Here is a 57,671-nt window from a genome sequence, read left to right on the forward strand (position 1 = left end):
AGCAATTCTAAACGCCGATGGATAAGCGTCGTTTGTAGATTGTGAACAGTTTACATGATTATTTGGATGCAGAAAATTATATTCGCCTTTTTTGTGACCAAGATATTCCAATCCGATGTTTGCAATTACTTCATTAGCATTCATATTTACAGAAGTTCCTGCTCCGCCCTGAATTAAATCGCTTACAAATTCTTTATCAAATTTACCCGAAATTACCTGATCACTTCCATAACAAATTGCTTCAGCAATTTTAGGATCAATTGCACTGCAATCTTTATTGGCCAAAGCTGCCGCTTTTTTTACATAACCTAAAGCTTTAATAAATAATGGTTCTTTTGAAATTGGAATTCCGGTAATATTGAAATTTTCTACCGCTCTAAAAGTTTGGATTCCGTAATATAAATGATTGGGAATTTCTAATTCGCCTAAAAAATCATGCTCTTTTCTTGTTGCTTCCATATAATAAAATTGATATGTTTTATCTTAAAAAAATAAGTGTAAAGCTACATTATTTTTACGCGAAAGCAGATAGGTTTTTAAAATGTTTTATGATTTTAAACCGAATATTTTGCCACAAATTATTACCTTTTCAGCCTCAAATAATTATCGAAAAAGAGTTGAAAAAAGAAAGCGAATATTTTCTTGACAAAGAATACAATGCAATTATTTACGCTAAAGATGACTTAAATTTTAAGGATTTTGAATGTTGCGTTTTTAATAATTGTAATTTTTCTGCCTGTAATTTTCTCGCTGTTACTTTTATTGACTGCGTTTTTAATGATTGTATTTTCAGCGAAGCCAAGATTAATTATGTTGCTTTCAGAACAGCAAGATTTAACCGTTGCGAAATTAAGGAAGTAAATTTTGCGATGTGTGATAAATTGATTTTTGAAATCGAATTTAACGACTGTATTTTGGATTTTTCGAAATTTTACACTTTAAAACTAAAAGGAACTTTTTTTACCAATTGCAGTTTGATAGCCGTAGATTTTATGGCCACAGATCTTACAAATGTCGTTTTCTATAACTGCGATTTATATCGCTCAGAATTCGACAAAGCCATCGCCAACAAAACCGATTTTAAAACGAGTTATAATTATACTATTGATCCATCGAAAACTAAACTGAAGAAAGCTGTTTTTTCTTTGAAAGAAGTGAAAGGATTATTGTTTAAGCATGATGTGATTGTTACGTAGTAACAGAACGCGGATAAAGCGGATTCGCTATCGCGAAGACACTGATTTGACGGATTTAATATTTTAATTATGATAGAAAAAATCAGTTTTTATCTGCGTTTTCGCGATAGCGAATCCGTTTTATCAGTGTTCAAATATTACTTTTAAAAATTAAATATCCTTCCCCATTACATAATCCTCCATTAAATACCCATTTCCAATTTCGATATCAACCGTTTCTTTAATTTCGAAACCTAATTTTTTATAGAAATTTAAGGCCGTATTGAAACGGTTTACGTTTAGTAAAAGTTCATTGGAATGGTTTTCTGCAGCCATTTTTGCAATTTCTTCAAACACTATTTTACCATAACCTTTTCCTTGCGTTTCTGGCAAAAGATAGATTTTATGTATTTTAGTTATAGCTTCGTTTTTATAATTGTGTTCAATTCCGATAAATCCAATTACAGATTCTGAATCTGAAATTAAATAAAACAGCTGTTCTTTATTCTGAATTTGTCTTGATAACGCTTCATCAGAATAAATTAGATCTAACATATAATCTAATTGTTCTGCGGTTAGAATTTCGCCATAAGTAATTGGCCATGTTATGTGTGCGATTTCTTGAATTTTAGCAATATCATCAACAAATGCTTCGGTAATTTGAATCATATTTATTTTTTAAAAACTTGATTTTCTTGTTCGCTTACGCGGATGAAAGTCGTTCGTTTAGTCAATTCTTTTAATCTTGAGGCTCCTACATAAGTGCAAGTACTTCTAATTCCTCCTAAAATATCCAAAACCGTATAAATTACATCGCCTTTAAACGGAACCTGAACTGTTTTTCCTTCACTAGCTCTATATTCTGCAACACCGCCTGAATGCTTGTCCATTGCGGTTTTGGAACTCATTCCGTAAAATTGTTTGAATTTTTCGCCTTTTACTTCGATTAGTTCACCACCACTTTCTGTGTGACCTGCAAGCATTCCGCCCAACATTACAAAATCGGCTCCGGCTCCAAAAGCTTTGGCTACATCACCTGGAGTTGTACAGCCGCCATCACTTATAATATGGCCGCCTAAACCGTGAGCCGCATCGGCACATTCGATAATTGCAGATAATTGGGGATAACCCACACCTGTTTTTACACGAGTTGTACATACGGAACCAGGACCAATTCCAACTTTTACAATATCAGCTCCAGCCAACAAAAGTTCTTCGGTCATTTCTCCGGTAACTACATTTCCGGCAATAATGATTTTATCTGGATATTGTTTGCGGGTTTTCTTTAAAAACTGCACAAAATGTTCTGAATAACCATTTGCAACATCAATACAAATAAATTTAAGTAAAGGATTTGCGGTAATTATTTTTTCAATTTTGTCAAAATCTTCTTTACCTGTTCCCGTGCTTACAGCAATATAATCGTAAAAATCTGAAGTTACGTTTTGAAGAAAATTATTCCATTCATCTAAAGTATAATGTTTATGAATGGCCGTAAAAAGCTTTTCCTGAGCCAAAACCTGAGCCATTTCAAAAGTTCCTACCGTATCCATATTGGCGGCCATAATTGGAATTCCTGTCCACGTTGAGGTACTGTGCAAAAATTTAAAATTCTGCTCTAATGAAACTTCCGATCTGCTTTTGAGCGTTGATCTTTTTGGTCTAAACATTACATCTTTAAACCCTAGCTTTAGGTCCATTTCTATTCTCATAATCCGAGATTTTGGTTACTCTCAAATGTAAGGAATTTTAGACTTTAGATTGAAGATATTAGATTAACAAAAACTTGAACTTTTGAACAATTGATTTACTTTGCGTGGGCGTGGGCTTCGACTTCGCTCAGCCTGACAAACGTAAAAACTGCGACTGCGATTAAACACTATAAATTATCCGTGAATCGTTTCTCCTTTTCCGTAATTGGTAATAATTGATTCTTCAAATGCCAGCCATTCTCTCCAACGTTTTTCAACGTCAATTCCTGTTCCGTATTTACGAGCGTAAGTAATGAATGTGGTATAATGTCCAGCTTCACTTTCCATTAATTCTCTATAGAAAAGAGCTAATTCTTCGTCTTTGATATTTTCTGAAAGAACCTTAAAACGCTCACAGCTTCTGGCTTCGATCATAGCAGAAAATAACAATCTTTCTACAAGACCAGAAACACGGCTTCCGTCACCGCTTTTTTTCATGTATTGATATAGTTCGTTTACATAATCATCTTTGCGCTCACGTCCTAATTTTAATCCGCGTTTGATGATGATATTGTGAACTTGCTCAAAATGATCGATTTCTTCTTTGGCTAAAGCCAATAAATCTTTCACTAAATCTTGATGTTCAGAATTGTTTGTAATAATTGTAATCGCATTTGTTGCTGCTTTCTGCTCGCACCAAGCGTGATCTGTCAAGATTTCTTCAATGTTTTTCTCAACAATATTTACCCATCTTGGGTCGGTTGGCAATTGTAATCTTAATACGCCCATTTCTTTAATTATGAATTATGAGTTAAAAGTTATGAGTTATAAAAGCAAAAATCGAAAGTCAAAATAAGACTTTTGACTTTCGACTTTAAAAACTTTAAGAATTATATTAATTAATACGCAAAAATCGGTCTTTCGCTCATTAATTCGTTTACTTCTTCAGCAACTTCTTCAATAACGTCTTCGTTCGTATGATCTGCAAGAACTTTATCGATTAAAGCTACGATAGTTTCCATATCTTTTTCAACTAAACCACGAGTTGTGATTGCAGCTGTTCCAACACGAATTCCTGAAGTGATAAATGGAGATTTATCGTCAAACGGAACCATGTTTTTATTTACTGTAATTTCAGCTTTTACTAATGCGTTTTCAGCTTCTTTACCAGAAATATTTTTATTTCTTAAGTCAATAAGCATCATGTGGTTATCAGTTCCGCCAGAGATAATGTTGTAACCTCTTTTTACGAAAGCATCAGCCATTGCAGTTGCATTTTTTTGTAATTGCATTGCATAAGTAAAGAATTCATCTTTAAGCGCTTCACCAAAAGCTACTGCTTTAGCTGCAATAATGTGCATTAATGGTCCACCTTGATTTCCAGGGAAAACAGCTAAATCTAATAATGAAGACATCATTCTGATTTCTCCTTTTGGAGTTGTTAATCCTTGTGGATTTGGGAAATCTTTCCCCATTAAGATTAAACCTCCACGAGGCCCTCTTAATGTTTTGTGAGTTGTTGTAGAAACAATATGACAATGTGGAATTGGATCGCTTAATAATCCTTTTGCAATAAGACCAGCAGGGTGAGAAATATCAGCAAATAAGATTGCTCCTACACTATCAGCAATTTGTCTGAAACGAGCAAAATCCATATCACGAGAATAAGCAGAAGCTCCAGCAATGATTAATTTTGGTTGTTCTTTAGTTGCAATTTCCTGAATTTTATCATAATCTAAACGACCTGTTTCAGCATCTACACCATAAAAAACCGGACGGTATAAACGTCCTGAAAAGTTTACAGGAGAACCGTGTGTCAAGTGACCACCGTGAGATAAATCGAAACCTAAAATAGTATCACCAGGATTCAAACAAGCGTGATAAACAGCTGTATTTGCCTGAGAACCTGAGTGAGGCTGTACGTTTGCATACTCAGCACCAAATAATTCTTTAGCTCTGTCAATTGCAATTTGCTCAATAACGTCAACTACTTCGCAGCCTCCGTAATATCTTTTGCCAGGATAACCTTCAGCATATTTATTCGTTAAAACAGAACCTGCTGCCTGCATTACTTCATCACTTACAAAGTTTTCAGAAGCGATAAGCTCTAGTCCGTGAATTTGTCTTTCTTTTTCCTCTTGGATAAGATCAAAAATTTGTTCGTCGCGTTGCATTTTTTCGTTTTTCGTTAATTTGATGCAAAAATACAAAAAAACGTTTGTCATACAGTTAGATTATGATATATTTGACATGTAATTTTTCAACAAATAATTAACATCTAACATGCCAATAACCGCCAACGATACCAAAAGAAAATCATGGTTAGAAGTACCAGATAATAGCGACTTCCCTATTCAAAATATTCCTTTCGGTGTATTTCTTACTAAAGAAAATGTCGTTACAGTAGGAACAAGAATTGGTGATTTTGCTATAGATTTAGGGGCTTTACAACAGTTAAACTATTTTGAGGGAATAGATTTAACCGATGATATGTTTATGCAGGACACGCTAAATGATTTTATTTCTGACGGAAAAAAAACATGGCGTTTGGTTCGAAATCGTATCGCTGATATTTTCGACGAAACCAATCCACAGCTTAGAGATTCAACAAAAGATCGAGATATTGTTATTTTTAATATCGACGATGTAGAGATGCAATTACCAGTTTTAATTGGTGATTATACCGATTTTTATTCAAGTAAAGAACACGCTACAAACGTAGGTAAAATGTTCCGCGATCCAGAAAATGCTTTATTACCTAACTGGCTTCATATACCAGTTGGATATCATGGAAGAAGTTCTACAATTGTTCCGTCTGGAATTCCGGTTCACCGACCAATGGGACAAACAATGCCCGCTGGCGGCGATTATCCTGTTTTTGGGCCTTCTCGTTTGGTAGATTTTGAGCTTGAAACCGCTTTTATTACTACTGATGTAAATATTATGGGAGAAAACATCCCAACGTATGAAGCAGAAGATTATATTTTCGGAATGGTTTTACTAAATGACTGGAGTGCGCGCGATATTCAGAAATGGGAATATGTGCCACTTGGACCATTTTTAGCTAAAAACTTTGCAACTTCAATCTCTCCATGGATTGTGACAATGGATGCTTTAGAGCCTTTTAGAACAAAAGGACCTAAACAAGATCCATCACCGCTTCCTTATTTACAAACAAAAGGAAAAAAAGCTTTTGATATTCATTTAGAAGTTTCAATACAACCTGAAAATCAAGAAGAAACAATCGTTTCGAAATCAAATTTCAAATACTTATACTGGTCAATGGCACAGCAATTAGCGCATCATACTTCTAACGGATGCCGTGTAAATTCTGGTGACATGATGGGTTCAGGGACTATTTCTGGTCCAACTCCAGATAGTTTTGGTTCTATGCTGGAATTAACTTGGGGCGGCAAAAATCCGTTAAAATTAAAAGATGGTAGCGAACGTAAGTTTATTGAAGATAATGATACTGTGATTATTCGTGGTTTCTGCGAAAGCAATGAAGTGAGAATTGGTTTTGGAGAAGTTTCAAGTCAATTATTACCTCCTTTCATCAGACAATGAAGAGCCGATAAGGAATCTGAAGAGATATAGAAAACAAAAAAACCTTGGTTATCGCCAAGGTTTTTTTATGCTTTATTTTGCCACAGATTAAAAGATTAAAATGATTCTCTAATCTGTGAAAATCATTTAATCTGTGGCTAATATTTTTTAAGCAGGAATCTGCTGGCTTAAACAATGCAAAGTTCCGAAGCCCCAGATGAAATCAATACAGCTAATTCCGATTACTTCTCTGTCAGGGAAACATTCTGATAATATATTTAAAGCTACTCGATCATTACTGTCATTGAATGTTGGAACTAAAACGCAATTATTCAGAATCAAGAAATTAGCATAACTTGCCGGTAATCTTAAATCTTCAAAATCAACACGTTTTGGCATTGGCAATGCTACAATTACTGGAGATTTTCCGTTTTCTAATTTTGCGTTTTGAAGACGTTTCAAATTATCTTGCAAAGGTTTGTAATTTGAATCATTTTTATCCGTTTCTACAATGGTTACGATTGTATCTTCATTTACAAATCGGCATAAATCATCGATGTGTCCGTGCGTGTCATCACCTTCGATTCCATCTCCTAACCAAATCACATTGGTAACTCCAAGATATTCTTTAAAAACAGCTTCGTAATCTTCTTTGGTAAAACCTTGATTTCTAACCTGAATTGTAGGATGCATTAAACATTCTTCAGAAGTCAGCAAAGTTCCTTTTCCGTTTACGTCGATTGCACCACCTTCAACAATTACAGGTTTTCCTTTGTACATAACTTGCGTTAGCGGAACCTCAATAAAATCAGCTACTTTTCCGGGAACGAATTTATCTAATTGATAATTTTTATATTTTGCCCAACCATTAAAATTGAAATTAAGCGCTTCTCTTTTAGAGCCATTTTTCACAATAATTGGCCCCGAATCGCGCATCCAGCTTCTGTTTGTTTTATGAATAATAAAAGAAATGTTTTTGATGTTAACACGAGCTCTTTCAAGCATATCGGCAACTTTTTCTTTCAGTTTTTCATCGGCTACGACCAAAAAAACGGTTTCAAAAGTGGCTACTTTTTTTATAAATTCTACAAAAGCCCATTGAACAGCTTCATATTTTCCCGGCCAATCGTTGCCATTATGCGGAAAACACAATACTATTCCTTGCTGTTTTTCCCATTCTGCTGGAAATCTTCTATTATTTGTTGACATAAAAAAGGTTCTAATTTAGAAAATGCAAAGATAAGCATTCGTTAGGACTATAAAACATTTGATTGAAATTCGTGCTTAATTTCACAAAGAATATCCTGCAAAAATTAAGTTAAAGATTAAATAATGAAGGCTTAATATTTGGCAGAAATCATGGAATTACATTTGCGAAACTAAAAACTAATAAAAAATGAAAAAATTAACTATCTCATTATTAACAGTAATGCTTATTATGACAAGCTGTAATAATGATGAAAATTCTAACAACGAACCAGAAGTTGTTGTAAACGAAAATCCGGGAACTTTTAAAGAAATTGGTTCTATTACTATTGGAGGTGAAGCTGCGGCCGAAATTTCAGCTTATTGTGAAAAAACTAAAAGACTTTTCACTGTAAACAACAGTGGTACAAATCAAATTGATGTTATCGATATTTCTGATCCTACAAAACCAGTAAAAATTGGAAAAATTGATTTAGCCGCTTACGAAGGCGCATCAAACAGCGTTTCTGTTTTTGATGGAAAACTGGCAGTTGCTTTAGAATCAACTGTAAACAAACAAGGAAATGGAAAAGTTGTTGTTTTCAACACATCAGATTACAGCTTAATCAAACAAGTTACTGTTGGCGCTTTGCCAGATATGATTACTTTTTCTCCTGATGGAAAATACATCATGACAGCCAATGAAGGCGAGCCAAACACTGATTATTCACAAGATCCTAACGGAACAATTTCTATTATAGAAACAAGTACATACAATGTTACAACACTTGATTTTGCTTCATTTGCTGGTCAAGCAACAACATTAGCAAAAGACGGATTTAGAATTTCAAAAGTTGCTAAAAGCTTTGCTCAGGATATTGAACCAGAATACATTACTATTTCAGATGATTCTAAAACAGCTTGGGTAACTTTACAAGAAAATAATGGTGTTGCAAAAGTTGATTTAACTTCTAAAACAATTACAGCAATTTATCCTTTAGGTTTAAAAGATTACAATACAGCTGAAAATGCTATTGATGTTAGTGATCTTGACGATAAAATCGCTTTTAATCCGTGGAAAGTAAAAGGAATGTATATGCCAGATGCTATTAGTCATTTCTCTGCTAACAATGTACCTTATTTTGTCACTGCAAATGAAGGAGATGCAAGAGAATATACAGCTAATACCGACATCAAACGTATGAAAAGCTTAAAACTTGATGCTACAGTTTTCCCTGATGCAGCTACTTTAAAACTAGATGCGAATTTAGGAAGATTAAATCTTGTTGCTGATATGGGGGATACCGATGGCGATGGCGATTTAGACGAAATGATAAGTTTTGGTGCAAGATCATTCTCAATCTGGAATGGAAACACTGGAAAAATTGTTTTTGACAGTAAAAATGATGTGGACAAAAAAACCAACGAATTAGGAACGTACGACGATAAAAGAAGTGACGATAAAGGTTCTGAACCAGAAGCTGTTGTTGCAGCAAAAATGGGAAATCAAAACATTTTATTTGTTGGCCTAGAAAGATCTGACGCTTTTATGGTTTATGACGCTACAAATCCTGTTTCTCCGCAATATTTACAAACTGTCAAAACTGGAGATGCACCAGAAGGAATTCTTTTTATTCCGGCTTCAAAAAGCCCAACCAAAAGAAGCTTACTAGTAGTGAGCAGTGAAGGCGACGGAAGTATAAAAATATATCAGCCAGACTTGAAATAGATCTTATTTTGAAAAAGGGAGAAAGGACAAAATTTAAATTTTGTCCTTTTTTATGCTTACATTTTTGATTTCGTTAAGGATTTTACATAATAAAAAGCCAAAACGTGGAAATTATGTAAGAGCAAATAGAACACATTCTAAAACCCACCGCATAATTTTGTCATGAGTTTAAAACAAAAACCAAACTAAAATTTGAATATCATGAAAAAGAAATTATGCTCTCTGTCCTTTTTAATATTCGCGTTTTCAGCAAGCGCACAAAATATGACGACCAATACTACTCCAACTGTTGATCAATCACAATACAACAAATGGTCTATAGAATTAAATGGCGGGGTTAATAAACCAACGCGAACAATGACTCCAGGTTACTCTACCGCAACTTTAAATCCGTTTCACGCTGACTTAGGTGTGAGATACATGTTTAGTCCAAAGTTTGGGGTGAAATTAGATGTTGGATACGACCAATTTACTGAACGTGATGACACGCCGGATTTTGAAAGCAGATACGTAAGAGCAAGCATCCAGGGTGTTGTAAACATTGGACGCGCTTTAAATTTTGAAACCTGGACAAATACTATTGGTGTTTTAGCACATGGAGGTATTGGAGTTTCACAAATTAGCACCGAAACTGGCCCGGGAGGTCAGGATTACATGGGACATGGAATTTTGGGTCTAACCGGACAAGTAAAACTATCAAACAGAGTCGCATTAACTGGTGATCTTACCGGAATTGTAAACGGAAAACAAAACTGGAACTTTGACGGAATGGGAACCACTTCATCTGGTGCATTTGATGGAGTACTACTGAATGCTTCTATTGGTTTGACTTTCTATCTAGGTAAAAATGAAAAACATGCTGACTGGGTTGGTGAAGAAGACAGAATCAGCGAATTGGAAAAAAGAGTTGATTTAGTAGAAACCGGACTTTTAGATACTGATAAAGATGGCGTTGCTGATTTATACGATTTAGAACCAAATAGTATTGCAGGAGTTGCGGTAAACACAAAAGGTCAATCTATTGATACCAATCAAAACGGTGTACCTGATGAGCTAGAAAGTTATTTAGACAAAACTTACGAAAAGAAAGGCGCTGGAAGTGGAAGTCTTACAAACAATACAGTTGAAGAATTGATCAACGGAGGTTACGTAAATGTTTATTTTGACTTTAATTCTTCTAAACCTACAAATGCTTCATTATCCGGAGTTGATTTCTTAGTGAAATATTTGAAAAATAATCCCGGAAAATCAGCTGATATTATAGGTTATGCTGACGAAATTGGAAGCTCAAACTACAATACTGAATTATCAAGAAAAAGAGCTGAAGCTGTGAAAAAAGTAGCAACTAATGCTGGAATTGATGCTTCAAGACTGAATGTAATTGCTAACGGAGAAGATACTTCAGTTAACAAAAACTCTAAAGAAGCGAGACAAATAGTTAGAAGAGTTACTTTCCAAGTGAAATAAATCTTAGTTATATATTTTTCAAAAAGCGGTTTCAATTATGAAACCGCTTTTTTTATTTTCTTAAACAAAAAAAAAGGACAAAATTTACATTTTGTCCTTTTCATATATCAAGATAAATCTAATTATTTATCAATTGCTCTTTTTGTAATATCACCAAAAGCATCAATTCTTCTGTCTCTAAAGAATGGCCAGTTTTGGCGAACATTTTCTTGTAAATCCAAATCAACTTCTGCAATTAAGATTTCTTCTTTATCGTGTGAAGCCTGCGCTAAAATTTCACCTTGTGGTCCAGCAATGAAAGACGCTCCCCAAAATTGAATTCCTTCAGTTCCTTCAAGATATTTTTCAAGTCCAATTCGGTTTGCAGCTGCTACAAAAACTCCGTTTGCTACTGCGTGGCCTTTCATTACGTTCATCCAAGCGCCGTATTGATTTTCACCGTATTGTTCTTTTTCTTTTGGATGCCATCCAATTGCTGTTGGATAGAATAAAACTTCTGCCCCTTTCAAAGCTGTAATACGTGCTGCTTCCGGATACCATTGATCCCAGCAAATTAAAGTTCCAACAGTTCCTTTTTTAGTTTCTATTGCCTGAAATCCTAAATCACCTGGCGTAAAATAGAATTTTTCATAAAAGTGAGGATCATCTGGAATATGCATTTTACGATACAAACCTGCTTCTGTACCGTCTGTATCGATGATATAAGCACTGTTATGATAGATTCCAGCCATTCTTTTTTCGAAGAAAGGAACAATGATTACAACTCCTAATTCTTTTGCCAATTCGCTGAAAGCAATAAAAGAAGTACTGTATAATGGTTCTGCTAATGCAAAATTATCGACATCTTCGCTTTGGCAGAAATAATGACTGCTATATAATTCAGGAAGCAAGATTACCTCTGCACCTTGACTTGCAGCGTCTCTTACCCAACTGATACATTTTTTAAGATTATTTTCAGCAACATCATTCAGATTTAACTGAATTACTGATATTTTATATTTTCTTTTCGGCATGACATAAAATTTAGAGTGCAAAAATAGTAAATTTTGAAAGAATGACAAAGTGAAGAAGTTTCATCTTCAAATCAACAAAGCTTATTTAAAACTACTAAATTCAACTAATTGCAAATTAACTTCCTCGATAAGTCCTTCAACATTATAAAATTCTGTTTTAAAAATAAAACTCAAATGATAAATCATATTTTCCCGCTCTAATTCATACTGAAAATTGATTTTTGAAAATTCATCATTTTGAGTATTCCTATACCATTTATCAAATAATTTTTGCCTGAAATCCTGTTTGAAATCAATACTATCACAAACATAATTCAATACAATATCTGGATTATTTTTAAAATAGTCATTTACAATACTAGTTATTGTAGTTTCAATCAAAGGGTCATTAAAGAACTTTTGATTATTCGCTTCATAAAAATCAATTGAATATAATTTTTCAAAAAAAACATTGTCAAAATTCATTTTATGAAAACTGACAAAATACTGTAAACCATGTTTTGTTGTAAAATAAAAAAGAGGGTATAAACCCTCTTCTAAAATATATTGATACATTAAGAAATATTATTTTTTCTTTAATCTTGCTATAACTTCTTTTCGATGTTCTTCTTTTAAATCAACCATTTTTTTAAGAACAGAAACTGTCTTAGCATTTGGCTTTATGATTATTGTTTTTTCCATAATTGTTTCTGAATCATGGAACAAATGTAAGAAAAAAAATTACATCTATTTCAAATCAATCAAATTACCTTTCAATTTACAAATCGATAATTCTTACATTTTATCAAAAACAAAAAACCATTTCACATCGGTTTAAAATTTAAACTTTTGCAAAATGGCTTTCAACCTAAAAAAATATCAACTAAGAAAGTTGTTATTCGATTACTACTTTTTGAGTTAGGAATTCAGTTTCTGATTTTTTGAATTTGATTTCGATAGTTCCTTTTGCAGTTGCCTTAAATTTGTAAACTGTCTTTTTTGGATCTGGAACTTGCTGTGTGCAAACTCCATCTACTGGATATTTTGCTACAACTTGCAATCCTTTTGCTTCGCCGATTGTTGTTTCAGCAATTTTATCGAATTCTCCACAAGCATTATCTACTAAATAAGTAACATCATAACTCAATTCGTCGTTTACTTTTCCTGTTGCCGGACCTTCAATTTTAGTTACAAATGCTGTTTTTGTTTTAACTGCTGATTCTGCGTTGTCATCGTCGTTGCTGCATGAAATTAATGCATTTGATAAAAATAATACTACTAAAACTGATTTTAATCTAAACCTTTTCATATAAAATAATAATTAATTGTTAATTACTATGAAGATGCAGCAGTGTTACAAAGGTTGCTTGGATAAAATGTTAAATAGTTTGATTAAAAATTCAAATCATTATAAATCAGAAGCTTATTTTTTAATATTTTTTTTCAAAATGCCGATATTTCTTATGAAAATAAAAACTTCTCACCTAGCCCCGATCGAAGCGGCATCCTTTTTATCCGCTTTTTTGCGGATGAAAAGATATAGCGAAGAGCGGGACTGAATTTGAACTGAAAACTGATATTTCTGCTTCAAAAAAAAACACCAGCCTTTTCGACTAGTGTTTTTTGTTATTTTTAAAATCAGTATTTAAACTACTGGCTCTTTCTTTTTAAATATTTTTTTGAAAAGATTTACGATTAGCAGGACAATAAACCCAAAAACAAGCCCCACTACAAATTCTTTAATAATTGATGGAATCTTGATTTCTTCCGCCAAATGATGAATAAATGGAATATAATGCACAAACAAACCTCCGGCTACTAAAATCAGAGCAATTGTACCAATAACAGTTAATGCTTTAATCACTTTTGGAAGTGCCTGAACCAAAATATTTCCGATAAATTTTAAAAGGCTTTTTTCTTTTTTACTGCGTTGAATCATTTTAAAACCAACTTCGTCCATACGAACGATAAGCGCTACAATTCCGTAAACTCCAATTGTTGCTATTAGCGCAATGATTGAAACCGTGATGATTTGTGACATTAATGGTTTCCCAATTACAGTTCCTAAAGCGATAATTACAATTTCTACAGAAAGAATGAAATCAGTAACAATTGCCGATTTTACTTTGTCTTTTTCGATTATTAAGATCTCTTCCTCGGTAAGTACTTCGTCCGTAATTCCTTCAGATTCTTCGTGTGCATGAGGAACTATAAATTCATAGATTTTTTCGGCTCCTTCATAAGCTAAAAACAATCCTCCCAAAACCAAAACTACCATGATAGCAACTGGAAAAAAGGCACTTAATAAAAATGCGATTGGAAGAATAATGATTTTATTCAATAAAGAACCTTTGCTGATTGCCCATAAAACCGGAAGTTCTCTCGATGATGCGAAACCTGAAGCTTTTTCGGCATTTACAGCCAAATCGTCTCCTAAAATTCCAGCTGTTTTTTTTGCTGCAACTTTGCTCATTACTGCAACATCATCCATAATTGCTGCGATATCATCTAATAGAGCGAAAAAACCTGAACCCATCTTTTTAATTATTTTTAGTTGCGCGAATCTACCACTTTTTCTGCTAATTTCTAAGCCGAATATTGGATAAATTCTAACTGCACTGCCCTAATAATAGCCAGATAATTACAAAAACTAATATAGTTCCGAAACATCCTCCTCCTAATTTTTTCGCGCCATATCCTGCGATTAATCCTCTAAATATATTATTCATAAGTGTATGTTTTTAAGTTATTGTAAATTTGAGAATTATACTTAAAACTTCATTTATAATACTTTGAAAAAATGTTTCAATATTTACGCATTTGAGCAAAAAAAAACACCAAATCATTTCTGATTTGGTGTTTTCGAGAACATTAAAGTATTTAAAAAATTTATTCTACTGTTGAGGTTTGATTTCTGAAAACCAATTTTCCGTCAAATGCATCAATTAAAATAATACTGTCTGTAGTAATATTTCCAGCCAGAATTTCTTTTGACAACTGATTTAAAACCTCTCTCTGAACCACACGTTTTACTGGTCTTGCTCCAAATTGTGGATCATAACCTTTCTCTGAAAGATATTGAATTGCTTCCGGAGTTGCATCCATTGTAATGCCTTGTAGAGCCAACATTTTGGTAACACTCTTCAATTGCAAACTTACAATTCTTGAAATATTATCAACGGTAAGCGGCGTAAACATAACGATTTCATCAATTCTGTTTATGAATTCTGGTCGTACTGTTTGTTTCAACAATCCTAAAACTTCTGTTTTTGCTGCTTCTGTAGCTGCTTCCACTCCGCCTTTTAGATTTTCAAATTTCTCTTGTATAATCTGGCTTCCCATGTTAGAAGTCATAATTATGATTGTATTCTTGAAATCGGCCAAACGACCTTTGTTATCTGTTAATCGGCCTTCATCTAAAACCTGCAATAAAATATTGAAAGTGTCTGGATGCGCTTTTTCGATCTCGTCTAACAAAATTACAGAATATGGTTTTCTGCGAACAGCTTCTGTCAATTGACCACCTTCATCATAACCTACATATCCCGGAGGCGCACCAACTAAACGGCTCACACTGTGGCGTTCCTGATACTCACTCATATCGATACGCGTCATAGCATTTTCATCATCAAAAAGATATTCGGCCAACGCTTTTGCTAATTCTGTTTTACCAACTCCGGTTGTTCCTAAGAACAAGAAAGTTCCAACTGGTTTTTTCATATCCTGTAAACCGGCGCGGCTTCTACGAACAGCATCACTCACAGCTTCTATCGCTTCTTCCTGACCAACAACACGTTTGTGCAATTCGTCTTCTAAATGCAATAGTTTTTCTCTTTCTGTCTGAAGCATTTTCATTACCGGAATTCCTGTCCATTTTGCTACCACTTCTGCAATATCTTCTCTGGTAACTTCTTCTTTAATTAAAGAATTTCCGGATTGGAATTCTTGCAATTGTTTTTGCAAAGTTTCCTGGCGTTCTTGCGCTTCTTTTATTTTTCCGTAACGAATTTCGGCTACTTTTCCGTAATCGCCATCACGTTCTGCACGCTCTGCTTCGTATTTAAAATCTTCTATTTCGTGTTTTACAGCCTGAATTCCGTCAACAATATCTTTTTCAGATTTCCATCTTGCGTAGATTTCGTTGCGTTCTTCTTTTAAGTTCGCCAAATCCATGCGTAAGATTTTCAATTTGCTTTCTTCTTTCTCACGTTTAATGGCTTCAATTTCAATTTCCAACTGCATGATTTTACGATCCAAAACATCTAATTCTTCTGGTTTTGAATTGATTTCCATACGCAATTTAGAAGCAGCTTCGTCCATCAAGTCGATTGCTTTATCTGGTAAGAAACGATTGGTAATATAACGTTGTGAAAGCTCAACTGCTGCTATAATAGCCTCGTCTTTAATTTGAACTTTATGATGCGTTTCGTATTTTTCTTTGATACCACGTAGAATCGAAACTGCACTCTCAGTATCTGGTTCATCAATTAAAACCTTTTGGAAACGTCTTTCAAGTGCTTTATCTTTTTCAAAATATTTTTGATATTCATCTAAAGTTGTTGCACCGATTGCTCTAAGTTCTCCACGCGCTAAAGCTGGTTTCAGGATATTAGCCGCATCCATTGCACCTTCACCTCCACCCGCGCCTACAAGCGTATGAATTTCATCAATAAACAAAACGATATCGCCTTCTGCCGCTGTAACTTCTTTTACAACCGATTTTAGACGTTCTTCAAATTCTCCTTTGAATTTCGCTCCGGCAATCAAAGCTCCCATATCTAATGAGAAAACGATTTTATCTTTTAAATTTTCTGGAACGTCACCATCTACAATTCTGTGCGCTAAACCTTCTGCAATTGCAGTTTTACCAACTCCAGGTTCTCCAATCAACATTGGGTTGTTTTTTGTTCTACGAGTCAGAATCTGCAATACACGACGGATTTCTTCGTCACGACCAATAACCGGATCCAACTTTCCTGTTCTTGCTAATTCGTTTAGGTTTTTTGCGAATTTATTTAACGAATTATACGTTTCTTCAGCCGAAGCTGATGTTACTCTTTCTCCTTTACGTAATTCTTCAATAGCTGCTTTAAGACCTTTTCCTGTAACTCCCTGATCTTTTAAAATCTGAGAAACTTTACTTTTGGAATCAAAAATAGCTAGAATTAAATGCTCGATCGAAACGTATTCGTCGTTCATTTTTTGTGCAATAATTTCAGCTTCGTTCAAAGCTTTATTGGCGTCTCTTGAAAGCATAATATCGCCTCCAGAAACTTTTGGAAAACTCTGAATTGTACTGTCTAAAATTTGTAAAAACAAAGGCACATTTACGTTTAGTTTTTTCAAAATAAATGGCGCTACGTTTTCATCAACTTCAAAAATAGCTTTGAAAATGTGTTCATTTTCAATTTGCTGCTGGCCATTTCGTTGCGCTAATTGCTGCGACAACTGAATAGCTTCCTGCGATTTAATTGTAAATTTATTTATGTTCATATTTTTATGATTTGATTGATTTTATTGGTTTGATATTCTATATGATTAAAGTTACGATTTATGGAGCTAAATTTTTAACTCAAATAATCTAACTTTGTATTCGAATAGACAAATTATATTCCATAGTAAAAATAAAGACAAAATGACCTAAAAATCATGATTTTCATCAGATTTAGCTGTCAAAAAGTCATAAAACAAGTCAAATATGAGTTTTTTTAATTCAATCTTCGGAAGTTCAGAGAACTCAGAAGCTCCAAAAAGTAAAGTAAACTGGACAGAATTAACCAATATTCTTCAATTAATGGAAATTGAAGCAATATCAAACGAAAAGCCAGTTGTAATTTTTAAGCACAGCACAAGATGCAGCATCAGCCGAATGGCGTTGAAACAATTTGAAAGAGAGTTTGATCTTGAAGATGTTGTTGATGCTTATTTCCTTGATTTGATTGCGCATCGTGATATTTCAAATGAAATCGCCAGCCGATATGGAGTTTATCATGAATCTCCACAATTGATTTTAATCAAAAACGGAAAAGCCGTTTACGATGTTTCGCATAGTAATATTGATGCTGAAGCATTGAAAAGCAAGATCTAAACTAGTAGTTATAAATTATGAGTTATGAGTTATTACTCAACTCTTAGACTACAACAAAATTAAAAGCCTGAAATTATACAAATAATTTCAGGCTTTTAATTTTGTTACGTCAAATCTAATTTTAATTCAAATTAGCGTTCAACTCATAATTCACAACTCATAATTCATAATTAAACTTAAAAGCTTCCTCCAGAACCTCCTCCACTAAAACCTCCATCTCCAAACTCCATTGGAGAATCTATTTTAACTTCTGGTTTCATTCCGAAAGTTGAAGCCACCACTAAAGCTTCGGCGTTTAAGAAATTATCTGAATGATTGATTCTATCTGGTTTAAAAGTCAAACCACTTTCCTTTTCTTTTAATTTTTTAATTGAAAAAAAAGTAATTGCAAATAAAACTACTCCTCCAAGTGTAAGTGCAACTTCAATTGGCAAAACGGAATAATAAAATCGAATAGTGTAAATTGAAAATGCAATTGCCAAAAAACTGATCCACAACATTATTCTGTCTTTTGCTTTTAAAGCCTGAATCAAATAAAGTATTGGGACAATAATCGTAAATGCATAAAAGAAAAATGCAAACGGAATGTCTGTTCCTGGTTTTATTTCATTCCCTAATAATTCTGCAGAAAGTTCTCTAACTACTAAATAGTTACAGGAAAGATAAAACAATATCAAGCAAAAACTATTGGCTAATAAAAGTCCGTTGTAATAATAACTTTCTTTTAGATTGAAGATTATTTTTTTAGTTGCAAAATATAAAATTGCTGCAGAAATCATTGCTACAAAAGGTAAAATTGTTTTCCCTATCTCACCAAATTCAAACATTTCAAAAAACAAAAATCCCGTTGCCGCTATACAGAAAACTAACATTGATACTAAATGAAGATATCGTAAAAACATAAAAAGTGCTACAATTGCAACAAAAAAAGCGATTACAGCTTCATAACCTTCTGTTGTGACCGCAATTGCAATTCCGATATTTAAAAGCGCACCTAAAATAAAAGCATCATCTAAACCATGATTATGATAATTTTGTGTAGCCAATAATTCTGCTCCGACAAATCCAACTACAGCAAAAATATAGCAGCAAATTTGAAAAAAAACATGTTCGCCACTTAAACCAAATATAGAAATTGCTCCACAAATTGAAAGATATAATAAACACCCCAGTAAAAAGAATCCAATTCTAACCAGAATATTGCTTTGACTTTTGAGAACTGGCAATTCCTTTTCTATAAATTTCTTTTGGTCTTTGCTTATAAAACCTCCATTATGTAAAGTATCTGCTTCATTAACTAAAGCTCCATTATCTAACATTTTTTTATCGTACACTATCATGCTTTAATTTCTTTGTTGAATTTTTTAATCAATTTTATAAACAATACTATTGAGCAGATAAAATAAGCGGGTAAAAGAAATACAAATAGTTCCCATATATCAGAAAAATCAACATTCTCAAATATTCTGAACAAAATTATATTTCCGCCAATATAGCCGTAAACAATCATAAAAACATATAAAGACATTGCTTTATTCTCATAACTAGCTTTATAAAAATAAAACGTAGAACTCACTAAAACAATGGCAAATAACATCCAATTAAGCGTATCATAGCTGGTTAAATTACTAATTGAAGCTATACTTATGATATGCAAAGCAAAAGTCAGAAAAATTAAACTAAAGTGCGTTTTTAAGGAAATTCTGCGACTGTAAATCGTCCATAAAATTAACAAGACACCAAGCATTACAGCAGAATAACTCAAATTCTGACTTGCATACAAATTATTACTGTCATTAAAAATATCTTGTGGTGTTACCGAAAGTCCTATGTAAGCTGCCAAACCAGTAATTGCAATTGTCAAAACGCTTTTATTATCAAAATAATAAGCGCAAAAGAAACTCACAATTGTTGGAATTAAAGTCGCTAATCCGTAATGTTCGCCAAAGGGTTTGTACTGAAACTGCAGATAACCAATAAAAATACAGGTCAGAATATTGGCCGCAAGCACCAAATATTCTAAAACCGGATGTTCAAAACCGGTTTCTGATTTTTGAAAACCTTTTGCATTTTTAAAACAATAATAAAAACAAACTACAATGACTATAAGTAAAATGGAAAGAATGGCAATATGACCAATTGTATCAATATTTTCATAAATCAAGATTCCAATTCCCGAAGTAAAAAGCAAAACAGACAAATACAAAAACAGTTTTAATTCTGCATTTAATGAAAAAATACCCAAATTACGATAAGCTGTAATTTCCGTGTGTTGATTTTCTGTAATTAGATTTTTATCCCGAAGCGATTCTGTAAACTTATCATCAAACTTATTCATATTTTGTATTTAATAGCACAATCAAAAATAGTTTTTTTTTAATGCAATTGATTTTTATTTGTAAATAAATTCGGCTTTATTCTTGTAAAACAGTACTTAGTGCAGTTTTGAAATCCAAATTCTTCATAAAAAGGAAGCATTAAAATGCAAAAAAATCACAAATATTATTGACTTTAAAATTAATTAATTACATTCGTGTAATCGATTACATTTAATTGATATCAAAACCACTTAAACCAAATATTAAAATGAAAAAGAATTTGTTTTTACTTCTTTTCCTCTTGAGTCTGTCTGTTTCTGCACAAAATTATGTGATGACGTCTCCAGAAGGATTTGGAGCATCTGCTACTGGAGGTGGTGCCTCAACTCCGGTTACCGTAACTACTTATGCCGATTTAACAGCGAAACTAAAACTGACAACGCCACAGGTTATTTTAGTTTCTGGAACAATCAACTGCAGTTACACTAGTTTGTTAGTCACAAACAAAACCATTATTGGACTTCCGGGAGCCCGATTAGTAAATACGGATCAAACTGCGGCAGGTTCGGGAATTTTAAGCCTAAAACCTGGATCAGACAATATTATTATTCGAAATTTAATTTTTGAAGGTCCTGGCGCTTATGATGTGGACGGACATGATAATCTTACTTCTGAAGCTACAAATGTTTGGGTAGATCATTGCGAATTTCAGGATGGAATGGATGGCAATTTTGATAATAAAGGAGCTGCAGACAATGTGACTATTTCATGGACAAAGTTTACGTACTTAAAAACACCAAAAGCCGGTGGTTCTGGCGGGGCCGATGATCACCGATTTACCAATCTTGTAGGTTCAAATAAAAGTGATGCTCCTGCTGATGGTCACTTTAGCATTACTTTTAAAAACTGTTATTGGGCAGAAGGATGCAAGGAAAGAATGCCAAGAGGTAGAAATACTGAACTACATATTTTGAATTGCTATTACAATACGTCAGTTTCAGGTTCTTTGGCAATTGGTTTAGGCGGAGGAGATAAAAATTCAACTTGTTATGTTGAAGGAACAGATTTTGCTAAAATTGGAACTGCTTTTAAAAATTACATCAGTACAGATGGCGGAACTGTTGGAATTACATTTTCTAACTGCCTAAAAGCCGGAGCAAATTATGGCGACCCAGTCTCAAAACCTTCATACAACTATACGGCTCTTTCAATAAATGATGTTGCTGGATATATAACTAATGCTTCATGTGGTGCAGGCGCAACACTTCAAGTTTCTACTGATGGAAAAATAGCATCAAGTTGCAACGGTCTAGGTATAAAAGAAAACAAAAATGATTTAGAACTTAAATATTATCCAACCAAAATCAATCGTCTTTTAAACATTGAATTTTCAGGAATTGACAACGGCTTAGCTTATGTTAATTTGTTTTCTTCCAGTGGCGCTAAAGTATATTCGGAATCAAAAAATATTGTTTCTGATGAAAAACTAGAACTGAATGTTGGAAATCTTGCAAAAGGTATTTACATCTGTAAAGTTCAGATTGAAAACCGAAGTAAAACTTTTAAACTTTTGAAAATTTAAATTATTTCTATAAAAAAGGTCATTGAAACAAATCAATGACCTTTTTTACATTTTATTTTTTACATTTTTCCAGAAATTAAAAAGCAGCTTTCATTTTATCTTTAATCGCATCTAAACATAAATTATTTATACTGCCTTCGTGCGTATGTTTTGTTTCTTTTGGAGATTTGTATGTTCCTGCTTCTAATTGCTCTGCAACGGCTTTGTACGCATCTCTAAATGGCATTCCTTCCACAACCATTTCATTTAAAGTATCCACTGTAAACAAATAATCGTATTTTTTGTCTTCTAAAATATGATCTTTAACTGTAATATCTTTTATTGAAAATATTGCAATATCTAAACAAGATTTTAAAGTCTGAATTGCTGGAAATAAACCTTCTTTTAAAAGCTGTAAATCTCTGTGATAACCGCTTGGAAGATTATTTGTAATTAAAGTGATTTCGTATGGAAGCGCCTGAATCTTGTTGCATTTTCCTCTTATTAATTCAAAAACATCCGGATTCTTTTTATGAGGCATAATACTTGAACCTGTTGTAAGATGCGCAGGTAAACCAATAAAATCAAAGTTCTGGCTCATATACAAACAAACGTCCATGGCAAATTTTGATAAAGTTCCTGCAACACTTGTCATCGCAAAAGCAACATTTTTTTCTGCTTTTCCACGGCTCATTTGCGCCGCAACGGCATTGTATTTTAAGGTTTCAAAACCTAATTCTTTTGTTGTAAATGTTCTGTTGATTGGGAATGAACTTCCATAACCCGCAGCAGAACCCAACGGATTCTGATCTACAATTTTTGAAGCTGCATTTAACATCGTAATATCATCAATCAAACTTTCGGCGTAAGCAGAAAACCACATACCAAATGAAGATGGCATGGCGATTTGCAAATGTGTATAACCCGGCAATAAAACGTTTTGATGTTTCTCTGCTGATTCCATTAACAAGTCAAACAAAGTTTTTACTTGTTCTTTTATCGCTTTTAATTCATCTTTTAAATACAAATGAACATCAACTAAAACCTGATCGTTACGAGAACGTGCCGTGTGGATTTTTTTTCCTGCATCGCCTAGTTTTACGGTTAGAAGATATTCGATTTTAGAATGCACGTCTTCGAAACTGTCTTCGATTTCGAAATTTCCAACTACGATATCAGCGATAATTTCGTTTAAGGCATCCACTAAAGAAGTTGTTTCTTCCTGAGTTAATAAGCCAATTTGTCCAAGCATTTTGGCGTGCGCGATTGAACCTAAAGCATCATATTTTGCTAAAACCAAATCCAATTCACGATCGTTTCCAACGGTGAATTGCTCGATTTGTTTATCTGTTGGTATTCCTTTTTCCCAAAGTTTCATAACTTAGATTTTTAGACTTCTTAGATTTTAGACTTCTTAGATTGTTTTCTAATTTAGATCTAATGTCATTGTTTATACTGATTGTGTTTCTAGCCCCGATAGTAGTGGAAATCCTTTTGTGCCGGGGTTCGGCACAAAAGATTGGAACGGATAGCGGGATTAGCTCCTAAAAAATATTATAATTTAAAGAAATCAGTTAGTATTTTGATATACAAATCGACTCCTTCTACAATTTCATTTACAAAAATAAATTCGTCTGCTGAATGCGAACGTAACGTTTCTCCTGGTCCTAGTTTTAAAGACTGACAGCTTAAAACTGATTGATCTGAAAGCGTTGGCGAACCATACGTTGTTCTTCCTAATGCAATTCCTGCCTGAACCAAACCGTGTGCAATTGGAATAGATGAAGCGTTTAAATGCATGGATCTTGGTGTTACTTCAGCATTTACATTTGCTTTAACTACTTCTAGAATTTCGGCATTGGTATAACGGTCTGTTACGCGAATATCCACAACCAAATCACATTCTGAAGGCACAACATTGTGTTGTTTTCCTGCATTAATCTGCGTCACGGTCATTTTTACGGGACCTAAAACGTCTGAGATTTTGTCGAATTTATAGTTTTTAAACCATTCCATTACCGGAATTGATTTGTATAATGCATTATCGTCGTTTTGATGCGCGGCGTGACTTGCGGTTCCTTTTACTTTTACGTCCAAAACTAATAAACCTTTTTCTGCAACTGCTAATTGCATTAAAGTTGGTTCTCCAACAATAGCGCAATCTAATTCTGGAAGGCTTTTTAAAACGCTGTTTAAACCATTTTTCCCACTGCTTTCTTCTTCGGCGGAAGCCACAATTACAATATTATGAGACAGATTTTGATTTTCGTAGAAATGTACAAAAGTTGCTAATAATGAAACCAGACATCCGCCTGCGTCATTACTTCCTAATCCAAATAATTTTCCGTCTTTTTCAATCGCTTTAAACGGATCGTTGGTATACGCCTGATTTGGTCGTACTGTATCGTGATGTGAGTTTAGTAAAAGTGTTGGTTTGTTTTCGTCGAAATATTTGTTGAAAGCCCACACATTGTTGTTTTCTCTCTTGAAAGGAATTTCATTCTGATTGAACCAATTTTCGATTAAAAGAGCTGTTTGGTCTTCTTCACTTGAAAATGAAGGGGTTTCGATTAAGCTTTTTAATAAACTAATTGCTTCTTTAGTAAGCGTATCTATATTTTTCATTTTTGCTAGGTTCTGAGGTGTTAAGATTCTGAGATTCTAAGTTTTTAAACAATGACTTTATCAAATCTTAACCAGAAAATTAATTTGCGCAAATTTCTTAAATTAATATTTAAAAGCACTGCGCAGTTCTGTTTTTTTGCCACTAATTACACGTATTTTCACAAATTATTTTTTTATCACAGATTTAAAATCAAAATAAACTTTTTAATGCACGTCTAAAATTATTTTCTCTTTTAACAGAGAAAATTAGTGTCAATTCGTGGCAACATTTTTTATAATGTAATCGTTGTATGCAGAACATCTGGATTTTGAAGCATTTTATGATGCCCTATTTTGATTTTCTGTACACCTCGTGATAAACTATTGAAACAGTTATCCAATTTTGGAATCATTCCAGAATGGATTACTTTTTCTTCTTTCAGCTTGTTGTATAATGTTTCATTGATTTCTGTTATTACCGATGAATCGTCTTCTGAATCTTGTAAAACGCCTTGTTTTTCAAAACAGTAAGTCAGCGTAACATCAAAAATTTCCGATAATGCGATTGATAATTCACTTGCAATGGTATCTGCATTGGTGTTTAATAATTGTCCGTTTTTATCGTGTGTAATTGCACAGAAAACAGGAACAACTCCAGCTTCAAGTAAAGTTGCCAGTAATTTGGTGTTGACTTGTTTTACGTCGCCTACAAATCCGTAATCGATTGTTGGGTGATTTCTTTTTGTTGATTGAATTAAATTTCCGTCAGCACCTGAAAAACCAATGGCATTATTGTCTTTTGCCTGCAATTGCGCTACGATATGTTTGTTGATTTGTCCTGCGTAAATCATTACCACAACATCAAGCATTGGAGTATCTGTAATTCGGCGTCCGTCGATCATTTGCGGAACCAAACCTATACTCTGTGCCATCTTTGTAGCCGATTTTCCACCGCCGTGAACTAAAACTTTATAACCTTCAATTTTAGAGAAATCGGTTAAAAATTGCTCTAATTCTGCTGGATTATCAATGATGTTTCCACCTATTTTTATTACTGATACTTGCATAAGATTCTAAGGTTCTGAGATTCTAAGATACTAAGTTTTTTTCTGCGCAAAGTTTCTTAGCATCTTAGTAGCTTAGAATCTTAGCAACTTTAAAAAAATTATATTTTTTTAAGAATCTTTTGTAAAACTAATTGTGCTGAATACGTTCTATTATTCGCTTGTTCGATTACGATTGAATTTTCTCCGTCTAAAACTTCGTCGCTTACAATTACGTTACGACGAACTGGAAGACAGTGCATGAATTTTCCGTTGTTGGTTAACGCCATTTTTTCCGCTGTCACTGTCCAATTTGGATCGCTGTTGGTTACTTTCCCGTAATCGTTAAAATTGCTCCAGTTTTTAACGTAAACGAAATCGGCATTTTCGAAAGCTTTGTTTTGATCGTATTCGATTTTGCATTCTTTTGTGATTTCCGGGCTTAATTCATAACCTTCTGGATGTGTGATTACAAAGTCCATGTCTTTTTGCATTTGCATCATTTCTACGAATGAATTGGCTACAGCCTGAGGCAAAGCTTTTGGATGCGGTGCCCATGAAAGTACCACTTTTGGTTTGTGTTTTGTTTTGTGTTCTTCCATCGTAATTGCATCTGCTAAAGACTGCATTGGATGACGAACGGCACTTTCCATATTTACAATTGGCACAGTAGCGTATTTCAAAAATCCTGAAATTACTGTTTCCTGATAATCTTTTTCTTTATCAACCAAACCTGCAAAAGCACGGATTGCGATAATATCACAATATTGAGAAACGACTTCTGCCGCTTCTTTAATATGTTCTGAAGCACCAGAATTCATAACTGCTCCGTCCTCGAATTCTAAAGTCCAGCCTTCGTTGGTAAAATTCATTACCATAACGTTCATTCCTAAATTTAAAGCCGCTTTTTGCGTACTCAAACGTGTTCTTAAACTCGGATTGAAGAATAACATTCCTAAGGTTTTGTTTTTACCTAATTTTTTATTTTTAAGCGGATCTTTTTTGATTTTGATCGCGCTTTTCACCCATTTTGATAATGAGTCGATATCTTTTATTGAAATATAATTCATGTTTTTACTTTTTGTTTTTCTTATTAATGTATAAAAATTAGACGCGGATTTTACTGATTCGCTATCGCGAAGACCCGGATTTAAATTGATTTTTATATTCTTAATTTTCTACTATTCTCAAATACTTTTCGTCTAAATTCTGGTTTTGTACCAAAATTTAAAAGTAAACCTACTTCACAATCTGTGCCTTTTAAATAATTCAAAATTTGATTTTCAAACTCGACCACAATGCAATTAGCTGCTTTGAGTTCTAGAATAATTAAATCTTCAACTATTAAATCTGCATAATATTCTCCAACTTCAATACCTTTATAGTAAACTTTAATTTTCCTCTGAGCTTCAACATACAAACCTTTATTTTTCAATTCTAAATACAAGGAATTTTGATAAACTCTTTCTAAAAACCCATGTCCTAATTCATTATAAACTTCATAAAAAGTTTTAATAATTACTTCTGTTAACTCTCGATGCAATAATTCCATAAAATAAATTTGAATGAAATATACTACATAAAATTAAAACAAATATAAAAATCAATTTAAATCCGCGTCTTCGCGATAGCGAATCCATTTTATCCGCGTTCAATATCACAGAATCCTAGTAAAAGGAATTTCGTCTTTTAATGCTTTTAGAATAAAATTATCATTTAATCCATTCACAATCCAGGTTTCTATGTTGGCTGCTTTTGCGATTGCGGCCGCTTCTATTTTAGACTGCATCCCTCCCGTTCCATGTGATGATTTTGATTCGCCGATTTCCTTTTCGAGCGTTTTTAAATCATTTACCAATTTTATCGTCTCCGGATTTTCATGGTGAATTGAATCTTTCGTATAAATTCCATTTGTATTGGTGGCAATTATCAGAATATCAACATTTAGCAGCACTGCTGTTAAAGCCGCTAATTTGTCATTATCGCCAAACCGAATCTCATCTGTGGCAACGGTGTCATTTTCATTGATAATCGGAATATAATTGTTTTTAACTAATACATTAATGGTATTGACAATGTTCTTTTTGGTCTGCTCTTTTTCGAAATCAGAATAAGAAAGTAAACACTGCGAGGTATTTAATCCTAAATCTTTAAAATTTTCATTGTAAATCCGCATTAAATGTGGCTGTCCAATTGAAGCTAAAGCCTGTTTCACAAAAACATCTTTATCCTGATTATCCAGCTTCACAAACTGTTTTGCTGCTGCAATTGCGCCTGAACTTACGATGATAAACTCATATTCGTCGTTTAAAGCCGCAATCTGTATTCCGAGGTCTTCAATCTTTCCCCGCGAAATATGATTGGTTTCTTTGGTTAAAGTATTACTTCCTATTTTTAATAAAATCCTCTTTTTTGCCATTTCTTTTAAAGGTGCTAAGGTTCTAAGATACTGAGATTCTAAGTTTTTTTTTAGAATTTTCTAATTATCTAATTGCCTCAATTTTCACATTATCCCAATTATCTGATTTGTCCTTCTCCGTACACGTACCATTTATTGGTCACGAGATGCTGAAGTCCGATTGGGCCACGTTGATGCAATTTATCGGTGCTTATTGCTAATTCTCCTCCTAAACCAAATTGTCCGCCGTCAGTAAATCTTGTTGATGCATTTTGGTAAACTGCTGCAGCATCGATAGATTCCATAAATTGCTGTGCAACATCATTATCTTTTGTAATAATTGCTGCTGAATGTCCTCCGCAATATTTATTGATTTTTTCGATTGCATTTTCCTCAGAATCAATGGTTCCGATTACTATTTTATAATCTAAAAACTCTTCATACCAAATATCTTCGTTTTGAAGTGTTTTTGTGTCTTCAAAATTTTCCAAAGATTTATCAACGATTACTCCAACATTTGATTCTTTTAATGCTTCAATTAAAATTGCTGTAAAACCCTCAAAATTGGGCAATTTAGAATCTATTAAAACTTTATCAACTGCATTACAAGCTGATATTTTGGCTGTTTTGGCATTCAAAATTACTTTTAAAGCCAAATCAGTATCTGCTTTTTCATGAACGTAAACGAAATTGTTTCCACGTCCGCTTACGATTACGGGACAAGTTGCATGAGCTTTTACAAATTCAATTAATTTTTCTCCGCCTCTTGGAACTATTAAATCGACTTTTTGAGTTGGTTTTTCTAGAAAAGCCTGAGTTTCTGTTCTGTTATAATTTAAATATTCCACCCAATCTTTTGAAACTCCGTTTTCTTCCAAAGCTTTGTGCCAAAGACTTACGATTTTCAAATTTGATTTTAAAGACTCTTTTCCGCCTTTCAATAAAATCTTATTTCCAGATTTAAAAGCGATTCCGCCCGCTTCGATTGTAACATCTGGACGAGATTCGTAAATAATTAAAATCGTTCCGAAAGCAGCCGTTTTATTTATAACTTTTATTCCATTATCATGTGTAAAATGAAAACGCTCAACGCCAACGGGATCTTCTTGAGAAGCCAATTGGTTTAATGATAAAATCATTTCGTCAACTTTTTTATCATCTACTTTTAGGCGTTCTTCCATCGCTAAATCTGAGCCGTCGTAATCAGCGAGATCTTCCTGATTGGTTAGGATTATCTCATTCCGCTCCTGCTCGACCAGCTTTGCCATAGACCGCAAAACCGCATTGCGTTTTTCAATTGATAATGGATTCATAATTTATAGTTGGTTGTTTTTTGGTTGTTTCTTTTTTTAGAAACCTATATTTTAAATCTGACGGATTTTAAAAACCCGTCAGATTTAAAATAACTAAAATTAGTTTTTTAATTCTTCTAAACTTTCTTTTAAAGCCACAATAAAAGTATCTATATCTGATTTTTTCACTGTAAGCGGTGGTAAAATTCTTAATAGATTTTTGTTGTTGGCGCTTCCTGTAAAAATGTGTTTTTCAATAATTAATTTCTTTCTTAAAGCTGCTACGTCAAAATCAAATTCTACTCCAAGCATTAATCCTTTTCCTTTTACTTGTTTGATGCCTTCAACTTCTTTGATTTTTTCTAGGAAATATTCATAAACTTCATTTACATTTTTCTGTAAATCTAGTTTTTCAATTACGTCTAAAACAGCAATTCCTGCTGCACAAGACAAATGGCTTCCGCCGAAAGTTGTTCCTAATAATCCGAAACTTGCTTCAAATTTTGGAGAAATTAAAATGGCTCCAACTGGAAAACCGTTCCCCATTCCTTTTGCAACTGAAATAATATCAGCGTTGATTCCGTGATGCTGGAACGCAAAGAATTTTCCGCTTCTTCCGTATCCTGACTGTACTTCGTCTAAAATTAAAACTACATCATGTTTTTTACATACTTTTTCTAAAGCTTGAAAAAATTCTGTTGTTCCTTGATCTAAACCTCCAACTCCCTGAATTCCTTCGATAATTACAGCTGTAACATCACCTTTTGCCAATTCAGCTTCAACTAATTCGATTTGATTTAAAGGTAAAAACGTAACTTCTTGCTGTGCATTTAATGGCGCAACGATTTTTTTATTATCTGTAACAGCAACGGCTGCAGAAGTTCTTCCGTGGAAAGAATTATCAAAAGCCACAACTCTAGATTTTCCGTTATGGAAAGAAGCTAATTTCAAAGCATTTTCATTAGCTTCAGCTCCAGAACTGCATAAAAACAATTCGTAATCTTCTAAACCAGAAAGTTTTCCTAATTTCTGAGCCAATTCAACCTGCAAAGGATTCTGAATGGCATTAGAATAAAATCCTAAATGGTCTAATTGATTTTTCAATTTTGCTACATAATCCGGTTGTGTATGTCCAATAGAAATCACACCATGTCCGCTGTATAAATCTAAATATTCTACTCCTTTGTCGTCAATGATTGTACAATCTACTGCTTTTACTGGAGTTATGTCGTATAATGGGTAAACGTTGAATAAGTTCATCTTTTTTTAGTTTTTGGTTGATTGTTGACGGTTGTTGGTTTAAGTTCGATATCTATCAACTATAAACCAACAACTATCAACTAAAATTAAAATCCGCTTGGTTTCAAATGTAAACCTGTGGTTTCTTCTAAACCGAACATTAAATTCATGTTTTGAATCGCTTGTCCTGAAGCACCTTTGGTTAAGTTATCGATAATTGATGTTATGAGAACCCGGTTTCCTTTTTTCAATAAACTAATGATACATTTATTCGTTTGCACCACTTGTTTCATGTTGATGTTTGTTGTGGTAACGGTTACGAAAGGCTCGTTTTTATAGAAATCTTCGTATTTAGCAACCAATTGTTCCAAACTATCATCACATAATGTATATAAGGTTGCAAAAATACCTCTTGGGAAATCTCCTCTATTCGGAATAAAAAGCAATTCACTTTCAAAATCGTCTTGTAATTGAACTAAGCTTTCTCCGATTTCTCCCAAATGCTGGTGTTCAAAAGCTTTGTAATGTGACATATTGTTATTTCTCCAACTGAAATGAGAAGTTTCTGAAAGACTTACTCCTGCTCCTGTGCTTCCGGTTGTTGCATTAATATGAACATCATTATTCAATAAATTGTGTTTTGCTAATGGTAATAATGCCAATTGGATAGCTGTTGCAAAACAACCTGGATTTGCAATATAATTTGCTTTTTTGATTTCGGCTTTATTGATTTCAGGCAATCCGTAAACGAAATCTTTTCCTTCGAAATGAGCGTCTTTATTCAATCTGAAATCATTTCCTAAATCGATGATCTTAGTATGACTTGCAAACTGATTTTCTTTCAAAAATGAAATTGATTTTCCGTGACCTAAACACAAGAAAACAACATTCACATTTGGATTAATTTCATCAGTAAAATTCATTTCGATATCTCCCATCAAATCTTGGTGCGCTATAGAAAGCGGTTTTCCAGCATTTGTAGTACTGTAAACAAAATCAATGTTTACTTTTGGGTGATACATTAAAATTCTGATGAGTTCTCCGGCTGTGTAGCCCGAACCACCAATAATTCCGACATTAATCATGATCTAATTGATTTACAGATGAAAATATGTTTTGTGCATTTCCAAGAATTTTGATAAATCCTTTTGCATCGTCAGATGTCCATGCATTGTTCATTTCTCCGTATTGACCAAAACCTGTATTCATCAAATCGTTTTTAGATTCGATTCCGTCAAGTGAGAAATGGTATGGTTTTAATGAAACTGTTACCGTTCCGTTTACTGTTTTTTGAGTGTCTTGCAAGAAAGTTTCGATGTTTCTCATAACTGGATCTAGAAACTGACCTTCGTGAAATAACATTCCGTACCAGTTTCCTAGTTGCTCTTTCCAATATTGCTGCCATTTTCCTAGAGTATGTTTCTCTAATAAATGGTGGGCTTTAATAATAATTAACGGAGCAGCCGCTTCAAAACCAACTCTTCCTTTGATTCCGATAATAGTATCTCCAACATGAATATCTCTACCAATTGCGTAAGCATTAGCCAATTTTTCAAGTTTTACGATATTTTTTTCAGGAACATCTTTCTTTCCGTTTAATGCAACCAATTCTCCTTGTTCAAAATGAAGTGTTACTTTTTCTTCTCCTTCTTTTTGCAATTGCGAAGGATAAGCTTCGCTTGGCAACGGTTGACTTGAAGTTAACGTTTCTTTTCCTCCAACACTTGTTCCCCAAAGTCCTTTATTGATAGAATATTGTGCTTTTTCCCAAGAATAGTGAACTCCGTTTTGAGCCAAATAATCAACTTCTTCTTGTCTTGAAAGTTTTAAATCTCTAATTGGCGTAATAATTTCGATTTCCGGAGCGATGGTTTGGAAAATCAAATCAAAACGAATTTGGTCGTTTCCTGCACCTGTACTTCCGTGTGCAATCGCGCTTGCTCCAACTTTTTTAGCATATTTAATTGCTTCAATTGCCTGAAAAACACGTTCTGCACTTACTGATAACGGATAAGTATTGTTTTTTAATACGTTTCCGAAAATCAAATATTTTATAGCTTTATCATAATATTTGTCTACGATTGTAAGGTTGGCGTGTTGTGCACTTCCTAATTCGTAAGCTCTTTTTTCAATGGCTGATAATTCTTCTGCGTCGAATCCTCCTGTGTCAACAAGTACAGTGTGAACTTCGTATCCTTTTTCATTTTTTAAATATTTCAAACAATACGAGGTATCTAATCCTCCGCTATAAGCTAATACTACTTTTTTCATTTTTTATAATTTTGGCTAATACTTTCGTATTTAGCAGTTTGAGATTTCTTTTAATTAAATTTTGAATAAAAAAACAAACGACAATAATTTGTTTAAAAATAGAGCTTGTTTGATTTTTTTAAGTCTGCTTAAAACAGCCTCGTTAAAAGGATGTCTAGGCGGTGTTTTTTGTTTTTCTTTTGGATCGTACAACATTCCGGTACAAAGACACATTTTGTTTTCTTTGCTTTGTAAAATAGGAAAGTTAGTGCAGGTTTTACAGCCGGCCCAGAAACTTGGATCGGTTGTAAGTTCTGAGAAAGGAACCGGTTTGTAACCTAAATCAGAATTGATTTTCATTACAGCCAAACCAGTTGTTATTCCAAATATTTTAGCATCTGGATATCGCTGCAAAGAATAATCAAAAACTTTAGATTTTATCTTTTTTGCCAATCCTAAACTTCTATAGTCAGGATGAACAATTAACCCCGAATGTGCCACGAATTTTCCGTGTTGCCAGCTTTCGATATAACAAAAACCTGCAAATTTCCCGTCTGCCAGAGCAATCATCGCATCACCATTCGACATTTTTTTCTGAATATACTCAGGAGTTCTTTTAGCAATCCCTGTACCTCTTAACAAGGCAGATGATTCTATCGTATCGCAAATTTCTTGTGCGAATTTGAAGTGTTCTTCCTGGGTAACAACAATAGAGATCTTCATTTCAATAATTGAAGTTAGAGTTAAAAATTAAAGCATATTGTTTAGTTTGAAATCCAGAATTGAATCCAATAAAATTAAGCAAAATAGAAGTAACATTCTCAAAATCAAAAGCTTGATCAAGAAAATTTACAAAATAATAAATACTTTTAGGATATGTTTGTCCAATGGACAAATTATGTGATTTCAAAATGAAAAATGGATATGAATAAATATACGGCTATAAAACTCAGTGAACACTATAGAGATAGCGTCCGTACTTCGGGAGAAGTAATCGGTGAGTTTGTCCGTGACAAAGAAGTTATATGTAAACTTATTTTATTCATCGGTGCAAAAGTACATTAATTTTTTATTTAGAAAACAAAAAATCAAAATTCTAACATTTTTTTTACGTTTTGTGAATATACAGAAAAACAAAACCCGATAGTTACTGATAACTATCGGGTTTTAAATAATTTAAAATATTTAAAATATTTACTTTTTTAATTTTTAGTAAAAGGAATTGCTTTTCCATCAGATAAAATCATATCAACAGCAGTTTTAGCTTCGTTAAATTTAAACTTCACACCTGCTCTTTTTGATTCAAATGTATCTTTTTCTCCGGCTACAGCTTTCACAGAGAATTTCGGATAATTAGTCAACTCTGCATATAAAGCACTGTTTTTCTCTGTAAACTCAATTTTTATAGGCGCTTTAGATGTAGAATAATTTCCTAAATAACCATCTAAAATAACATCTTGTTCTACTTTGCCTTTTCCTGCAGTCCAAACATTATTTGATTCATTGAAATCAGGAAACGCGTGATCAGGATCTAATGTAATACTTTCTATTTCTTCAGTAGAATTATGTTTGAAAGACCAGTCATTATTACGTTGCCAAATTTCTACAGGCAAATTAACTCTGGTTACTTTTCCGCTTTTTGTTTTAACATCTAAAACAATTGGCATTGGCATTTTCTCAAAATTTTCTACCGTAATAATTACACCTTTTGCAGGATCATTTTTTACATATTTAATCGAATTTACACCTTGATCAAATCTCCAATTGTTTACGTACCAGCTTCTCCAAAACCAGCTTAAGTCTTCACCTGCAACATTTTCCATTGACCTGAAAAAATCATCTGGCTGAGGATGTTTAAAAGCCCAACGCTGAATATAAGTTCTAAAAGCAGTATCAAAACGCTCTTTTCCTAAAACTTGCTCTCTTAAAAGAATCAAACCTGCACTTGGTTTAAAATAACACAACATACCAATATTTGCTTCCTTCATATTATCAGGAGAACTCATAATAGTTTCTAAATCCGGACGCGTAAAAGATTCTGCCTCTTCATGCAAATCTGTTGGTTTCTCTTTGTATTCGCCATTATTGAATGCTGCTGTACTCAATGAATTAATAAAAGTATTAAATCCTTCATCCATCCAAGCGAATAATCTCTCATTTGAACCAACAATCATTGGAAACCAAATATGACCAAATTCGTGGTCTGTAACTCCCCATAAATCTTGTCCTTTTGATTTCCATCCACAGAAAACAATTCCAGGATATTCCATTCCGCCTTCATTTCCTGCCACATTTGTAGCAACTGGATAAGGATACTCAAACCATTGTTTCGAATAATGCTCAATCGCTCCTTTTACATATTCACTTGAGCGTCCATAAGCGTCGTTTCCATTGCTTTCAACAGGATAAGCTGATAATGCCAAAGCTTTTTTACCACTTGGCAAATTGATTTTTGCTCCATCAAGAATAAAAGCCGGAGATGAAGCCCAAGAAAAATCACGAGCATTTTTAATTTTATAATGCCATGTTTTCTCTGTTCCTGCATTTGTTTTTGCTGTCGAATTTACTTCATCAGCAGTACGAATCATAACTGTTTTATCGCTTTGAGAAGCGTCTTTGTAACGTTTTAATTGTTCAGCAGAAAAAACTTCCTGACCATTTATCAATTCACCAGAAGCGACAACATAATGATTTCCAGGAACGGTAAGTTTTACATCAAAATCTCCATATTCTAAATAAAACTCAGAAGCTCCTAAATATGGCGCTGTATTCCAGCCACGTACATCATCATACACACACATACGTGGGTACCACTGCGCGATTGTGAAGATTTTTCCGTTTTTAGTTTCTAAAACCCCCATTCTGTCTGATCCTTCAAAAGGAGCAATGAAAGAGAATTCGATTTTGATTTTTACAGAACCTCCTTTTGCAGCCAATTCCTGTGGAAGGAAAATCTGCATTCTGGTATCTGTAACAATATATTTTGCCTCAACTTCTACCGCATTTTTTCCTGAAGAAACTACCTTTACAGATTTAATTTTATTTCCTCCGTCAAAAACCTGTCCTTGGGCTCCGTTACGGCTTCCAGACAAAGGCACAACAGCATTTCCTCTAGAATCATCTTTAAATAAATTCTGATCTAAATTCAACCATAGAAATCCTAATTTATCAGGGCTATTATTCGTATATGTAATTTGATCTGTACCAACAATTTCATTTGTTGTAGCATTTAATTTTGCCGTTATCTGGTAATCGGCTCTGTTTTGCCAATATTCTACGCCAGGCTGACCACTGGCTGTGCGTGTAGATGTTCCGTTTTTAGTGTAAAAATGCGGGGCAAAGGCATCATGGTAATTATAATTATTTACTGGATTTGTTACTGTCCCTGAAGGTGTTTGTTGCGCCCAGGAACAAGAAATCCCAAAAAATAAAGCCGCGGTTAAAATGGCTTTTGCAGATTGCTTCTTCATATTTTTTAGCTGTTTATGTAGCAAATTAATGAAAAAAAAAGCTATTTACAGAGAAATAATCAAGCTTAAATTTAATTTTAGTAAAATTTTATAAATAAAATAAATTGAGCGATTTTCCTTAAAAAATAAAAATTATTCAAATACCTTTACATTTACATAAAAATCAATCTTTTCAACTCTACTATTTTGACGACAACTATATCAAATTCAATATTAACAGCTTCAATTAAACATGCCGGAGCCGAATTATTTTCATTAAAAAACAATCAAAACAAGGAATATATCTGGGAAGGAAACCCTGATTTTTGGGGCAAACACTCACCTGTCCTTTTTCCTATTGTCGGCACATTGAAAAATAACTCTTATACAATTAATGAAAATGAATATCATTTGCCAAGACATGGTTTTGCGAGAGATATGGAATTTGAATTAATTGAAAAAACAGGAAATAGTGCTGTTTTTTCTTTAAAATCAAATACTGATACCTTAAAAAAATACCCTTTTGAATTTGAATTACAACTTATTTACACATTAGAAAACACTTCTCTAAAAATCGAATATATTGTAATTAATACAGGAGATAATAAAATGCCTTTTTCAATCGGGGCTCATCCTGCAATTTCGCTTCCTGAAAATTTTGAAAACTATTCTTTTAAATTTGAAAAAGAAGAGCCTTTAAAATATAATCTTCTTGAAAATGACTTGATTTCGAATAAAACCGAAATTCTAAAAACGACCGAAAATTTAGTACCGTTGAATTATAAACTTTTCGAAAATGATGCGCTTGTTTTTAAAACACTAGAATCAAATTCGTTGACTATTCTTAAAAATTCGAAACCTTATGTTCAGGTGGATTTTGAGGATTTTCCAAGTTTGGGAATCTGGACCAAAGATCAAGCACCATTTGTATGTATTGAACCATGGTTTGGCTACTCTGATACTGCAAATAATTCTGGCGATTTATTTAAAAAAGAAGGAATTATTGTTTTAGAAGAAGATCAGACCTTTCATTCTCAATTTAGTATTAAAATCTTATAAATAAAATGTTAGAATTCAACTTCCATCCGTTTCCAGTAATCGAAACAGAGCGTTTATTATTGAGAAGAATTACAAACGATGATGTCAATGAAGTTTTCGAATTACGTTCGAATCCTGAGACCATGAAATATATTCCGCGTCCGTTGGCCAAAAACAACGAAGACGCTTTGGCACACATCGCAACAATTAATACAAATATTGACAATAATATTGGCATCAATTGGGCAATTACTTTAAAAGATAATCCAAAACTTCTCGGAATTATCGGTTATTATCGAATGCAACCTGAAAATTACCGCGCCGAAATTGGTTATATGCTTTTACCAGAATTTCATGGAAAAGGAATCATCCCTGAAGCTGTAAATCGATTAATAACTTATGGCTTTAAAGATTTAAAACTACATTCAATTGAAGCAGTTATAGATCCTGAAAATCAAGCTTCGGAAAAAGTCCTGCAAAAATGCGGATTTGTTAAAGAAGCGCATTTCAAAGAATCAGAATTTTATGAAGGGCGATTTTTAGACAAAGTAATATACTCATTATTAGAACGATAGTATTTGTTAATTTCTGACAAAAAAATAATATTTGTTAAAACATATATTATTAATGTCCAAAATGCGTTTATACGTTATATTTGCACGCGAAATTAACCACTTAATCTATTTCGCTCAAAAACATTTTTATGAAAAAATTATTAATATTCGCCATTTTCTTCTTTTCAATTCAATCACACAGTCAAACTTTTATCAAATTTAATGGAGCTACAGCACTTTTAGCTGTTCCAAATGTTGGTATTGAAACCAGTATTGGAGAAAAGACAACTTTTAGTTTTGATGTCATGGCATCTTTCTGGAAATCATTTAACGGACACAATCCAATGGAATTTTATACTTTCACTCCTGAAGTTCGTTATCATTTTAAAGAAAAATATAATGGATTTTATGTTGGAGGTCATGCTGGACCAGATATTTATAGAATTCAAAAATGGAATTACTGGGATAGTAATTATTATGAAAAAGGTTTTGGGTATCGTTTAGGTGTTACTGTTGGTTACAATATCAAATTAAGTGATAAATTTTTACTCGATGTTTTTGTTGGTGGTGGATGGCATCAAGGCTTTTATCATGGTCTATACAATGACGGAACACCAGGTAGATATCCTGAAGACCATGCTACAGAATACAACAAAAGTGGAGAGTGGATGCCATATAGAGGAGGCGTAATGATTTCTTACAAATTATAAATTTTCAAATTTATTTAAAGATTTCACATATAAATCTTCCACTTTTTTACGAGCCCAATCTGTCTTTCTCAAAAAAGTAAGCGATGATTTAATACTTGGATTTGAAATAAAACATTTTATCGGAATTAATTCTCCTAAAGTATCAAAACCATAAAAATCAACTAAGGTCTCAACAATTTTCTGAAGTGTAATTCCGTGTAAAGGATCTTTTGATTTATTTTCCATTTTTATACTTTTAAAATTATATAAAAAAGACCGTACTATAAAAAAGTACGGTCTTTCTTTTTTTGCAAAATTACAAAATAGAATTTGACATTAATCAAATAATAAATATTAGAATAAGAATTTAAATCCTACTGAAATTGGAGAAGTCAAATTTGGATTGCTGCCACCTAACGCAGTATTATAAAATGGATCTACATTTGCTGCATGAGCTAGGCCGAAATTTATAACAGTTGTTTTTTCTCCTGTTTTAGGATCAAGTGTTGTAGAGGTAAAATTTGCTAAATCATATGAAAACTCAACAGAGAAATTCTTTGTAACAAAATAATCAAATCCACCTGAAAGAGATAAACCAACCTGATTTACTTTTAATTCACTCTCTTTTTCTTTTCCAGTAATAACCGGCAAGGCTAATTGTCCAAAGAAATAAAGTGAGCCTGCAACATTCCAATATTTTCTTGCTAATGGTTCAATAACAATCAAATCTGTATTCCCTAATGTTTTAAAATCCGGACTGATATTATCATAACCTTCTGATTTAATGTTTATATAACCAATTCCCGCCCCAACTGCTACAGACGGGGTAACAAATGTTCCTACAATTGGAATTACAGACAGATTGGTACCTTTTACTTCTCCCGTTTTTGTTTGTTGATAGCCAAATTGAGAAGTTGCAAACCATGTACCTTTTAAACCTTGATTTGAATCTTGAGCTTGAACTGCAAATCCAATAAACGCAATACTAACTAGTGTAAAAATCTTTTTCATTTTAGTTTGTTTTTAAATTATTAAACAAACTTAGCTGTAAGCTTTTTCTTTAATACTGATTAAAATCATAGATTAAAAAAAATCTTTAATTATCTTATATCTCATTAAAATTTTTCAATTTTGTTTTACATTTGCAGTTATGATAAAATCAGTTAACATACTAAATAAAAGAGCTCGATTTGATTATGAGATAATCGATACTTATACTGCTGGAATTGTTTTAACAGGTACCGAAATCAAATCTATACGTCTAGGCAAAGCAAATATTACAGAGAGTTTTTGTGAATTCAGCGGTATGGAGCTTTTTGCAATTAATACTTATATTGAAGAATACTCGTTTGGAAATCAATTCAATCATAAATCCAGAAGTGAAAGAAAATTGCTTCTTAATAAAAAAGAATTAAAAACACTTCATAAAAGCGTTCAGGCAAAAGGACTTACTATTGTCCCGTTAAAATTATTTACCAACGAAAAAGGATTAGCCAAACTACAAATTGGCCTTTGTAAAGGAAAGAAAAACTACGACAAACGTGAATCTTTAAAAGAACAGGACACAAAACGAGATTTAGACAGAATCAAAAAAGCTTACAATTAATCAGCTTTAATTTTCTGAAAATGATGAGTTTATAAATATTTTATCGTTATTTTTACTACAAACAATATAACCTTAAAATATGAAAAAGTACCTAGTTTTCTTAATCGCCGTACTGTCACTTTCTGGTTGTGGCAGTAATACTTCTATTGTAAACAGCTGGAGAGATCCAGACGTAACTGTTGCTCAGGAAGAATTTAAAAAAGTTTTAGTTGTTGCTTTGGTCAAGGACGAAGCTTCAAGAAGAATTACTGAAAACAGAATTGCAGCAAGCAATCCGATTTTTAAAACTTCATATCAATATCTTAATGCAACATCGCAACTAACTCAGGAGCAAAAATTAAAAATATTACAGGATGAAAACTTTGATGGCGTTGTTACAATGCGTTTAGTCAGCAAAGAAAAAGAAACCAATTACGTACCTGGAACTTATACCGGAATGTATTACGGAGGATTTGATGGAATGTATACAGGAATGTACGGTTATGGCTTTGGCAACTGGTACGGAATGTATTCTCCAAATTTCTATGATCCCGGATATTATCAGGAAACAACATCTTATATGGTTGAAACCAATATTTTTTCATTAAAACAAAATAAACTAATCTGGACAGGAACTACAGAGTCACAATATGTTACTGATTTAGGTCAAACAATTGACGCGATAATGCAAGCCGTAGTTAAGGAAATGAGAAAAGACGGTTCTTTACCTCCAAAATAAAATATCGAAAAGCAGCGTTTCTAAAAATGCTGCTTTATTTTTATTTAAAAAAATGACTAATTTTGTCAAGACAAAATATTTCTCAAAATGAAATCACTTTTAAAAAATGCTAGAGAACAAAAAGGTTTGAAAACACGTGAATTGGCGCAACTTGCAGAAATCGACCAAGCTTTAATTAGTAAATTTGAATCTGGTACACGAAAACCAACAAAAGATCAAGTCACTAAATTGTCTCAGCTTTTAGAAATTGATTACGAAACTTTGATGGTTGCTTGGCTTAAAGAAAAAATTCTTTACGAAATTGGAGATGAAGAATTTGCTTTGAAGGCTCTTTTGTTAGTTGAGCAAGAAATTCAAAATAAGGCAAAACAAATCAGTTCTGCTATATTATCTTCAATCCAGAATATTTTAGATGAAATTGAAGCATTTAAAAATACAGTTCAATCATTTGATCATTTTCAATTACGTCAAATTTCCAAAACTTTAGAACTAGATTTTATTTTTAAAAACATCATGCTAAACGGAAATTCTCTAACGTTAGAAGAAACAAAATCTGTTGTTAATGATGGAATTACTATTTCAGGAAAAAGCATACAGGAGCATCTTGAAGCGATTAATTTTCAAGAAGCGGCTATGTATATTAAAGATTTAAGCCTAAAGAAAACAGTTATAAATGAAAAAGAAATTCTTTCAATTCATAATTTGATTTTTAAAGGAATAAATTCAGAAAATTTAGGAAAGTATAAAAACGACCCTCTTATACCTCGAGAAATGAATTTATTTTTTAATTGGCATGAAGTCAACAAAAATAATCTTCACCCTATAATTCTTGCGTCTGAATCCTATTTAAAAATACTTGAAATTGCGCCTTTTGAAAAGGGAAATCTTCAAATAGCGAACTTAATATTAAACTGGATTTTACTTCAAAACAATTACACATATGTAGTAATAAAAGAAGGGAGCAATAGTAAAAATGAATATTTTTCAATACTTGAAGAAAGTCAAGCCAAAAATGATAAATCCATTTTTATTAATTATATTCTACAAATTGAAAAAGACAATCTAAATAAAGTGGTACAACTGGCTACAAAATAAAACAATAAAGTCCGCTTAAAAGCGGACTTTATTCTTAATTTTTATCTTCTAATAAAGGAACAAATCGAAACTCTCCAAACTCATGTTTTTCAAATTGCGTTTCATTTTTCCTGATTAACAATGTCATAATCTGAACATCTTCTCCAAGCGGAATAACTAGCCTTCCTCCTATTTTTAGCTGAGCCATTAAAGGTTGTGGAATAAATGGCGCACCCGCTGTAACTATAATACTGTCAAACGGCGCAAAATTTGGCAATCCTTTATATCCATCTCCAAAAGTAACATGTTTTGGACGAATATTTAATTTCGGAAATAAATTTGATGTTGTCTTAAATAACTCATTTTGCCTTTCAACAGTATAAACTTTAGCACCAAGCATAAACAAAACGGCAGTCTGATAACCAGAACCAGTTCCAATCTCTAAAATTTTATGATCTTTTTTAACCTCAAGCAATTGCGACTGAAAAGCAACTGTATAAGGTTGTGAAATGGTCTGCCCTGCTCCAATTGGAAAAGCTTTATCCTGATAAGCAAAATCTTCAAAACTTGAATTCAAAAAAAGGTGTCTTGGAATTTTTTTTATCGCATCCAAAACCGCTCTGTCAGTAATTCCTTTTTGTTCCAAAGTGCTTACTAATTGATTACGAAGTCCTTGATGTTTGGCAGTGTCTTTCAAAATGGGTTGGTTTTATTTTGGCAAAAATAAGAAACAAAACAGGATTTCAAATATTGATTTTTAAATATTAAATTAATAAAGTCAAAAGCCATAACTGATAACTTAGAATTCACAACTAACAACTCACAATTAGCTAAATTCATTTTCACGTTAAACAAATAAATTATATTTTTGTTTAAAATACATTCTCATGTTAAAAGTAGGAGTTTTAGGTGCTGGTCATCTTGGTAAAATACATTTACGCTTATTGCAACAATCTGACAAATACGAATTAGTTGGATTTTACGACGAAAATCAAGAAAATGCCGAAAGAATCTCAAAAGAGTTTGGCTATAAAAACTTCAGCACAATTGCAAAACTTATTCACGCTGTCGACGTGATTGATATTGTTACTCCAACGCTTTCACACTATAAATGTGCTAAGGTTGCAATCAAATCAGGAAAACATATCTTTATTGAAAAACCAATTGCCAATACTGTAGAAGAAGCTGAAGAAATTATTGCTTTAGCCAAAGAATACAATGTAAAAGGTCAAGTTGGTCATGTTGAGCGTTTTAATCCCGCTTTTATTGCCACAAAAAATATGATCGAAAATCCGATGTTTATTGAAACACATCGTTTGGCTGAGTTTAATCCGCGTGGGACTGATGTTCCTGTGGTTTTAGATTTAATGATTCATGATATTGATGCTATTTTAAGTGTTGTTAATTCAAAAGTAAAAGATATTCACGCCAGCGGTGTATCGGTAATTAGTGATACTCCGGATATTGCAAATGCCCGAATCGAATTTGAAAATGGCTGTGTTGCTAATTTAACTGCCAGCAGAATTTCGTTGAAAAACATGCGTAAATCTCGTTTTTTTCAAAAAGACGCCTATATTTCAGTTGACTTTTTAGAGAAAAAATGCGAAGTTGTTCGTATGAAAGATGCGCCAGAAGTTCCTGGAGATTTTGATATGATTCTTCAAAATGCCGAAGGTGTAAAAAAACAAATCTATTTCACTAATCCGGATGTTGAACAAAACAATGCTATTCTGGACGAATTAGAATCTTTTGCAAATGCAATTAATACAGATACAACTCCGGTTGTAACGCTTGAGCAAGCAACAGATGCATTGCGTGTTGCTTATCAAATTATTGATTGTTTCAACAAATAATTTAAACGATTTTCAAACATAAATTAGCCACGCAATTCACACCAAATTAGTGAATTCGTGGCTAAAATCATAAATATAATATCACATTAAAATGAAAACAATCGCTGTAATTGGAGCAGGAACAATGGGTAATGGAATTGCACATACTTTTGCGCAAAGCGGATTTACCGTAAAATTAATCGACGTTTCTGAAAAATCACTAGACAAAGGAATGGCAACTATTGCGGCTAATTTAGATCGTATGTTATCTAAAGGAACAATTACACAAGAAGATGTTGCCAAAACGATCACTAATATTATTACTTATACCGATATAAAAGATGGTGTTGTAGGTGCCGATTTAGTTGTTGAAGCAGCAACTGAAAATGTCGAATTAAAATTGAACATCTTCAAACAATTAAATGAATATTGTTCACACAATACAATTTTAGCAACAAATACTTCTTCGATTTCAATTACCCAAATTGGAGCTGTCGTAGCACATCCTGAGCGTGTTATCGGAATGCATTTTATGAATCCGGTGCCGATTATGAAATTGGTTGAAATCATCCGCGGATACAACACAAGTGATGAAGTAACTAAAATCATCATGACTTTATCTGAAAAATTAGGTAAAGTTCCAGTTGAGGTAAATGATTATCCTGGTTTTGTAGCAAACAGAATTTTAATGCCAATGCTAAACGAGGCAATCGAAACGTTATACAATAAAGTTGCTGGAGTTTATGAAATTGATACGGTAATGAAATTAGGAATGGGACATCCTATGGGGCCACTTCAATTAGCTGATTTTATTGGTCTTGATGTTTGTCTTGCTATTTTAAATGTTATGTACGACGGATTTAAAAATCCAAAATATGCTCCTTGCCCACTTTTAGTAAACATGGTGAGAGCTGGAAAACTTGGAGTTAAATCTGGTGAAGGTTTTTATGATTATAGCGAAAGTAAAAAAGCAGAGAAAATCTCGAAGCAGTTTTTATAAAAAAGAAATATCATGTCGATTCAATCGAATTTAAATACAATCAAAGCTAGTTTACCTGAACACGTAACTTTAGTTGCCGTTTCAAAAACAAAACCCGTTTCAGACTTATTACAAGCCTACGAAGCTGGCCAACGTATTTTTGGAGAAAACAAAATCCAGGAAATGACGGAGAAATGGGAACAAATGCCAAAAGACATTCAATGGCATATGATTGGTCATGTTCAGTCTAATAAAGTCAAATTTATGGCACCGTATGTGACTTTGATTCACGGTGTTGATAGTTTGAAATTATTACAGGAAATCAACAAACAAGCTTTAAAAAATAACAGAATTATTGATTGTCTTCTTCAAATTTACATTGCAGAAGAAGAAACTAAATTTGGTTTAGACGAAAAAGAACTAAATGAACTTTTAACTTCTGTTGAGTTTAAAGAGTTGAAAAATATTCGTATCTTGGGTTTAATGGGAATGGCAACTTTCACAGAAAACCAAAATCAAATTAAAAAAGAATTTACACATTTAAAATCTATTTTTGATTCGATTCAGACACTGAAAACTGAAAACTGCGAATTGAATACGATATCAATGGGAATGTCTGGAGATTACCAACTGGCAATTGAATGCGGAAGCACAATGGTTCGCATTGGAAGTAGCATTTTTGGAGGACGCTAATAATTGTAGATTAAAGATTGTAGATTTACTGAATACTAAAAACTGAACTGATTACTGAATTTGTACGCGATATTAGACATAGAAACCACTGGAGGACAATTTAATGAAGAAGGAATTACTGAAATCGCCATCTACAAATTTGACGGGCATGAAGTAGTTGACCAATTCATCAGCCTTGTCAATCCCGAAATTCCGATTCAGCCTTTTGTAGTAAAACTGACCGGAATCAACAATGCTATGTTGCAGTCGGCACCAAAATTTTACGAAGTTGCTAAACGTATTATTGAAATTACTTCAGATTGCGTAATTGTCGCTCATAACGCTTCTTTCGACTACAGAATCCTTCGTACTGAATTCAGACGTTTAGGCTATGATTTTGAAGCTAAAACGCTCTGTACAGTTGAATTGGCAAAAAAACTAATTCCAGAACAGCCTTCTTACAGCTTAGGAAAATTAGTCCGCGCATTAGGAATTCCAATGGCAGATAGACATCGTGCCAGCGGAGATGCTATGGCAACTACAAAGTTGTTCAAAATGCTTCTGGAAAAAGATATCGAAAAAACCATCGTAAAAGATTTTATAAAGTTAGAAATCGAAAAAGGAATTGCACCAAAATTTTTAGATCTCTTAAACCAAATGCCGACTAAAACTGGCGTATATTATATTTATAACGAAGGCGGTACTTTAATTTATATTGGCAAAAGCCAAAACATTAAAAAAAGAATCAATCAGCATTTTACCGGAATCACAACTAAAAGCAAAAAAATTCAGGCTGAAGTTTTTACCATAACGTATGATGAAACCGGAAGTGAATTAATTGCGCTTTTAAAAGAAAGCGAGGAAATAAAAGTAAACAGACCTAGATACAACCGCGCCCAACGAAAAACAATTTTTCAGTATGCTCTTTATGCTGAAAAAGATGCAAACGGTTATCTTAACTTAAAACTTGAAAAAGCCGATGGCCGAAAAAAGGAAATTACTTCATATTCTAGTTTGCAAGAAGGAAAAAATGCACTTTTTAGATATACATCAAAATACCACTTGTGTCAAAAATTAACTGGCTTATACATCACTAAAAAGGAATGTTTTCAATACAAAATCAAAGAATGTGATGGTGCATGCATTGGCGAAGTAACTCCTGAAGTTTATAATTTGCGAGTACAGCAATTCATTTCTGATAATAGTTTTGAAAATAAAAGCATGATTTTGATTGACCGTGGGCGAAATATAAACGAAAGAAGCGCTATTTTAATCGAAAACGGAATCTATAAAGGATATGCTTATTACGATTTAAACTATCAAATCACCAATATTGATATTCTTAAAAACATTCTGATTCCAATGCAACACAACCGAGATGTGAAAAATATTATTCAGAGCTACATCCGCAAAAGCAAATCATTGAAAATAATGCATTTTTAAAAAATCAATTCTTTCAGTATCTTTAAAGATATGAAAAAGCAAAAATCACAATACGAAATCTTTAGAGAAAAAATCAAAATCATCCTTTATGGCACAGATACCATTTTAGGAAGAATGTTCGATTTAATTCTTTTAGGTTTGATTTTGCTCAGTGTTCTTTTAATAATGCTCGATACCGTTCAAGGAATTAGCTCCAAATATCATGATCAATTGCTAATTTGCGAATGGATAATTACGGTATTTTTCACGATTGAATATATTCTTAGAATTATCTCCATTCAAAAACCAGTAAAATACATTATCAGTTTCTACGGAATCATTGATTTACTTGCCGTACTGCCAATGTATTTGTCTATATTTTTTCCTGGTGCAAGTATTTTATCAATCGTAAGAGCGCTGCGTTTTCTTCGATTATTTAAAATTTTGCACATTCCGCAAATCAACCATCAATCACTACAATTAAAAGAAGCTATTGATGCCAGCAAAGAAAAAATTCTGGTTTTTATTTACTTCGTTTTAATCAGCACCATAATTATTGGTTCTCTGATGTATTTGGTCGAAGGAAAAGAATCAGGATTTACAAGTATTCCAATGGGAATTTATTGGACAATTGTTACTTTAACCACTGTCGGTTATGGCGATATTTCTCCACAAACTCCTTTAGGACAATTTATTGCTGCATTTGTAATGATTTTAGGTTACGGAATAATTGCAGTTCCTACAGGAATTGTAACAGCTGAATTTGCAAAAAGCAGCCTAAAAAACAATGCAGTTAATAGCAAAAAAACATGCAAAAAATGTCAATCTCAAATCCATTTTGATAACGCAAAATATTGCTATCAATGCGGAACAGAATTGCCTAATAATTAATTTATGAAGCCAATCCAGCTGTACATTACAACTCCTCCTTATATTTGTTGTTTTTTTAAGGCATAAAAGGAGCTTCCGTTGGTCGCTCTTTTACACCAAAAAAAACTAAAAAATATAAGTCCGGGGTTTACATTTCCATCTGGGCTAAAAAATATGAAATACCTAATAACCATTGTCGGACCAACAGCCATAGGCAAAACAGCCTTAAGTATTGCTTTGGCACAACATTTTAAATGCGAGATAATTTCTTGCGACAGCCGTCAGTTTTTTAAAGAAATGACGATTGGAACTGCAGTTCCAAGTCAGGAAGAATTAAATGCAGCACAACATTATTTCATTCAAAACAAATCCATTTTTGAAAATTATACGGTTGGAGATTACGAAAAAGAAGCACTTTTAAAACTAGAAGAATTATATCAAAATAATGATTTTGCCATTCTCATTGGCGGTTCAGGTTTGTATGTCGATGCCGTTTTAAAAGGCTTTGACGAATTTCCAGAAATCGCTCCGGAAATTCGTACCGAAGTAAATTCAAACTATGAGAAACTCGGAATCGAATATCTTCAAAAACAACTAAAAAATCTTGATCCAGATTATTATCAAAAAATAACCGTCGAAAATCCGCAGACTTTACAAAATCCACAACGAATGATGCGTTTTGTAGAAGTTTGTATTGGTTCACAAAAACCCTATTCTTCATTCTTAAATCTAAAGAAAAACAACAGAAACTTCACTCCTATTTTAATTGGTTTAGACGCTGACAGAGACATTATCTATGATAGAATTAATCAGCGTGTAGATATTATGATGAATGCTGGATTACTAGAAGAAGCCAAAGCCCTTTACCCTAACAAAGAGCTAAATGCGTTACAAACGGTTGGTTATAGAGAATTGTTTAGTTATTTAGACGGAGAATTCACTTTGCCTTTCGCAATTGAAGAAATCAAAAAAAACACAAGAAGATTCTCAAAAAGACAACTAACCTGGTTCAAACGAAGCGAAGATACCAGATGGTTTGACTACAATACAGACAGACAAAAAATATTTGATTACATAAATTTAAAATTGAAAGTATAATTTTCTTAAACAATTTTATATATATTTAGACTTACCTAAATCTGTTCTAAATGAGAAAAATTCTATTTCTATTTTTTATTCTTTTTACATCTTATTCTTGTGAAATTCAATACGATGGAGAAACAAGGCTTGTAGTTCAGGGACAACTGGTTGATCGAAACAGTAATCCAATTCCGAATAAAAGAGTTGAAATAAATAATTTTTCCGATGGAACTTATACTCCAAGTGATTTAATAAGTTACACCAAAACTGATTCAGAAGGGAAATTTTTAATGATCTTTCCCGCACCAAAGGGTGAGGATATTGCAATAATAACTACACTCAATGGTTATAATTTTGATGATGATTATGCTACTCTCAACTATGCTACTGGATTTCAAAATAAAAGCATAACGGCTCTGAAGAAAAATTTCAAAAATTATAAATTAGACCTCAATCAGGTAACTTTATATAAGAATGATGAAATCACGCAGCTTCAAATACAGTTAAACAAAACATCAACTAATAAAACAGTCACAGCACTTGATGTTCAAGGAATTCTGTCAAAAGACTTTACCGATTTAAATTATAAAAATGAAAATCATTATCTTGAAACAAATTTTAATGTTATTAAAAATCAGAATGTACGCTTAAGTTATACGATCGCAGATTACTCAGATCCTACAAAAGTGGTTACAACTAATCACGAAACTATTATTTCAATCAATTCTGAAAAAGTAATCCATCTTTTAACTTATTAATTATGAAATTAAAAGTTCTATTCTTTTTATTCCTTCTTCAATTATCATATAGCCAAGAAACTGAAAACAAAAATTTAGTAAAATTCAATCACGACATTCGCGTAAATCTTATAATCCCTTCCACTTTTGGTGATAATTTTCTAGCGAAAGCTAGTGACAGTCACTTGGGAATTGGAACAAATTTCAGTTTTTTAAGAATTCATAATTTTAAATTGGGAGCAGGTTACGATTTTATTCCTTATTCCACAACTGATATTTCCATGGCAGGAAATATTAAATCTTCTGAATTTCATATGCTTTATGGTGATGTTTCTTATGAAATCAAAATAACAAACAAACTCAATTTTGAACCTTATTTTGGGTATGGAGGCGCAAAACTCAAATTCAAATCTGACGGAAGGAGTTTTGGAAATCAAACCGGAAACAACATTCGAGTTGGATTAAATACGGATTATCAGCTAGCCAAAAGATTTTCGGTATATTTTGGTTTTTGTTATCTAAAATCAAACCTGGATATCAACACTTCTCCCGAGTTTGTATCATTCTATGATAATACGGAGCTATTTCAATTTAATTTTGGAATAAAAATTCATTAATTTTGTATTTCTTTAAATACAAAATAAAAAGAATACCATCCCATGCCAATATCTCCAAATTTCACATCAGTTTTAAGTAAAAACTGGGAAATCAATTTCACGCAATGTACACCAACTGGTTATTTAAAATATACCGATTTGTGTAATCTTTTGCAACTTACAGCTGCAGCACATTCAGAAGTTGGTGGAATCAGCTTTACTGATATGCAGGAATTTGATCAGGCTTGGGTTTTAAGCAGAATGCGTGTCGAAATTACAGCTTTACCAAAATGGCAGGATGTGGTTACCGTAAAAACATGGATTAATAGTCTTGAAAATTCACGATCTGTGCGTGCGCTTGAAATGTATGTAAATGGAAAAAAAATTGTTGGAAGCGAAACGTATTGGGCCGTTTTTAATACAAAAGCACGTCGTCCGGAAGCTTTAGCTTTGCCTTATGAACATTTTGAGCTTTTCCCTGAAAACAGAGCAACTACCGAAGGTTTTTCTAAAATAAATATTAATCCTGAAAAAGAATCGGTTTTCGAAAAAACCGTTTATTTATCAGATTTAGATATTGTAAATCATGCTAATAATGTAAAATATTTAGAATGGTGTCTCGATCATGTTAATGCAAAAAGAATTCTAAAACAGGAAGTTAAAAGCTTTGAAATGAATTTCCTAAAAGAGCTTTCTCTAAATGATGAGGTTGTTATTCACGAAAGTGATAATGACGATCAATCTGCAACTACATTTAGCATTACAAAAGGAGATAGAAATTGTTTTGCTTTAGAATTGCATTGGAAATAAACAGCAACTCCATTCAAGAAATTGTAATTAATAAAAAAAAACGATGCAAATTGCATCGTTTTTCGTTTTATCAAAATCATTTCGATTTCTTTTTAGAATCTTTCTTAGATTTCTTTTTCTTTAGTAAATCTATTTTGTTTTCTATTCTTTTCTCAACGTCAGTTATATTACACTCAAAAGAGAATTGCAAAGTATGAAGTTTTGCATTTTTAATTTCTTTTAATCCCTTTTTAAACTCTTGCTGAGCTTCATAGAGAATCGCTTTTTTTACATAAATATCAGATTTATTAATCCCTTTTATCGTCAAAGCAAAATCGATTAATTTTTGAGCTTCTTCATAATCTTCATTCAAAATTAAAGTCTGCAAATAATGCGGATATACTTCCAACGCGTGGATATTAATGGCTAAAGCTTGCTGAAAATAAGATTTCGCTTCTTCATAATTCAATAATTGTTCTGCCTGAATTCTTCCGTATAAACACAAAACCATTGTGTTTTTATCGTCATATGAAAAAGCATAATCTAAAGATTCAATCGTTTCTTCAAGTGAATATGGATAATTATCCAAAGCCTGAAAAAGGTATTTATCAATTGTTTTCATTTCGTAAATCGTTTTTTAGTTTCTGACGAATTCCTTTGTAGCTTTTCTCTACTTTATTTTTTTAAAATCACTTCCGGTAAAAACTCTAACAGGGTTTCCACGCTCAATATTAAGCTGATTTTCCCATTGTTTCCCTACATGATTTTTAAGCTGAATTAGTTTTTCGTCTTCTAATTTCTTTAATAATCTTTCTGTTGCCAGTTTTTTGTTTTGATGCTGTGAACGACTATCCATTGCTACAACAGCAATTCCCGTTGGAGTATGTCTAGCACGAATTGCAGAACTCACTTTGTTTACATGCTGACCACCGGCGCCAGAACTTCGCATAGCCTGATATTGAATCTCATTTTCTGAAACTGAAGTATTTTTCTGCGGTTCGATTTCAAAAATTCCAATAAACCAGTTCTTGCGTTTATGCATTTTCCTAAACTGACTTTGACCAATCCATTGAATGGTTCCAATCCAGGAATTTACAAATTGATCGGAATTTTTTCCTTTTACAGAAATCGATGCTGTTTCAACCGTTCCATTTTCCTGCCCTGCTTCACGCTGCAACAAAACAGTTTCTAAATTTTGATCTTGTGCTTCTTCCAAAACTTTTTTAAGCACTTGGGCAACAACCCAAGTGCATTCTGCAGGTCCGCGACCCGCAGTTATTTGAATAATTCTTTCCATTTTAAATCTCTTTTTAGCGGTCCATTCTAACAATCTTCGGCGTAAAAGTTCCCAGAACTTCAACTAAATCGCTTTGGTTTGCCATCACTTTTGTTATGTCTTTGTATGCCATTGGAGCTTCATCAATATTACCTCCAATCAAAGTCACATCGTTTGCTTTCAAAACCTTTTTAATTTCGCTTTGCGTAAAAGTACTTTTGCATTTCGCCCTCGAAAACAAGCGTCCGGCACCATGCGAAGCAGAATTTAAACTTTCGGCATTTCCTTTACCTTTTACAATGTATCCCGGTGCCGTCATCGAACCTGGAATAATACCCAACTGACCTTCTCCTGCTGGAGTTGCACCTTTTCTATGAACAATACATTCCTGACCGTTTACCATTTCTTTCCAGGCAAAATTGTGGTGGTTTTCAATCGTTATCACTACTCTCTTCCCAATCGCTTTGGCAATTCGTCTGTGAATATCATCATGGCAGGCTTTCGCATATTCTCCGGCTAAATTCATTGCCAGCCAATATTCCTGACCATCATGAGTATTTAAATCTAACCAAGCCAAATGCTGTACATTTTTTGGTAATGGACATTGTTTTGTTGCTAAATAGGTGTAATGCTTTGCAATATTTGCTCCCAAACCACGAGATCCACTATGTGAAAGAACAGCAAAATATTCACCTTTTTCCAATTTCCATTCGTTCTCCGGATTTTCGATTTTTGCAATTCCGAATTCCACAAAATGATTCCCTCCACCTGAACTTCCTAATTGTTTATAAGCTTTTGGCAAAAGATTCTTTAGTAACGGAATATCCTGAAATTCACTTTTATGAAATACTTCATGATCTACTCGTGAAGCGTGTGTTTCATACATTCCAAATTTTGTATTGTCTTTTAAAATCGCTTCCAGTTGATGTTCTCTTCCTTTGAAATGAGAAGCCGGTAAATCAAAAATTGAAAGACTCATTCGACATCCAATATCAACTCCAACTCCGTATGGAATTACGGCATTGTCAGTAGCTAAAACACCCCCAATTGGCAATCCGTAACCCGAATGTGCATCTGGCATCAAAGCTCCAGCAACTGAAATTGGTAATTTCAAAGAATCATACAATTGAAATTTTGCCTGCTGATCAATTTCGTTTTCGCCAAAAATTGTAAAAGGCGCTCTGATTGTTTTAAGCTGATGCATTCTTACCTGAACTGGTTTAATCAAACCTTCAGCAACTTTTCCCCATGTTCCGTTTCCTTCGTATTTTTCAGGATGTAACAAAACATCTTTCGCCTCTCTTAGAATAGATTCCTTTTTTTCTCTTTTTCTATATCTGTTTATTTGCCCTAAGGCTATGTTTATTGAATTGTTCTTTGGAAAACCTAATTTAATCAGGTCTTTTCCAGATAATTTATTTCCCATAAATTTTTAAATAATTTTTATTTTGGGCACATCAATAAATATCATATTAAAATTCAAAATGAAATAATGATGCGCGGTAACTTCTATCCTGTTAGGATAAATTTTTAAATCTTTTTTCGGGAAAATTTTGAAGTGTCTAGAATAAAAAAAGCCCGAAACTTATTGTCTTCGGGCTTTTTTATATATCTAAAAATGTATTTCTAAGATTGAAATAAGCCACGAAGAATTGCTGCACCAAATCCGTTTGGTGTGAAGCTTTGTGATGTCGATGTAAGTACAAACATTTTTCTTCGTTTTTAAAGGGTTATTATTTTTTTCGTGAGCAAAGATTCAGAATACTTTTTTGATTTTCCAAATTATTTTAAAGAAAATTCATCAAAATAAATTTTCCCTCATTTTTTAACTTACAAAAACCAAAAATCAAATAGCTAAATATCAATGGATTAAAAACCAAATATTATTCAAAAAACAAAATTAAGTTTTTCTCTTTTCAGCACAAAAAAAGCCCTGATTTCTCAGAGCTTTATATATTTTTAGTGAATTTATTATTCAGTAACTTTGCTTTTTACAACTAATCTGAATCCTTCTCCATGAATGTTTAAGATTTCAACATCCTCATCCGATTTAAGGTATTTTCTCAATTTAGCGATATAAACATCCATACTTCTTGAAGTAAAGTAGTTGTCATCTCTCCAAATTTTAGTTAAAGCTAATTCTCTTGGCATTAAATCATTTTCATGAAGAATTAACATTTTAAGTAATTCATTCTCTTTTGGAGATAATTTAATTGGCTCTTCATCCTGGAAAGTCAAGAATCTAAGTTTTGAATTCAAATGGAATTTACCAATGTTAAATTCAAATTGTACTTGCTCCGCTTTATTATCAGCAGATTTTCTCTGAATGATTGCTTTAATTTTCATTAATAAAACCTCTGAATCAAAAGGTTTATTTAAATAATCGTCAGCACCAGCTTTATATCCTTTCAAAACATCCTCTTTCATAGATTTTGCTGTCAAGAAAATAATTGGCACTTCGCTGTTTTTCTCTCTAATTTCTTTGGCTAAAGTATAACCATCTTTATAAGGCATCATTACATCAAGAATACATAAATCATATACATCTTTCTTGAATTTTTCGAAACCTTCCATACCGTTTTTAGCTAAAGTAACTTCAAAGTCATTTAACATTAGATAATCTTTAAGAACTGCCCCAAAATTTAGGTCATCTTCTACTAAAAGTATTCTTTTGTTATTATTTTCCATATTTTAATTTATTAATGGTATTTTTATTATAAAGGTGCTACCTTTTCCTTTTTCGCTTTCTACATATACTTGACCATTGTGATCTTCCACAATTCTTTTTACATAAGCAAGACCCAATCCGTGTCCTTTTACATTATGTAAGTCTCCTGTATGTTCTCTGTAAAATTTCTCAAAAACACGTTTTTGAGCTACCTTACTCATACCAAGACCATTATCTTTTACTTTTATCAGAATCATGTCTTTAACATTTTCTGTAAAAATTTCAATTTCAGGAATATCAGGCGAATACTTTATTGCGTTTTCTAAAATATTAACCAGAACATTTGTAAAATGAACTTCATTAACCAAACATGTTGTTCTAGAAGCATTTAAGTGTTTAACCACAGTTCCATTTCTGTCTTCTAAAATCAAATTTACGTGCTCAATTGCATCATCGATAATATCATGAATTGCAGTTGGTTCTTTTGTAATATCTAATTCTCTTTTTTCTAGTTTAGAAATACGAAGAACGTTTTCAACCTGCGCATGCATTCTTTTATTTTCATCCCTGATCATTTGAAGATAGCGATACACTTTCTCTTTATCTTCAATAACCTTCGGGCTTTTTATTGCATCGAGTGCTAAATTTATAGTTGCAATCGGAGTTTTAAACTCATGCGTCATGTTATTTATAAAATCTGTTTTGATTTCAGAAATATGCTTTTGACGCAATAACTGATTCAATGCACTTGTGTAAGCAATTATTATAATAAGCGTAAAAACAATTGATAATATTGTAATACTTAATAATTCTGACAGTAAAAATTTCTTTTTATTCGGAAAAGTCAGGAATAAGTCATATTTACTATTTCCTTCGTTATCTGTATATATTGGCACATGATAACTTAAATCTTTATCATAATGAAAGCCATCAGATTTTACTTTTGTTGGCAACCCACTATTAAGAACACCAAATTCAAATTTTGTTTTAACCCCATATTCTTCTAATTCTTTCTTTAAAAGTTTATACAGTTTATCTTTTGTTATTCTGCCTTCTATAGGAGTCAACGAAGCAATATCTTTGTATTGAATTTGCTGCTGTACTTTATTCAAGATATCTAAACTTCCCGATTTTTCAATTCTTAAATCTGGAATGATCGTCTGTCCTAGAGAATTATTATCAATTCTATTATTGTTATTATAAACTTCAGTTACACGCTTTGAGCTAAAATTTTTAAATCGCTCACTACTGAATTTCTTATCAAAAAGCGAGCCGCTAATATCATAATCTTCAGAAGTCAGGGTATTTGAATAAACAATCGTTTTATTTGTTTTTGTATTTCTCTGAACATATAAAACCTCTAGTAAATCCTCTTTTTTAGGGATTTTACCAGTGCTATCTTTTATACGATTATATTTGTCATAAAAACTATACTCTTCTTGCTGCTCAAGTTTATCAGCAACATTACCAATTACTTGGGTAACGTGGTATTTAAATTGTTCGTCATTGTTTTTGAACGAAGAATTGAACCAAAATACCTGAACCAGAATTATCCCTATTAAGGACAAACTCATAAGCAAAACAAGTATTCTAAAAAATAATTTATTCATCGAAACAAAATTAATATTTTAACAATATACTAAATAATACATTAACCAAATATTAACATTTAAGACTGATTTTGTTTAATATTTAAAATTTTAAGAATTTTAACAACTTCTTCTCTAGCAATTTTAAGATTTACGTTATTAATAACAAAATTACTCTTGGAAATACGATCTTCATCTTTCCATTGCATTTGCATTCTGCTTAAAACTTGTTCACGGGTAGTATTATCGCGTTTTAAGACTCTTTCAATTCTAATTTCTTCTGGGGCAGTAACCGTAATTATGCTATCACAATCTTTATATCGGCCACTTTCAAATAATATTGCAGCTTCATAAATTACATATTCCTTATCTCTGTGATTTAAAAGCCACAATTCAAAATCTTTTTTTACTGCAGGATGTACAATAGCGTTAAGCTGAGCTAACTTATCAGCATTATTAAATACAATATCAGCTAATTTGGCGCGATTTAAAATATCATTTTCAAAAAGAGCTTCTCCAAATGTTTCTTTTATTTCTTTTATGACCGCATCAGACTGCATTACTGTTCTGGCGCCGTCATCGGCAATATAAACCGGAACTCCCATTTCTTTGAAATAGTTTGCAACAGTTGTCTTACCGCTTCCTATCCCACCTGTTAAGCCAATAACCTTTGTCATTTTATATTTTAAAAAACATACGTGGAAACGCTTCTTGTGGTTTTTTCTTTAAAAGAATAATTTTTATAAATGATTCTAAGAATCCCGTTCCATAACCATAAAATTGCTTCCATACTGCGATTACAGAAAGATACCCAATTTTAATGCTTTTATTTTGAATACTTGCTGTAAGAAAAATTATAACGAAATATACAAAATATAATTGTAATAAAATATCAATATTGAAAATTAACAATAAAAAAGCTAATAATAATCCGAACAAGAAGAATGTCGGAAAGAAGAAAGTTAACTTATTATGCTCTGGGTACCAACTATTTAGTATTGGTCGCGCGATTCCAAATTTATGAACCTGAACAGAAAATTTCTCCCAGTCGATTCTGCGTTTATGATAAACATAAGCTTCTGAAAACAAACGAGTTTCAAAACCTAAATTCCACAAACGAATTGATAAATCAGGATCTTCTCCTGGGTGAATGTTACCGAAACCTTTTGAAATCAAGAAGGCTTTTTTAGAAATTCCCATATTGAAACTTCTTGGCTGAAACTTATTTATCTTTTCAGAACCTCCGCGAATACCACCTGTTGTCAAAAATGAAGTCATTGCAAAATTAATTGCTTTCTGGATGCTTGAAAAGCTGTCTAATGCCTTATCCGGACCACCAAAACAATCTACATATTCTTTATCTAATGCTTTTCTAACCTCAGTTAAATAATTTGAAGGAATAATACAATCTGAATCAAAAATGATAAAATAATCACCGCGCGCTTTCTGCATCCC

The 57,671-nt window shown here is 32.8% G+C and carries 55 protein-coding genes and 1 pseudogene (2 of these 56 cut by a window edge); 21 read left to right on the forward strand and 35 right to left on the reverse strand.

All coding sequences use genetic code 11. The features are described from left to right. Positions 1–459: the start of an aspartate ammonia-lyase gene (gene aspA / locus ACNFIH_RS03775; protein WP_426485559.1), read on the reverse strand. The gene continues 951 nt to the left of window position 1, outside the view; the window shows 459 of its 1,410 coding nt (coding positions 1–459); its start codon is at positions 457–459; the stop codon falls past the left edge of the window. A gap of 158 nt (positions 460–617) precedes the next feature. On the opposite strand from aspA, the gene ACNFIH_RS03780 reads away from it, so the two are divergent. After that, positions 618–1,196 (forward strand): pentapeptide repeat-containing protein, encoded by a 579-nt coding sequence (locus tag ACNFIH_RS03780; protein WP_426486709.1) that lies wholly within the window; start codon positions 618–620, stop codon positions 1,194–1,196. Between the two features lie 150 nt (positions 1,197–1,346). Here the strand turns inward: ACNFIH_RS03780 and ACNFIH_RS03785 are convergent, their stop codons facing one another. The 4 genes from ACNFIH_RS03785 to glyA form a co-directional block, all read right to left on the reverse strand. Further along, positions 1,347–1,844, reverse strand: coding sequence for an N-acetyltransferase family protein (locus ACNFIH_RS03785; protein WP_426485560.1), 498 nt, complete (start codon positions 1,842–1,844; stop codon positions 1,347–1,349). Positions 1,845–1,846: 2 nt separating this feature from the next. Next, positions 1,847–2,887 carry a GMP reductase gene (locus tag ACNFIH_RS03790; protein WP_426485561.1) on the reverse strand — a complete coding sequence of 347 codons (1,041 nt, stop codon included), beginning with the start codon at positions 2,885–2,887 and terminating at the stop codon, positions 1,847–1,849. Between the two features lie 174 nt (positions 2,888–3,061). Further along, complete coding sequence (locus ACNFIH_RS03795; protein ID WP_132079980.1) at positions 3,062–3,655, reverse strand: tRNA-(ms[2]io[6]A)-hydroxylase; 594 nt, start codon at positions 3,653–3,655, stop codon at positions 3,062–3,064. A gap of 110 nt (positions 3,656–3,765) precedes the next feature. Further along, entirely contained in the window at positions 3,766–5,040 is a 1,275-nt protein-coding gene (gene glyA / locus ACNFIH_RS03800; protein ID WP_426486710.1) for a serine hydroxymethyltransferase, read from the reverse strand. A 109-nt stretch (positions 5,041–5,149) separates the two neighbouring features. On the opposite strand from glyA, the gene fahA reads away from it, so the two are divergent. Next, positions 5,150–6,433 carry a fumarylacetoacetase gene (fahA, locus tag ACNFIH_RS03805; RefSeq protein ID WP_426485562.1) on the forward strand — a complete coding sequence of 428 codons (1,284 nt, stop codon included), beginning with the start codon at positions 5,150–5,152 and terminating at the stop codon, positions 6,431–6,433. 147 nt (positions 6,434–6,580) lie between these two features. On the opposite strand, the gene ACNFIH_RS03810 is transcribed toward fahA, so the two are convergent. Beyond that, positions 6,581–7,621, reverse strand: coding sequence for an agmatine deiminase family protein (locus ACNFIH_RS03810; RefSeq protein ID WP_426485563.1), 1,041 nt, complete (start codon positions 7,619–7,621; stop codon positions 6,581–6,583). Positions 7,622–7,808: 187 nt separating this feature from the next. Here ACNFIH_RS03810 and ACNFIH_RS03815 point away from each other — a divergent pair, with 187 nt between their 5' ends. Both ACNFIH_RS03815 and ACNFIH_RS03820 read left to right on the forward strand, forming a co-directional pair. Beyond that, positions 7,809–9,326 (forward strand): choice-of-anchor I family protein, encoded by a 1,518-nt coding sequence (locus tag ACNFIH_RS03815; RefSeq protein ID WP_426485564.1) that lies wholly within the window; start codon positions 7,809–7,811, stop codon positions 9,324–9,326. Between the two features lie 201 nt (positions 9,327–9,527). After that, positions 9,528–10,793 carry an OmpA family protein gene (locus ACNFIH_RS03820; RefSeq protein ID WP_426485565.1) on the forward strand — a complete coding sequence of 422 codons (1,266 nt, stop codon included), beginning with the start codon at positions 9,528–9,530 and terminating at the stop codon, positions 10,791–10,793. Between the two features lie 122 nt (positions 10,794–10,915). Here ACNFIH_RS03820 and ACNFIH_RS03825 read toward each other — a convergent pair whose 3' ends face one another. The 5 genes from ACNFIH_RS03825 to clpB form a co-directional block, all read right to left on the reverse strand. After that, entirely contained in the window at positions 10,916–11,806 is an 891-nt protein-coding gene (locus tag ACNFIH_RS03825; RefSeq protein WP_035644835.1) for a carbon-nitrogen hydrolase, read from the reverse strand. 81 nt (positions 11,807–11,887) lie between these two features. Next, positions 11,888–12,271: a DUF6169 family protein gene (locus tag ACNFIH_RS03830; protein WP_426485566.1), complete on the reverse strand. Its 384-nt coding sequence runs from the start codon at positions 12,269–12,271 to the stop codon at positions 11,888–11,890. 409 nt (positions 12,272–12,680) lie between these two features. Continuing rightward, entirely contained in the window at positions 12,681–13,094 is a 414-nt protein-coding gene (locus ACNFIH_RS03835; RefSeq protein WP_426485567.1) for a hypothetical protein, read from the reverse strand. 336 nt (positions 13,095–13,430) lie between these two features. After that, complete coding sequence (locus ACNFIH_RS03840; RefSeq protein ID WP_426485568.1) at positions 13,431–14,321, reverse strand: DUF808 domain-containing protein; 891 nt, start codon at positions 14,319–14,321, stop codon at positions 13,431–13,433. Between the two features lie 353 nt (positions 14,322–14,674). Beyond that, positions 14,675–17,278: an ATP-dependent chaperone ClpB gene (gene clpB / locus ACNFIH_RS03845; RefSeq protein ID WP_426485569.1), complete on the reverse strand. Its 2,604-nt coding sequence runs from the start codon at positions 17,276–17,278 to the stop codon at positions 14,675–14,677. Between the two features lie 205 nt (positions 17,279–17,483). On the opposite strand from clpB, the gene ytxJ reads away from it, so the two are divergent. Then, positions 17,484–17,873 carry a bacillithiol system redox-active protein YtxJ gene (ytxJ, locus tag ACNFIH_RS03850; RefSeq protein WP_426485570.1) on the forward strand — a complete coding sequence of 130 codons (390 nt, stop codon included), beginning with the start codon at positions 17,484–17,486 and terminating at the stop codon, positions 17,871–17,873. Positions 17,874–18,049: 176 nt separating this feature from the next. Here ytxJ and ACNFIH_RS03855 read toward each other — a convergent pair whose 3' ends face one another. Both ACNFIH_RS03855 and ACNFIH_RS03860 read right to left on the reverse strand, forming a co-directional pair. Continuing rightward, on the reverse strand, positions 18,050–19,213 hold the full coding sequence (locus ACNFIH_RS03855; RefSeq protein WP_426485571.1) for a hypothetical protein: 1,164 nt from the start codon (positions 19,211–19,213) through the stop codon (positions 18,050–18,052). Beyond that, on the reverse strand, positions 19,210–20,211 hold the full coding sequence (locus ACNFIH_RS03860; protein ID WP_426485572.1) for a DUF2157 domain-containing protein: 1,002 nt from the start codon (positions 20,209–20,211) through the stop codon (positions 19,210–19,212). The genes ACNFIH_RS03855 and ACNFIH_RS03860 overlap by 4 nt, the downstream gene beginning before the upstream one ends. Positions 20,212–20,459: 248 nt before the next feature. Here ACNFIH_RS03860 and ACNFIH_RS03865 point away from each other — a divergent pair, with 248 nt between their 5' ends. Further along, a complete protein-coding gene (locus ACNFIH_RS03865) occupies positions 20,460–21,773 on the forward strand; it encodes a T9SS type A sorting domain-containing protein (protein ID WP_426485573.1) in 1,314 nt (437 codons plus the stop codon). Between the two features lie 76 nt (positions 21,774–21,849). Here ACNFIH_RS03865 and argH read toward each other — a convergent pair whose 3' ends face one another. The 12 genes from argH to ACNFIH_RS03925 form a co-directional block, all read right to left on the reverse strand. Then, positions 21,850–23,130, reverse strand: coding sequence for an argininosuccinate lyase (argH, locus tag ACNFIH_RS03870; protein WP_426485574.1), 1,281 nt, complete (start codon positions 23,128–23,130; stop codon positions 21,850–21,852). A 176-nt stretch (positions 23,131–23,306) separates the two neighbouring features. Continuing rightward, entirely contained in the window at positions 23,307–24,377 is a 1,071-nt protein-coding gene (locus ACNFIH_RS03875) for a M20 family metallo-hydrolase (RefSeq protein ID WP_426485575.1), read from the reverse strand. A gap of 272 nt (positions 24,378–24,649) precedes the next feature. Further along, positions 24,650–25,423, reverse strand: coding sequence for an acetylglutamate kinase (argB, locus tag ACNFIH_RS03880; protein ID WP_426485576.1), 774 nt, complete (start codon positions 25,421–25,423; stop codon positions 24,650–24,652). Positions 25,424–25,521: 98 nt separating this feature from the next. Beyond that, positions 25,522–26,469: an N-acetylornithine carbamoyltransferase gene (locus ACNFIH_RS03885; protein WP_426485577.1), complete on the reverse strand. Its 948-nt coding sequence runs from the start codon at positions 26,467–26,469 to the stop codon at positions 25,522–25,524. Positions 26,470–26,561: 92 nt separating this feature from the next. Beyond that, positions 26,562–26,951 carry a GxxExxY protein gene (locus ACNFIH_RS03890; protein WP_426485578.1) on the reverse strand — a complete coding sequence of 130 codons (390 nt, stop codon included), beginning with the start codon at positions 26,949–26,951 and terminating at the stop codon, positions 26,562–26,564. A 105-nt stretch (positions 26,952–27,056) separates the two neighbouring features. Continuing rightward, positions 27,057–27,818 carry a glutamate 5-kinase gene (proB, locus tag ACNFIH_RS03895; RefSeq protein WP_426485579.1) on the reverse strand — a complete coding sequence of 254 codons (762 nt, stop codon included), beginning with the start codon at positions 27,816–27,818 and terminating at the stop codon, positions 27,057–27,059. A 98-nt stretch (positions 27,819–27,916) separates the two neighbouring features. Next, a complete protein-coding gene (locus ACNFIH_RS03900; RefSeq protein ID WP_426485580.1) occupies positions 27,917–29,110 on the reverse strand; it encodes a glutamate-5-semialdehyde dehydrogenase in 1,194 nt (397 codons plus the stop codon). 99 nt (positions 29,111–29,209) lie between these two features. After that, positions 29,210–30,349, reverse strand: coding sequence for an aspartate aminotransferase family protein (locus ACNFIH_RS03905; RefSeq protein WP_426485581.1), 1,140 nt, complete (start codon positions 30,347–30,349; stop codon positions 29,210–29,212). 86 nt (positions 30,350–30,435) lie between these two features. Continuing rightward, positions 30,436–31,413 carry an N-acetyl-gamma-glutamyl-phosphate reductase gene (gene argC, locus ACNFIH_RS03910; protein ID WP_426485582.1) on the reverse strand — a complete coding sequence of 326 codons (978 nt, stop codon included), beginning with the start codon at positions 31,411–31,413 and terminating at the stop codon, positions 30,436–30,438. Beyond that, a complete protein-coding gene (locus tag ACNFIH_RS03915; RefSeq protein WP_035644876.1) occupies positions 31,406–32,599 on the reverse strand; it encodes an argininosuccinate synthase in 1,194 nt (397 codons plus the stop codon). Before ACNFIH_RS03915 ends, argC begins: the two co-directional genes overlap by 8 nt. Positions 32,600–32,653: 54 nt before the next feature. Then, positions 32,654–33,301 carry a GNAT family N-acetyltransferase gene (locus tag ACNFIH_RS03920; protein ID WP_035644879.1) on the reverse strand — a complete coding sequence of 216 codons (648 nt, stop codon included), beginning with the start codon at positions 33,299–33,301 and terminating at the stop codon, positions 32,654–32,656. A gap of 479 nt (positions 33,302–33,780) precedes the next feature. After that, entirely contained in the window at positions 33,781–36,048 is a 2,268-nt protein-coding gene (locus ACNFIH_RS03925; RefSeq protein WP_426485583.1) for a M1 family metallopeptidase, read from the reverse strand. 186 nt (positions 36,049–36,234) lie between these two features. Here ACNFIH_RS03925 and ACNFIH_RS03930 point away from each other — a divergent pair, with 186 nt between their 5' ends. The 3 genes from ACNFIH_RS03930 (at position 36,235) to ACNFIH_RS03940 (ending at position 38,329) form a co-directional block, all read left to right on the forward strand. Next, positions 36,235–37,086: an aldose 1-epimerase family protein gene (locus ACNFIH_RS03930; RefSeq protein WP_426485584.1), complete on the forward strand. Its 852-nt coding sequence runs from the start codon at positions 36,235–36,237 to the stop codon at positions 37,084–37,086. Between the two features lie 5 nt (positions 37,087–37,091). Then, positions 37,092–37,640: a GNAT family N-acetyltransferase gene (locus ACNFIH_RS03935; RefSeq protein ID WP_426485585.1), complete on the forward strand. Its 549-nt coding sequence runs from the start codon at positions 37,092–37,094 to the stop codon at positions 37,638–37,640. Positions 37,641–37,768: 128 nt separating this feature from the next. Further along, entirely contained in the window at positions 37,769–38,329 is a 561-nt protein-coding gene (locus tag ACNFIH_RS03940) for a DUF3575 domain-containing protein (RefSeq protein ID WP_426485586.1), read from the forward strand. Here ACNFIH_RS03940 and ACNFIH_RS03945 read toward each other — a convergent pair. Then, entirely contained in the window at positions 38,324–38,554 is a 231-nt protein-coding gene (locus tag ACNFIH_RS03945) for a VF530 family DNA-binding protein (protein ID WP_035644891.1), read from the reverse strand. The two genes, ACNFIH_RS03940 and ACNFIH_RS03945, sit on opposite strands and share 6 nt — an antisense overlap. Before the next feature lie 108 nt (positions 38,555–38,662). Then, a complete protein-coding gene (locus ACNFIH_RS03950; RefSeq protein WP_426485587.1) occupies positions 38,663–39,319 on the reverse strand; it encodes a hypothetical protein in 657 nt (218 codons plus the stop codon). 139 nt (positions 39,320–39,458) lie between these two features. Here ACNFIH_RS03950 and smpB point away from each other — a divergent pair, with 139 nt between their 5' ends. The 3 genes from smpB (at position 39,459) to ACNFIH_RS03965 (ending at position 41,727) form a co-directional block, all read left to right on the forward strand. Beyond that, on the forward strand, positions 39,459–39,914 hold the full coding sequence (smpB, locus tag ACNFIH_RS03955) for an SsrA-binding protein SmpB (RefSeq protein ID WP_133524311.1): 456 nt from the start codon (positions 39,459–39,461) through the stop codon (positions 39,912–39,914). Between the two features lie 79 nt (positions 39,915–39,993). Next, complete coding sequence (locus ACNFIH_RS03960) at positions 39,994–40,632, forward strand: hypothetical protein (protein ID WP_426485588.1); 639 nt, start codon at positions 39,994–39,996, stop codon at positions 40,630–40,632. An 87-nt stretch (positions 40,633–40,719) separates the two neighbouring features. Further along, on the forward strand, positions 40,720–41,727 hold the full coding sequence (locus ACNFIH_RS03965) for a helix-turn-helix domain-containing protein (protein ID WP_426485589.1): 1,008 nt from the start codon (positions 40,720–40,722) through the stop codon (positions 41,725–41,727). A 34-nt stretch (positions 41,728–41,761) separates the two neighbouring features. Here ACNFIH_RS03965 and ACNFIH_RS03970 read toward each other — a convergent pair whose 3' ends face one another. Then, on the reverse strand, positions 41,762–42,403 hold the full coding sequence (locus ACNFIH_RS03970) for a protein-L-isoaspartate(D-aspartate) O-methyltransferase (RefSeq protein ID WP_035644903.1): 642 nt from the start codon (positions 42,401–42,403) through the stop codon (positions 41,762–41,764). A 190-nt stretch (positions 42,404–42,593) separates the two neighbouring features. Between ACNFIH_RS03970 and ACNFIH_RS03975 the strand changes: the two genes are divergently transcribed. The 9 genes from ACNFIH_RS03975 to ACNFIH_RS04015 all read left to right on the forward strand — a co-directional run bounded on the left by ACNFIH_RS03975 (position 42,594) and on the right by ACNFIH_RS04015 (position 50,704). Then, positions 42,594–43,559: a Gfo/Idh/MocA family protein gene (locus ACNFIH_RS03975; protein WP_035644905.1), complete on the forward strand. Its 966-nt coding sequence runs from the start codon at positions 42,594–42,596 to the stop codon at positions 43,557–43,559. A gap of 91 nt (positions 43,560–43,650) precedes the next feature. Then, the gene (locus tag ACNFIH_RS03980) at positions 43,651–44,538 is read left to right on the forward strand and encodes a 3-hydroxyacyl-CoA dehydrogenase family protein (protein ID WP_426485590.1); all 888 of its coding nucleotides are present in this window, start codon (positions 43,651–43,653) and stop codon (positions 44,536–44,538) included. A 12-nt stretch (positions 44,539–44,550) separates the two neighbouring features. After that, positions 44,551–45,210, forward strand: a complete 660-nt coding sequence (locus ACNFIH_RS03985) for a YggS family pyridoxal phosphate-dependent enzyme (RefSeq protein WP_426485591.1) — start codon at positions 44,551–44,553, stop codon at positions 45,208–45,210. 60 nt (positions 45,211–45,270) lie between these two features. Then, positions 45,271–46,632 (forward strand): exonuclease domain-containing protein, encoded by a 1,362-nt coding sequence (locus ACNFIH_RS03990; RefSeq protein WP_426485592.1) that lies wholly within the window; start codon positions 45,271–45,273, stop codon positions 46,630–46,632. A 30-nt stretch (positions 46,633–46,662) separates the two neighbouring features. Beyond that, entirely contained in the window at positions 46,663–47,502 is an 840-nt protein-coding gene (locus tag ACNFIH_RS03995; RefSeq protein WP_035644914.1) for an ion transporter, read from the forward strand. Between the two features lie 153 nt (positions 47,503–47,655). Continuing rightward, complete coding sequence (gene miaA, locus ACNFIH_RS04000; protein ID WP_426485593.1) at positions 47,656–48,579, forward strand: tRNA (adenosine(37)-N6)-dimethylallyltransferase MiaA; 924 nt, start codon at positions 47,656–47,658, stop codon at positions 48,577–48,579. Between the two features lie 50 nt (positions 48,580–48,629). Next, entirely contained in the window at positions 48,630–49,319 is a 690-nt protein-coding gene (locus tag ACNFIH_RS04005) for a hypothetical protein (RefSeq protein WP_426485594.1), read from the forward strand. Positions 49,320–49,321: 2 nt separating this feature from the next. Beyond that, positions 49,322–49,915, forward strand: a complete 594-nt coding sequence (locus ACNFIH_RS04010) for a hypothetical protein (protein ID WP_426485595.1) — start codon at positions 49,322–49,324, stop codon at positions 49,913–49,915. 42 nt (positions 49,916–49,957) lie between these two features. After that, positions 49,958–50,704, forward strand: coding sequence for an acyl-[acyl-carrier-protein] thioesterase (locus ACNFIH_RS04015; RefSeq protein ID WP_426485596.1), 747 nt, complete (start codon positions 49,958–49,960; stop codon positions 50,702–50,704). Positions 50,705–50,780: 76 nt separating this feature from the next. Here ACNFIH_RS04015 and ACNFIH_RS04020 read toward each other — a convergent pair whose 3' ends face one another. The 7 genes and pseudogenes from ACNFIH_RS04020 to ACNFIH_RS04050 all read right to left on the reverse strand — a co-directional run. Continuing rightward, a complete protein-coding gene (locus ACNFIH_RS04020; RefSeq protein ID WP_142449277.1) occupies positions 50,781–51,305 on the reverse strand; it encodes a tetratricopeptide repeat protein in 525 nt (174 codons plus the stop codon). Further along, positions 51,292–51,980 (reverse strand): annotated as a pseudogene (prfH, locus tag ACNFIH_RS04025) (peptide chain release factor H). Before prfH ends, ACNFIH_RS04020 begins: the two are co-directional and overlap by 14 nt. Before the next feature lie 13 nt (positions 51,981–51,993). Then, positions 51,994–53,385 carry an RtcB family protein gene (locus ACNFIH_RS04030; protein ID WP_426485597.1) on the reverse strand — a complete coding sequence of 464 codons (1,392 nt, stop codon included), beginning with the start codon at positions 53,383–53,385 and terminating at the stop codon, positions 51,994–51,996. A 545-nt stretch (positions 53,386–53,930) separates the two neighbouring features. Beyond that, on the reverse strand, positions 53,931–54,647 hold the full coding sequence (locus tag ACNFIH_RS04035) for a response regulator transcription factor (protein ID WP_035644935.1): 717 nt from the start codon (positions 54,645–54,647) through the stop codon (positions 53,931–53,933). A 3-nt stretch (positions 54,648–54,650) separates the two neighbouring features. Next, positions 54,651–56,237: a sensor histidine kinase gene (locus ACNFIH_RS04040; protein WP_426485598.1), complete on the reverse strand. Its 1,587-nt coding sequence runs from the start codon at positions 56,235–56,237 to the stop codon at positions 54,651–54,653. 59 nt (positions 56,238–56,296) lie between these two features. Next, a complete protein-coding gene (coaE, locus tag ACNFIH_RS04045; protein ID WP_426485599.1) occupies positions 56,297–56,893 on the reverse strand; it encodes a dephospho-CoA kinase in 597 nt (198 codons plus the stop codon). A 1-nt stretch (position 56,894) separates the two neighbouring features. After that, positions 56,895–57,671: the 3' portion of a glycosyltransferase gene (locus tag ACNFIH_RS04050; RefSeq protein ID WP_426485600.1), read on the reverse strand. The gene runs 222 nt beyond the window's last position; 777 of the gene's 999 nt are visible here — the last part of the coding sequence; its start codon lies off the right edge, out of view — the gene reads right to left on this strand; it ends in the stop codon at positions 56,895–56,897.

The organism is Flavobacterium sp. 2 (assembly GCF_049949195.1).
Classification (GTDB): domain Bacteria; phylum Bacteroidota; class Bacteroidia; order Flavobacteriales; family Flavobacteriaceae; genus Flavobacterium.

Coding starts and splice junctions, on each gene's coding strand:
- clpB (WP_426485569.1), bottom strand. CDS start 17,278: ATGAACATAAATAAATTTACAATTAAATCGCAGGAAGCTATTCAGTTG.
- ACNFIH_RS03945 (WP_035644891.1), bottom strand. CDS start 38,554: ATGGAAAATAAATCAAAAGATCCTTTACACGGAATTACACTTCAGAAA.
- proB (WP_426485579.1), bottom strand. CDS start 27,818: ATGGCAAAAAAGAGGATTTTATTAAAAATAGGAAGTAATACTTTAACC.
- ACNFIH_RS03940 (WP_426485586.1), top strand. CDS start 37,769: ATGAAAAAATTATTAATATTCGCCATTTTCTTCTTTTCAATTCAATCA.
- ACNFIH_RS03815 (WP_426485564.1), top strand. CDS start 7,809: ATGAAAAAATTAACTATCTCATTATTAACAGTAATGCTTATTATGACA.
- argH (WP_426485574.1), bottom strand. CDS start 23,130: ATGAAACTTTGGGAAAAAGGAATACCAACAGATAAACAAATCGAGCAA.
- ACNFIH_RS03920 (WP_035644879.1), bottom strand. CDS start 33,301: ATGAAGATCTCTATTGTTGTTACCCAGGAAGAACACTTCAAATTCGCA.
- ACNFIH_RS04035 (WP_035644935.1), bottom strand. CDS start 54,647: ATGGAAAATAATAACAAAAGAATACTTTTAGTAGAAGATGACCTAAAT.
- ACNFIH_RS03875 (WP_426485575.1), bottom strand. CDS start 24,377: ATGAAAAATATAGATACGCTTACTAAAGAAGCAATTAGTTTATTAAAA.
- argC (WP_426485582.1), bottom strand. CDS start 31,413: ATGATTAATGTCGGAATTATTGGTGGTTCGGGCTACACAGCCGGAGAA.
- ACNFIH_RS03835 (WP_426485567.1), bottom strand. CDS start 13,094: ATGAAAAGGTTTAGATTAAAATCAGTTTTAGTAGTATTATTTTTATCA.
- ACNFIH_RS04020 (WP_142449277.1), bottom strand. CDS start 51,305: ATGAAAACAATTGATAAATACCTTTTTCAGGCTTTGGATAATTATCCA.
- ACNFIH_RS03810 (WP_426485563.1), bottom strand. CDS start 7,621: ATGTCAACAAATAATAGAAGATTTCCAGCAGAATGGGAAAAACAGCAA.
- ACNFIH_RS03795 (WP_132079980.1), bottom strand. CDS start 3,655: ATGGGCGTATTAAGATTACAATTGCCAACCGACCCAAGATGGGTAAAT.
- ACNFIH_RS03790 (WP_426485561.1), bottom strand. CDS start 2,887: ATGAGAATAGAAATGGACCTAAAGCTAGGGTTTAAAGATGTAATGTTT.
- ACNFIH_RS03860 (WP_426485572.1), bottom strand. CDS start 20,211: ATGAATAAGTTTGATGATAAGTTTACAGAATCGCTTCGGGATAAAAAT.
- ACNFIH_RS03900 (WP_426485580.1), bottom strand. CDS start 29,110: ATGAATCCATTATCAATTGAAAAACGCAATGCGGTTTTGCGGTCTATG.
- ACNFIH_RS03785 (WP_426485560.1), bottom strand. CDS start 1,844: ATGATTCAAATTACCGAAGCATTTGTTGATGATATTGCTAAAATTCAA.
- ACNFIH_RS03965 (WP_426485589.1), top strand. CDS start 40,720: ATGAAATCACTTTTAAAAAATGCTAGAGAACAAAAAGGTTTGAAAACA.
- ACNFIH_RS03820 (WP_426485565.1), top strand. CDS start 9,528: ATGAAAAAGAAATTATGCTCTCTGTCCTTTTTAATATTCGCGTTTTCA.
- ACNFIH_RS03905 (WP_426485581.1), bottom strand. CDS start 30,349: ATGAACTTATTCAACGTTTACCCATTATACGACATAACTCCAGTAAAA.
- argB (WP_426485576.1), bottom strand. CDS start 25,423: ATGCAAGTATCAGTAATAAAAATAGGTGGAAACATCATTGATAATCCA.
- ACNFIH_RS03950 (WP_426485587.1), bottom strand. CDS start 39,319: ATGAAAAAGATTTTTACACTAGTTAGTATTGCGTTTATTGGATTTGCA.
- ACNFIH_RS03855 (WP_426485571.1), bottom strand. CDS start 19,213: ATGATAGTGTACGATAAAAAAATGTTAGATAATGGAGCTTTAGTTAAT.
- fahA (WP_426485562.1), top strand. CDS start 5,150: ATGCCAATAACCGCCAACGATACCAAAAGAAAATCATGGTTAGAAGTA.
- ACNFIH_RS03995 (WP_035644914.1), top strand. CDS start 46,663: ATGAAAAAGCAAAAATCACAATACGAAATCTTTAGAGAAAAAATCAAA.
- glyA (WP_426486710.1), bottom strand. CDS start 5,040: ATGCAACGCGACGAACAAATTTTTGATCTTATCCAAGAGGAAAAAGAA.
- ACNFIH_RS03975 (WP_035644905.1), top strand. CDS start 42,594: ATGTTAAAAGTAGGAGTTTTAGGTGCTGGTCATCTTGGTAAAATACAT.
- smpB (WP_133524311.1), top strand. CDS start 39,459: ATGATAAAATCAGTTAACATACTAAATAAAAGAGCTCGATTTGATTAT.
- ACNFIH_RS03925 (WP_426485583.1), bottom strand. CDS start 36,048: ATGAAGAAGCAATCTGCAAAAGCCATTTTAACCGCGGCTTTATTTTTT.
- miaA (WP_426485593.1), top strand. CDS start 47,656: ATGAAATACCTAATAACCATTGTCGGACCAACAGCCATAGGCAAAACA.
- ACNFIH_RS03830 (WP_426485566.1), bottom strand. CDS start 12,271: ATGAATTTTGACAATGTTTTTTTTGAAAAATTATATTCAATTGATTTT.
- coaE (WP_426485599.1), bottom strand. CDS start 56,893: ATGACAAAGGTTATTGGCTTAACAGGTGGGATAGGAAGCGGTAAGACA.
- ACNFIH_RS03980 (WP_426485590.1), top strand. CDS start 43,651: ATGAAAACAATCGCTGTAATTGGAGCAGGAACAATGGGTAATGGAATT.
- ACNFIH_RS04030 (WP_426485597.1), bottom strand. CDS start 53,385: ATGGGAAATAAATTATCTGGAAAAGACCTGATTAAATTAGGTTTTCCA.
- ytxJ (WP_426485570.1), top strand. CDS start 17,484: ATGAGTTTTTTTAATTCAATCTTCGGAAGTTCAGAGAACTCAGAAGCT.
- ACNFIH_RS04040 (WP_426485598.1), bottom strand. CDS start 56,237: ATGAATAAATTATTTTTTAGAATACTTGTTTTGCTTATGAGTTTGTCC.
- ACNFIH_RS03935 (WP_426485585.1), top strand. CDS start 37,092: ATGTTAGAATTCAACTTCCATCCGTTTCCAGTAATCGAAACAGAGCGT.
- ACNFIH_RS04015 (WP_426485596.1), top strand. CDS start 49,958: ATGCCAATATCTCCAAATTTCACATCAGTTTTAAGTAAAAACTGGGAA.
- ACNFIH_RS03840 (WP_426485568.1), bottom strand. CDS start 14,321: ATGGGTTCAGGTTTTTTCGCTCTATTAGATGATATCGCAGCAATTATG.
- ACNFIH_RS04010 (WP_426485595.1), top strand. CDS start 49,322: ATGAAATTAAAAGTTCTATTCTTTTTATTCCTTCTTCAATTATCATAT.
- ACNFIH_RS03865 (WP_426485573.1), top strand. CDS start 20,460: ATGAAAAAGAATTTGTTTTTACTTCTTTTCCTCTTGAGTCTGTCTGTT.
- ACNFIH_RS04005 (WP_426485594.1), top strand. CDS start 48,630: ATGAGAAAAATTCTATTTCTATTTTTTATTCTTTTTACATCTTATTCT.
- ACNFIH_RS03885 (WP_426485577.1), bottom strand. CDS start 26,469: ATGAATTATATTTCAATAAAAGATATCGACTCATTATCAAAATGGGTG.
- ACNFIH_RS03825 (WP_035644835.1), bottom strand. CDS start 11,806: ATGCCGAAAAGAAAATATAAAATATCAGTAATTCAGTTAAATCTGAAT.
- ACNFIH_RS03985 (WP_426485591.1), top strand. CDS start 44,551: ATGTCGATTCAATCGAATTTAAATACAATCAAAGCTAGTTTACCTGAA.
- ACNFIH_RS03960 (WP_426485588.1), top strand. CDS start 39,994: ATGAAAAAGTACCTAGTTTTCTTAATCGCCGTACTGTCACTTTCTGGT.
- ACNFIH_RS03915 (WP_035644876.1), bottom strand. CDS start 32,599: ATGAAAAAAGTAGTATTAGCTTATAGCGGAGGATTAGATACCTCGTAT.
- ACNFIH_RS03890 (WP_426485578.1), bottom strand. CDS start 26,951: ATGGAATTATTGCATCGAGAGTTAACAGAAGTAATTATTAAAACTTTT.